This is a genomic window from Streptomyces sp. NPDC059649, from assembly GCF_042734445.1.
GTDB lineage: Bacteria > Actinomycetota > Actinomycetes > Streptomycetales > Streptomycetaceae > Streptomyces.
Window position 1 is genome coordinate 103720 of record NZ_JBHWDV010000014.1, and the last position, 51309, is coordinate 155028.

The 51309-nt window shown below is 68.4% G+C and carries 74 protein-coding genes and 1 pseudogene (2 of these 75 cut by a window edge); 43 read left to right on the plus strand and 32 right to left on the minus strand.

Annotated features, from left to right (window positions below):
* The 9 genes from ACFV1J_RS17820 to ACFV1J_RS17860 all read left to right on the plus strand — a co-directional run.
* On the plus strand, positions 1-56 hold the 3' portion of the coding sequence (locus ACFV1J_RS17820) for a hypothetical protein (protein WP_385859064.1). It extends 124 nt beyond the left edge of the window; the window shows 56 of its 180 coding nt (coding positions 125-180); its start codon lies beyond the left edge, outside the window; its stop codon occupies positions 54-56.
* A gap of 18 nt (positions 57-74) precedes the next feature.
* Complete coding sequence (locus ACFV1J_RS17825; protein WP_385859065.1) at positions 75-455, plus strand: ATPase; 381 nt, start codon at positions 75-77, stop codon at positions 453-455.
* 43 nt (positions 456-498) lie between these two features.
* Positions 499-663 carry a hypothetical protein gene (locus ACFV1J_RS17830; protein ID WP_385859067.1) on the plus strand — a complete coding sequence of 55 codons (165 nt, stop codon included), beginning with the start codon at positions 499-501 and terminating at the stop codon, positions 661-663.
* Positions 664-749: 86 nt separating this feature from the next.
* Positions 750-1229 (plus strand): hypothetical protein, encoded by a 480-nt coding sequence (locus tag ACFV1J_RS17835; RefSeq protein WP_385859069.1) that lies wholly within the window; start codon positions 750-752, stop codon positions 1227-1229.
* Between the two features lie 37 nt (positions 1230-1266).
* On the plus strand, positions 1267-1449 hold the full coding sequence (locus ACFV1J_RS17840) for a hypothetical protein (RefSeq protein ID WP_385859071.1): 183 nt from the start codon (positions 1267-1269) through the stop codon (positions 1447-1449).
* Between the two features lie 26 nt (positions 1450-1475).
* The gene (locus ACFV1J_RS17845) at positions 1476-1778 is read left to right on the plus strand and encodes a hypothetical protein (protein WP_385859073.1); all 303 of its coding nucleotides are present in this window, start codon (positions 1476-1478) and stop codon (positions 1776-1778) included.
* A 71-nt stretch (positions 1779-1849) separates the two neighbouring features.
* Positions 1850-2152, plus strand: coding sequence for a hypothetical protein (locus tag ACFV1J_RS17850; RefSeq protein WP_385859075.1), 303 nt, complete (start codon positions 1850-1852; stop codon positions 2150-2152).
* Positions 2152-2712 carry a DUF6919 domain-containing protein gene (locus ACFV1J_RS17855; RefSeq protein ID WP_385859077.1) on the plus strand — a complete coding sequence of 187 codons (561 nt, stop codon included), beginning with the start codon at positions 2152-2154 and terminating at the stop codon, positions 2710-2712. The genes ACFV1J_RS17850 and ACFV1J_RS17855 overlap by 1 nt, the downstream gene beginning before the upstream one ends.
* A 20-nt stretch (positions 2713-2732) precedes the next feature.
* The gene (locus ACFV1J_RS17860; protein WP_385859079.1) at positions 2733-3200 is read left to right on the plus strand and encodes a transcriptional regulator; all 468 of its coding nucleotides are present in this window, start codon (positions 2733-2735) and stop codon (positions 3198-3200) included.
* Positions 3201-3772: 572 nt separating this feature from the next.
* On the opposite strand, the gene ACFV1J_RS17865 is transcribed toward ACFV1J_RS17860, so the two are convergent.
* The 4 genes from ACFV1J_RS17865 to ACFV1J_RS17880 are packed head-to-tail and all read right to left on the minus strand — an operon-like array spanning position 3773 to position 8119.
* Positions 3773-5449, minus strand: coding sequence for a hypothetical protein (locus ACFV1J_RS17865; RefSeq protein ID WP_385859081.1), 1677 nt, complete (start codon positions 5447-5449; stop codon positions 3773-3775).
* A 17-nt stretch (positions 5450-5466) separates the two neighbouring features.
* Entirely contained in the window at positions 5467-6717 is a 1251-nt protein-coding gene (locus ACFV1J_RS17870) for a PBSX family phage terminase large subunit (RefSeq protein ID WP_385859083.1), read from the minus strand.
* Between the two features lie 2 nt (positions 6718-6719).
* The gene (locus tag ACFV1J_RS17875; protein WP_385859085.1) at positions 6720-7244 is read right to left on the minus strand and encodes a hypothetical protein; all 525 of its coding nucleotides are present in this window, start codon (positions 7242-7244) and stop codon (positions 6720-6722) included.
* The gene (locus ACFV1J_RS17880; protein WP_385859087.1) at positions 7244-8119 is read right to left on the minus strand and encodes a hypothetical protein; all 876 of its coding nucleotides are present in this window, start codon (positions 8117-8119) and stop codon (positions 7244-7246) included. The genes ACFV1J_RS17875 and ACFV1J_RS17880 overlap by 1 nt, the downstream gene beginning before the upstream one ends.
* 147 nt (positions 8120-8266) lie before the next feature.
* Here ACFV1J_RS17880 and ACFV1J_RS17885 point away from each other — a divergent pair, with 147 nt between their 5' ends.
* From ACFV1J_RS17885 to ACFV1J_RS17965, 17 genes are all read left to right on the plus strand, one after another.
* Positions 8267-9055 carry a hypothetical protein gene (locus ACFV1J_RS17885; RefSeq protein ID WP_385859089.1) on the plus strand — a complete coding sequence of 263 codons (789 nt, stop codon included), beginning with the start codon at positions 8267-8269 and terminating at the stop codon, positions 9053-9055.
* 19 nt (positions 9056-9074) lie between these two features.
* On the plus strand, positions 9075-9932 hold the full coding sequence (locus ACFV1J_RS17890; protein ID WP_330821186.1) for a P22 coat protein - protein 5 domain protein: 858 nt from the start codon (positions 9075-9077) through the stop codon (positions 9930-9932).
* 45 nt (positions 9933-9977) lie between these two features.
* Positions 9978-10355, plus strand: coding sequence for a hypothetical protein (locus tag ACFV1J_RS17895; RefSeq protein WP_385859091.1), 378 nt, complete (start codon positions 9978-9980; stop codon positions 10353-10355).
* Complete coding sequence (locus ACFV1J_RS17900) at positions 10355-10984, plus strand: hypothetical protein (RefSeq protein ID WP_385859092.1); 630 nt, start codon at positions 10355-10357, stop codon at positions 10982-10984. The genes ACFV1J_RS17895 and ACFV1J_RS17900 overlap by 1 nt, the downstream gene beginning before the upstream one ends.
* Before the next feature lie 2 nt (positions 10985-10986).
* Positions 10987-11361, plus strand: coding sequence for a hypothetical protein (locus tag ACFV1J_RS17905; protein WP_385859095.1), 375 nt, complete (start codon positions 10987-10989; stop codon positions 11359-11361).
* The gene (locus ACFV1J_RS17910; protein ID WP_385859096.1) at positions 11361-11699 is read left to right on the plus strand and encodes a hypothetical protein; all 339 of its coding nucleotides are present in this window, start codon (positions 11361-11363) and stop codon (positions 11697-11699) included. The genes ACFV1J_RS17905 and ACFV1J_RS17910 overlap by 1 nt, the downstream gene beginning before the upstream one ends.
* Positions 11699-12025, plus strand: coding sequence for an HK97 gp10 family phage protein (locus tag ACFV1J_RS17915; protein WP_385859098.1), 327 nt, complete (start codon positions 11699-11701; stop codon positions 12023-12025). Before ACFV1J_RS17910 ends, ACFV1J_RS17915 begins: the two co-directional genes overlap by 1 nt.
* Positions 12025-12249: a hypothetical protein gene (locus ACFV1J_RS17920; RefSeq protein WP_330821179.1), complete on the plus strand. Its 225-nt coding sequence runs from the start codon at positions 12025-12027 to the stop codon at positions 12247-12249. The genes ACFV1J_RS17915 and ACFV1J_RS17920 overlap by 1 nt, the downstream gene beginning before the upstream one ends.
* 20 nt (positions 12250-12269) lie before the next feature.
* Positions 12270-12686, plus strand: a complete 417-nt coding sequence (locus tag ACFV1J_RS17925; RefSeq protein WP_385859100.1) for a hypothetical protein — start codon at positions 12270-12272, stop codon at positions 12684-12686.
* 10 nt (positions 12687-12696) lie between these two features.
* Complete coding sequence (locus ACFV1J_RS17930; protein WP_385859102.1) at positions 12697-13275, plus strand: phage tail protein; 579 nt, start codon at positions 12697-12699, stop codon at positions 13273-13275.
* 99 nt (positions 13276-13374) lie between these two features.
* Positions 13375-13788 (plus strand): hypothetical protein, encoded by a 414-nt coding sequence (locus ACFV1J_RS17935; RefSeq protein ID WP_385859104.1) that lies wholly within the window; start codon positions 13375-13377, stop codon positions 13786-13788.
* Between the two features lie 35 nt (positions 13789-13823).
* A complete protein-coding gene (locus ACFV1J_RS17940) occupies positions 13824-14198 on the plus strand; it encodes a hypothetical protein (protein ID WP_330821174.1) in 375 nt (124 codons plus the stop codon).
* A gap of 15 nt (positions 14199-14213) precedes the next feature.
* On the plus strand, positions 14214-19514 hold the full coding sequence (locus tag ACFV1J_RS17945) for a transglycosylase SLT domain-containing protein (RefSeq protein WP_385859106.1): 5301 nt from the start codon (positions 14214-14216) through the stop codon (positions 19512-19514).
* 130 nt (positions 19515-19644) lie between these two features.
* Positions 19645-20472, plus strand: coding sequence for a phage distal tail protein (locus ACFV1J_RS17950; RefSeq protein WP_385859108.1), 828 nt, complete (start codon positions 19645-19647; stop codon positions 20470-20472).
* Between the two features lie 12 nt (positions 20473-20484).
* Positions 20485-21663, plus strand: coding sequence for a siphovirus ReqiPepy6 Gp37-like family protein (locus ACFV1J_RS17955; protein ID WP_385859110.1), 1179 nt, complete (start codon positions 20485-20487; stop codon positions 21661-21663).
* A gap of 2 nt (positions 21664-21665) precedes the next feature.
* Entirely contained in the window at positions 21666-22691 is a 1026-nt protein-coding gene (locus tag ACFV1J_RS17960; RefSeq protein WP_385859112.1) for a hypothetical protein, read from the plus strand.
* Between the two features lie 22 nt (positions 22692-22713).
* Positions 22714-24345, plus strand: a complete 1632-nt coding sequence (locus ACFV1J_RS17965; RefSeq protein ID WP_385859114.1) for an SGNH/GDSL hydrolase family protein — start codon at positions 22714-22716, stop codon at positions 24343-24345.
* A gap of 80 nt (positions 24346-24425) precedes the next feature.
* Here ACFV1J_RS17965 and ACFV1J_RS17970 read toward each other — a convergent pair whose 3' ends face one another.
* The 6 genes from ACFV1J_RS17970 to ACFV1J_RS17995 form a co-directional block, all read right to left on the minus strand.
* Complete coding sequence (locus ACFV1J_RS17970; protein WP_385859116.1) at positions 24426-24743, minus strand: hypothetical protein; 318 nt, start codon at positions 24741-24743, stop codon at positions 24426-24428.
* Positions 24744-24936: 193 nt separating this feature from the next.
* Entirely contained in the window at positions 24937-25179 is a 243-nt protein-coding gene (locus ACFV1J_RS17975) for a hypothetical protein (protein WP_385859118.1), read from the minus strand.
* A gap of 200 nt (positions 25180-25379) precedes the next feature.
* Positions 25380-25700 carry a hypothetical protein gene (locus ACFV1J_RS17980; RefSeq protein ID WP_385859120.1) on the minus strand — a complete coding sequence of 107 codons (321 nt, stop codon included), beginning with the start codon at positions 25698-25700 and terminating at the stop codon, positions 25380-25382.
* A 17-nt stretch (positions 25701-25717) separates the two neighbouring features.
* On the minus strand, positions 25718-25960 hold the full coding sequence (locus ACFV1J_RS17985) for a hypothetical protein (RefSeq protein ID WP_385859122.1): 243 nt from the start codon (positions 25958-25960) through the stop codon (positions 25718-25720).
* A gap of 11 nt (positions 25961-25971) precedes the next feature.
* Positions 25972-26430, minus strand: a complete 459-nt coding sequence (locus tag ACFV1J_RS17990; RefSeq protein WP_385859124.1) for a DUF6221 family protein — start codon at positions 26428-26430, stop codon at positions 25972-25974.
* Positions 26431-26486: 56 nt separating this feature from the next.
* The gene (locus ACFV1J_RS17995; RefSeq protein WP_385859126.1) at positions 26487-27068 is read right to left on the minus strand and encodes a 3'-5' exoribonuclease domain-containing protein; all 582 of its coding nucleotides are present in this window, start codon (positions 27066-27068) and stop codon (positions 26487-26489) included.
* Positions 27069-27272: 204 nt separating this feature from the next.
* Between ACFV1J_RS17995 and ACFV1J_RS18000 the strand changes: the two genes are divergently transcribed.
* From ACFV1J_RS18000 to ACFV1J_RS18025, 6 genes are all read left to right on the plus strand, one after another.
* Positions 27273-28199 carry an N-acetylmuramoyl-L-alanine amidase gene (locus ACFV1J_RS18000; RefSeq protein ID WP_385859128.1) on the plus strand — a complete coding sequence of 309 codons (927 nt, stop codon included), beginning with the start codon at positions 27273-27275 and terminating at the stop codon, positions 28197-28199.
* A complete protein-coding gene (locus ACFV1J_RS18005; RefSeq protein WP_385859130.1) occupies positions 28196-28750 on the plus strand; it encodes a hypothetical protein in 555 nt (184 codons plus the stop codon). The genes ACFV1J_RS18000 and ACFV1J_RS18005 overlap by 4 nt, the downstream gene beginning before the upstream one ends.
* A complete protein-coding gene (locus ACFV1J_RS18010) occupies positions 28747-29109 on the plus strand; it encodes a hypothetical protein (protein WP_385859132.1) in 363 nt (120 codons plus the stop codon). The genes ACFV1J_RS18005 and ACFV1J_RS18010 overlap by 4 nt, the downstream gene beginning before the upstream one ends.
* Positions 29110-29132: 23 nt before the next feature.
* Positions 29133-29480 carry a hypothetical protein gene (locus ACFV1J_RS18015; protein ID WP_385859133.1) on the plus strand — a complete coding sequence of 116 codons (348 nt, stop codon included), beginning with the start codon at positions 29133-29135 and terminating at the stop codon, positions 29478-29480.
* A 12-nt stretch (positions 29481-29492) separates the two neighbouring features.
* On the plus strand, positions 29493-29837 hold the full coding sequence (locus ACFV1J_RS18020; RefSeq protein ID WP_385859135.1) for a hypothetical protein: 345 nt from the start codon (positions 29493-29495) through the stop codon (positions 29835-29837).
* Between the two features lie 658 nt (positions 29838-30495).
* Positions 30496-30810, plus strand: coding sequence for a hypothetical protein (locus tag ACFV1J_RS18025; RefSeq protein WP_385859137.1), 315 nt, complete (start codon positions 30496-30498; stop codon positions 30808-30810).
* A gap of 2 nt (positions 30811-30812) precedes the next feature.
* On the opposite strand, the gene ACFV1J_RS18030 is transcribed toward ACFV1J_RS18025, so the two are convergent.
* The gene (locus tag ACFV1J_RS18030) at positions 30813-31508 is read right to left on the minus strand and encodes a hypothetical protein (RefSeq protein WP_385859139.1); all 696 of its coding nucleotides are present in this window, start codon (positions 31506-31508) and stop codon (positions 30813-30815) included.
* A gap of 161 nt (positions 31509-31669) precedes the next feature.
* Between ACFV1J_RS18030 and ACFV1J_RS18035 the strand changes: the two genes are divergently transcribed.
* A complete protein-coding gene (locus ACFV1J_RS18035; protein ID WP_385859141.1) occupies positions 31670-31933 on the plus strand; it encodes a hypothetical protein in 264 nt (87 codons plus the stop codon).
* Between the two features lie 57 nt (positions 31934-31990).
* Here ACFV1J_RS18035 and ACFV1J_RS18040 read toward each other — a convergent pair whose 3' ends face one another.
* From ACFV1J_RS18040 to ACFV1J_RS18075, 8 genes are all read right to left on the minus strand, one after another.
* Positions 31991-32437, minus strand: coding sequence for a hypothetical protein (locus ACFV1J_RS18040; protein WP_385859143.1), 447 nt, complete (start codon positions 32435-32437; stop codon positions 31991-31993).
* A 647-nt stretch (positions 32438-33084) separates the two neighbouring features.
* Positions 33085-33207 carry a hypothetical protein gene (locus ACFV1J_RS18045; protein WP_385859145.1) on the minus strand — a complete coding sequence of 41 codons (123 nt, stop codon included), beginning with the start codon at positions 33205-33207 and terminating at the stop codon, positions 33085-33087.
* Complete coding sequence (locus ACFV1J_RS18050; RefSeq protein WP_385859148.1) at positions 33204-33461, minus strand: hypothetical protein; 258 nt, start codon at positions 33459-33461, stop codon at positions 33204-33206. The genes ACFV1J_RS18045 and ACFV1J_RS18050 overlap by 4 nt, the downstream gene beginning before the upstream one ends.
* 25 nt (positions 33462-33486) lie before the next feature.
* The gene (locus ACFV1J_RS18055; RefSeq protein ID WP_385859150.1) at positions 33487-33696 is read right to left on the minus strand and encodes a hypothetical protein; all 210 of its coding nucleotides are present in this window, start codon (positions 33694-33696) and stop codon (positions 33487-33489) included.
* Positions 33697-33698: 2 nt separating this feature from the next.
* A complete protein-coding gene (locus tag ACFV1J_RS18060) occupies positions 33699-34232 on the minus strand; it encodes a hypothetical protein (RefSeq protein ID WP_385859152.1) in 534 nt (177 codons plus the stop codon).
* Positions 34233-34463: 231 nt separating this feature from the next.
* Complete coding sequence (locus ACFV1J_RS18065; RefSeq protein WP_385859154.1) at positions 34464-35729, minus strand: tyrosine-type recombinase/integrase; 1266 nt, start codon at positions 35727-35729, stop codon at positions 34464-34466.
* A gap of 48 nt (positions 35730-35777) precedes the next feature.
* Positions 35778-36014 (minus strand): hypothetical protein, encoded by a 237-nt coding sequence (locus ACFV1J_RS18070; protein ID WP_385859156.1) that lies wholly within the window; start codon positions 36012-36014, stop codon positions 35778-35780.
* Positions 36014-36616 carry a hypothetical protein gene (locus ACFV1J_RS18075; protein WP_385859158.1) on the minus strand — a complete coding sequence of 201 codons (603 nt, stop codon included), beginning with the start codon at positions 36614-36616 and terminating at the stop codon, positions 36014-36016. The genes ACFV1J_RS18070 and ACFV1J_RS18075 overlap by 1 nt, the downstream gene beginning before the upstream one ends.
* A gap of 121 nt (positions 36617-36737) precedes the next feature.
* On the opposite strand from ACFV1J_RS18075, the gene ACFV1J_RS18080 reads away from it, so the two are divergent.
* Both ACFV1J_RS18080 and ACFV1J_RS18085 read left to right on the plus strand, forming a co-directional pair.
* Positions 36738-36941, plus strand: a complete 204-nt coding sequence (locus ACFV1J_RS18080) for a hypothetical protein (RefSeq protein WP_385859160.1) — start codon at positions 36738-36740, stop codon at positions 36939-36941.
* Between the two features lie 169 nt (positions 36942-37110).
* Positions 37111-37422, plus strand: coding sequence for a hypothetical protein (locus ACFV1J_RS18085; RefSeq protein ID WP_385859162.1), 312 nt, complete (start codon positions 37111-37113; stop codon positions 37420-37422).
* Positions 37423-37515: 93 nt separating this feature from the next.
* Here ACFV1J_RS18085 and ACFV1J_RS18090 read toward each other — a convergent pair whose 3' ends face one another.
* From ACFV1J_RS18090 to ACFV1J_RS18100, 3 genes are read right to left on the minus strand one after another with little or no spacing between them, the layout of a single operon-like run.
* Entirely contained in the window at positions 37516-38172 is a 657-nt protein-coding gene (locus tag ACFV1J_RS18090) for a hypothetical protein (RefSeq protein ID WP_385859164.1), read from the minus strand.
* A 47-nt stretch (positions 38173-38219) separates the two neighbouring features.
* Positions 38220-38603, minus strand: coding sequence for a hypothetical protein (locus ACFV1J_RS18095; protein ID WP_385859165.1), 384 nt, complete (start codon positions 38601-38603; stop codon positions 38220-38222).
* A 54-nt stretch (positions 38604-38657) separates the two neighbouring features.
* Positions 38658-38924, minus strand: coding sequence for a hypothetical protein (locus tag ACFV1J_RS18100; RefSeq protein WP_385859167.1), 267 nt, complete (start codon positions 38922-38924; stop codon positions 38658-38660).
* Positions 38925-39043: 119 nt separating this feature from the next.
* Here ACFV1J_RS18100 and ACFV1J_RS18105 point away from each other — a divergent pair, with 119 nt between their 5' ends.
* From ACFV1J_RS18105 to ACFV1J_RS18120, 4 genes are all read left to right on the plus strand, one after another.
* The gene (locus ACFV1J_RS18105; RefSeq protein ID WP_385859169.1) at positions 39044-39325 is read left to right on the plus strand and encodes a hypothetical protein; all 282 of its coding nucleotides are present in this window, start codon (positions 39044-39046) and stop codon (positions 39323-39325) included.
* A gap of 214 nt (positions 39326-39539) precedes the next feature.
* Positions 39540-39821, plus strand: coding sequence for a hypothetical protein (locus tag ACFV1J_RS18110; protein WP_385859170.1), 282 nt, complete (start codon positions 39540-39542; stop codon positions 39819-39821).
* A 17-nt stretch (positions 39822-39838) separates the two neighbouring features.
* Positions 39839-40441, plus strand: coding sequence for a tyrosine-type recombinase/integrase (locus ACFV1J_RS18115; RefSeq protein WP_385859172.1), 603 nt, complete (start codon positions 39839-39841; stop codon positions 40439-40441).
* A 155-nt stretch (positions 40442-40596) separates the two neighbouring features.
* Positions 40597-40974 carry a DUF6221 family protein gene (locus tag ACFV1J_RS18120; protein ID WP_385859174.1) on the plus strand — a complete coding sequence of 126 codons (378 nt, stop codon included), beginning with the start codon at positions 40597-40599 and terminating at the stop codon, positions 40972-40974.
* A 41-nt stretch (positions 40975-41015) separates the two neighbouring features.
* On the opposite strand, the gene ACFV1J_RS18125 is transcribed toward ACFV1J_RS18120, so the two are convergent.
* From ACFV1J_RS18125 to ACFV1J_RS18150, 6 genes and pseudogenes are all read right to left on the minus strand, one after another.
* Positions 41016-41231, minus strand: coding sequence for a hypothetical protein (locus ACFV1J_RS18125; protein ID WP_385859176.1), 216 nt, complete (start codon positions 41229-41231; stop codon positions 41016-41018).
* Between the two features lie 36 nt (positions 41232-41267).
* A complete protein-coding gene (locus tag ACFV1J_RS18130; protein ID WP_385859178.1) occupies positions 41268-41594 on the minus strand; it encodes a DUF6233 domain-containing protein in 327 nt (108 codons plus the stop codon).
* 144 nt (positions 41595-41738) lie between these two features.
* Complete coding sequence (locus ACFV1J_RS18135) at positions 41739-42128, minus strand: UTRA domain-containing protein (RefSeq protein WP_385859213.1); 390 nt, start codon at positions 42126-42128, stop codon at positions 41739-41741.
* A 75-nt stretch (positions 42129-42203) separates the two neighbouring features.
* Positions 42204-42344 (minus strand): annotated as a pseudogene (locus ACFV1J_RS18140) (GntR family transcriptional regulator); the annotation flags it as partial.
* A gap of 297 nt (positions 42345-42641) precedes the next feature.
* The gene (locus ACFV1J_RS18145; protein WP_385859180.1) at positions 42642-43445 is read right to left on the minus strand and encodes a glycerophosphodiester phosphodiesterase; all 804 of its coding nucleotides are present in this window, start codon (positions 43443-43445) and stop codon (positions 42642-42644) included.
* A complete protein-coding gene (locus ACFV1J_RS18150; protein WP_385859182.1) occupies positions 43442-44116 on the minus strand; it encodes a YitT family protein in 675 nt (224 codons plus the stop codon). The genes ACFV1J_RS18145 and ACFV1J_RS18150 overlap by 4 nt, the downstream gene beginning before the upstream one ends.
* A 107-nt stretch (positions 44117-44223) precedes the next feature.
* Here ACFV1J_RS18150 and ACFV1J_RS18155 point away from each other — a divergent pair, with 107 nt between their 5' ends.
* Complete coding sequence (locus ACFV1J_RS18155) at positions 44224-45729, plus strand: PLP-dependent aminotransferase family protein (protein WP_385859184.1); 1506 nt, start codon at positions 44224-44226, stop codon at positions 45727-45729.
* A 33-nt stretch (positions 45730-45762) separates the two neighbouring features.
* Here the strand turns inward: ACFV1J_RS18155 and ACFV1J_RS18160 are convergent, their stop codons facing one another.
* Together ACFV1J_RS18160 and ACFV1J_RS18165 are read right to left on the minus strand one after the other, a co-directional pair.
* On the minus strand, positions 45763-47433 hold the full coding sequence (locus ACFV1J_RS18160; RefSeq protein WP_385859186.1) for a hypothetical protein: 1671 nt from the start codon (positions 47431-47433) through the stop codon (positions 45763-45765).
* 135 nt (positions 47434-47568) lie between these two features.
* Positions 47569-47763, minus strand: coding sequence for a hypothetical protein (locus ACFV1J_RS18165; protein WP_030412631.1), 195 nt, complete (start codon positions 47761-47763; stop codon positions 47569-47571).
* A 230-nt stretch (positions 47764-47993) separates the two neighbouring features.
* On the opposite strand from ACFV1J_RS18165, the gene ACFV1J_RS18170 reads away from it, so the two are divergent.
* Positions 47994-48434: a YchJ family protein gene (locus ACFV1J_RS18170; protein WP_385859189.1), complete on the plus strand. Its 441-nt coding sequence runs from the start codon at positions 47994-47996 to the stop codon at positions 48432-48434.
* A 13-nt stretch (positions 48435-48447) separates the two neighbouring features.
* On the opposite strand, the gene ACFV1J_RS18175 is transcribed toward ACFV1J_RS18170, so the two are convergent.
* Complete coding sequence (locus ACFV1J_RS18175; protein WP_385859191.1) at positions 48448-48834, minus strand: RNA-binding S4 domain-containing protein; 387 nt, start codon at positions 48832-48834, stop codon at positions 48448-48450.
* 72 nt (positions 48835-48906) lie between these two features.
* Entirely contained in the window at positions 48907-50013 is a 1107-nt protein-coding gene (locus ACFV1J_RS18180; RefSeq protein WP_385859194.1) for a Ku protein, read from the minus strand.
* Positions 50014-50043: 30 nt separating this feature from the next.
* Here ACFV1J_RS18180 and ligD point away from each other — a divergent pair, with 30 nt between their 5' ends.
* Both ligD and murJ read left to right on the plus strand, forming a co-directional pair.
* The gene (gene ligD / locus ACFV1J_RS18185; protein WP_385859196.1) at positions 50044-50937 is read left to right on the plus strand and encodes a non-homologous end-joining DNA ligase; all 894 of its coding nucleotides are present in this window, start codon (positions 50044-50046) and stop codon (positions 50935-50937) included.
* A 9-nt stretch (positions 50938-50946) separates the two neighbouring features.
* Positions 50947-51309 carry the start of a murein biosynthesis integral membrane protein MurJ gene (murJ, locus tag ACFV1J_RS18190; RefSeq protein WP_385859197.1) on the plus strand. The gene runs 1326 nt beyond the window's last position, so the window shows 363 of its 1689 coding nt (coding positions 1-363); its start codon is at positions 50947-50949; its stop codon lies beyond the right edge, outside the window.

Consider the following 51309-nt stretch of genomic DNA (forward strand, 5'->3'; position numbering starts at 1 on the left):
TCCACCGCAGCCACACCACCGACCCGTGCAGCGGCTACTACCGCGGCCAGCGCTAACCCGAGGAGACGATCGAGATGCCCACCGTCGACGTGATCAGCTTCGGATACCTGCACGGCGAGCCGCCGGCCGCCCACCTCACCCTCGACCTGCGGCACCACTTCCGCGACCCGCACGTCTCGCCGGAGCTGCGGCACTTGACCGCGCTCGACGCCGTGGTGCGCAAGGCGGTGCTCGACACCCCGGGCATACCCGCCCTGATCGAAGCGACCGCCGACGCCGTCGTGGCGTTCACCCGCGGCCCGAGCGCCGGACCGGTCCGTGTCGCCGTGGGATGCGCCGGAGGCCGCCACCGCGCCGCCGCATTCGCCATGGCCCTCAAGACCGCGCTGGCCGCCGAGGACATCGCCGCCGTCGTCGACCACCGCGACCTGCACCGCCCCGTCGTCGAACGCTGACGACAACCAACCCAACTGATCAACCAACCCAGAAGGAGAACTCATGGCTCGCAGTGACCGCTACATCGTTGAGCCCGTCCCTGTCGACGGCCGCACCCGGACAGAGTGGGCCGTCCGCGACAGCGAGACCTGGGAGATCGACTCCCAGCATGCGTCCATCTACGACGCCCAGGCGCGCGCCGAGCGCAAGAACGACGGCAGGGCCTGACCAACCGCCGGGGCGCCTCTTCTCGCCTGCCAGCAACCAGAGGCGCCCCGCCATCCACCACCCATCAGCAGCAGACAGGAATCAGCATGCCCACCCTCACCCGCCAGCCCGCAACCCGAACCCCTGCTCCGGCTGCCCTGAGCTTCGACGAGCGACTCGCCCTCGCCGTGCTGGCCGTGGACGCGCGCATCGACACCGGCCCCCTTGACCTGGCCGACGTGATCCGTGGCCCCGTAGACGCCTCCGCCCCAGTGCTTCAGCCGTACCGGACGCCGATCGCCGCACTCCTGCACCGGGCGGAGATCCGGCTCCTCAACGACGGCTGGTGCGCCGATCGCCTCCGTGACGAACAAGGCGCTGTCTGCATGATCGGAGCCATCCGGGCCGAAGCCAGCAGCCGGTCCGAGGCAGACGACGCCTGCACCCTGCTGCTCGACATCATCCGTGACGAGTTCGACCCGACCGCCGAAACCATCGCCAGCTGGAACAGCCGCCAGCGCGACGGGCGCATGCCCGCCCGCATCCTCGGCCACGCCGCGAGCCGCGCAGACGCGCGCGGTGTCTGAGCAACTCCTGTCCCACACCCACCTGAAGGGAAACCGCATGAGCCAGCCGAAGCACCAGACCGTCCGCGACTACATCGCCGCCAAGAAGCGGGGAGACACCGAAACCACCTCCCGGATCATCCGCGAGGTCACAGCCCGATTCGACACCCGCACCACCGACGGCTCCGAAGCCGCCGAACTCCTCGAAGCCACCATGACCACCCCGCTCGGCAACCGCTGAAACGACGACTGGAAGGACCACCGCTCATGGCCACCGAGACCCGCCCGCTGACCATCCAGCAGATCATCGCCCGCCACACGCCGACCCTCTCTGCCGCCGCCTACACCGACCTCGGCCCCCTCACGGTCACGGCCTTCACGCAGGAGCTGGAGCAGGCCCGGGACGCCCTCTCCACCGCCGGGGTCTTCGCGGACGCCGCCGACGCCTTCGACGCGGCCCTCACCTACCTGACCGACGCCCAGGGCCTGGACGACAACGACCCGGACAAGGCCGTCCTGCTCCGCAAGGCCGACCGACACCTCGGCGAAGTCGACCCCAGCGACTTCTGACCACCCACCCCTGTCGGGGCACGGTGGCAACGCCGGGCCCCGACACCACCCGCCACCGAAAGGAGCCCGTCATGGGCTGGACTATCTCGCACGGCGTCACCAAAAGCCGCTCCGCCACCACCCTCAACACCCTCGCCCAGCACCTCGCCCACGTCCTGCCGGCATCCGACTGGCGAACGCTTGAGCCTGTCTTCGGCGACCGCCCCCGCGGCCCGTTCCGTGTCCCGCACAACGACGCTCGACAGATCGCCGCCGCACTGCGACGAGCCGCCGGCCACCGCAAGATGCCCGCTGACTGGGGCGCCCTCGCCCGCGAATTCGCCGACGCCGCACAGAAAGCCGCCGACGCCCGCCAAGCCTGGGAATGGCGCTGATGGCCAACCCCTGGAAGAACGCCGTCACCGTCGCCGACCTCGGCCAGGCCATGGCCGACTGGCTCGAAGGCCGCATCCGCACATGGCCCGGCTACGGCGACACCCGACCCGACGACGAAACCCGCCACCTCATCCCCACTCTCGCCGCCGCCTGCCGCGCCGGATACGTCACCACCAACTCCCAGCCCGGCATACCGCCCGGACGCGGATACGACGGCCGCACCTGGCGGCAACGCGCCGCCGTCGTCGGCTGGATCACCGACCACCGGCTCCTCGAGCGGATCCGTGCCGAGTCCCGCCGTGCCGGTATCACCGTCATCACCAACGAGCCAGGGGAGCGTAGCCATCCTGGCATCGCTGTCACCGAAGCCGGGAGTGAGGAAACCACGGGCTTCGGCTGGTCACCCGGCCACCGCCGGCTCATCTCCAGCGAGTTCCGCGGCGTCGGCAACCAAGCGATCCGCGAACTCCGTACCGCCACCCACGTCACGCTCATCGACACCGAATGGGGCCGAGACAACCGACTTTGGCCCGCCCTCGCTCGCGCCATCACCCGCTGAAACCGCGAAAGGAGTCCGCATTGAACCTCACCGCCGCCGCCGTCTTCACCGGCGTCTTCATCGCCCTGTACGTCGGCCACAGTCTGGGTGATCACTGGATACAAACCTCGTGCCAGTCAGAGACGAAAGGCGAAGACAACTGGGCCGGCCGCCTGGCCTGCGCCCGCCACGTCGCCACCCTGACGCTCACCAAGGGGATACTCCTCGCACCCGTCGCCTTCCTTCTGGACCTTCCCCTCACTGCAGTAGGCATCACTCTCGGGATGGGCGTCGACGCGATCTCTCACTACTGGGCCGACCGGCGTTTCACGCTCCTCAGGCTGGCTCAAGCCCTGGGGCGTGAGGGATACCCCGAGTACGTCACGATCGTCCGGAAGCCGGGAGGAGAAGCCGACACCACGGGGCCGGGGACAGGCAGCTTCCACCTTGATCAGTCGTGGCATCACTTATGGCTGCTCATCGCTGCGCTCATCATCGCCACGGTCTGAAGCCAGCGGTGCAGGGTCAGGCCGACTTCTCTTCTCGCCGCGGCCTGGGCCGCGCTTCCGCTCGGGCGAGCCACCGGCCTCGGCCCAGAATGACGGAGGGCCGACCGAGAGGCGTCAGATCCAGCGCGCGGCACAGGCGCTGCAGCTCGGCGTCGGCAGCGGACTCCGAATCCGCTAGCACCGTGTAGACCGTGGCCATAGGAGCATTCTGCCCTGGATGGTGGCGAGTTGGTGGGCGGATCGCACACAATCGCTCGGGTGGCGGTCTCGCCAGAAGGGGCCACAGAGTTAGCGCGACCCCTTTGATTTTAAGGCTATTTGCCTATAGCTCCTTCGAATCAAAGGTATTCGGCGTTCCGGGGTGGTGACAGCGTGCAGACTAGAAGAGACGACAGCAGGGAGGTGAACATGGCACGCGCCCGGCATACCGGCTTCAAATCCAAAGCCCAGTGGCGCTTCTTCTGGGCGAACCCGCGACTCCGACGCTACGCCCGCGACAAAGCCCACGCCACCAAGGGCGGCAAGGGAATCCGCTACCGCCGACTACCAACCCGCAAGGGGATCCGCCGCCGCTAAGCGGCCGCGCCCTGCGAGCCCCCGCCCGCCCCCTCTACCGACTGCCCGTCCTGGGCCGCGCCTAGGCCAGGATCGCTTCCCCCTCCGAACCGCCCCGAGCCACCGCTGTTGAACGGGTCTCCGGCCGGCGCCACAGCATTGTCGCGCCGGATGCGGTCCACCTCTTCCTTGACCTGCTCATCGTCCCACTCGGGCCGCAACGTCTTCACCTTCATCCACGTCGAGATGGCGCCCGCAGTCTCGAGTAGCGACAGCGAACGAGCCGTCGCCTCCTGGTCGGGTTGCACCGCCTGCGGCCACGACACGGTCAACTCCACTTCGGGGTCAACCTTCGCCGCAAACCACTTCTTGTCTACGAGCAGCAGGGTCTGCAGTACCTCAATCAGCGCCGGCCGCTGATACAGGATTTTCTGCCCCCGGGTTGTCAGGGACTGTTCCTTGCGGGCCGCTACCTCCGTGGCCGTCACCGCGACTGCACCCTCCTCGCCCAACGACTGGGCGGAGTACCCGGCCGAGGTGAGGACCTGCCTGCGGAGCGCCGCCGTTGTCCGCTCATGCTCGTCCACGCGGATCGCGAACTGACTTGCAGTGATCGGGTTCCGATCACCATCGTCGATCATCGTGAGGCCCACGAACACTTCGCGGTCCAGGTCGAACGTGGCGCCCTGGCCCGGCCCGTCGGTCTCCAGCATCGACTGCGGCAGCATGATCCGCCCCTTGCCCAGGCGAAGATCTCGCATCCAGCTCGTCCACGCCTCATCCAACGCGTCCATGACCGGCTCGACCCCGGCATAGTCGCTGCGCCCCAGCGGCTCCGTGCCCGCAATCCCGCGCCATAGCCGGTTCGGCGCGATGTTCGGCACATAGGTCACCAGCAACCGAGGCACGCCCGTGTCCTGGATGCCGCCGTCCCGCACCCGGCCGACCAGATCCTTGGTCTCCGGGTGGTCGTCAAGGGCCATCAGCATGCCCAACGTGTCTGCGTCGCCGCGGTACAGGCCGTACTCGATCGTCCCCGGCTCATGCCGCTCCAACAGCCGCCACACCTCGGTGGCGTTGTGCTGCTGCTCCAGCTCCCGCCACAGAGTCACCGCCGACAGTTCGCCCCACCGCCACTCGGGCACCGCCGCGTCCGGGTAGATGACGTCGAGCCACGGGCGCGGCCGCACCTGCCGGTCCCATACCGCCCGCAGGTACACACCGCCCAACGCGGCGCCGATCTCAGCGGCCTCCCGCAGTTTGGCGTGACCTCTGTCGTCCAAATAGCGGTGCAGTTGGTCGGTGGTGGCGACCATGTCGCTGGTCGTCTGTGCGGAATCGGTGTCGACGGTGACTGCGGGAATGTCGGCCCACAGCAGGTTCGCGGACAGTTCGGCGATGTCGCCGGCCATGGGGATATGCAGCTTGGAGGCGGGCTGGCCGGGGGTTATTGGCTGCCCCCAGAACATGCGGGCCAGGCCACCGAGGAGGCCACCCCGATACTGGCTGGGCTTGTTGAGGTCGAAGAAGGAACGGGCTGTGGAGTTGCCGGCCAGTGATCCGGCGCCGCCGTACACCTGCGCCAGGCGGTCGACGTCGCCGCTGTACCAGGCGTGCCAGGTGTCCATGTCGGCGAACGGGGCGGCGAGCTGCGGCGGCGGCCACGTGGTCTTCCCGGATGGGGGCAGCGGCATGACGATTCCTTTCGGGGCTAGGCGGCGAGGGCGAGGTGCCGATGCCACGTGGCGCGGGTCGTGTAGATCGCGTAGCGGAGGGCGTCGACGCCATGGTCAGCGACCTTGATCGGCTTCTCGTCGCCGCGGAGCGCAGCCTGGTCATCCCACGAGTAGCCGCCGATCTCCGTGATCAAGTCTTTGCAGGAGGCGTGCACGAGGAGCCTGCGGCGGGCCAGCAGGCTGGACACCGTGCGGATCCCGTCCATCACCTCGTTCTTCGCCTTCGTCGGGACGAGCTTGTCCCGCTTCAGTTGCGTGACGAACGAGGCGGCTGACGGGTCGACGGTGACGAACTGCGGGCGCACCGGCCCGTACCCGGGCACATCCGAGAGCCAGTCCCGCAGCCGTTCCGAGTACTCGGAGTCGGTGAGTTGGTGTCGTGTCTGCCGGGAGTCGTAGCGCCACTCGGCCGCCGCATAGAGGCGCCGGTCCGTGCCGAGGCCGAGCAGCACGGCGTGGAACGGGTTTTTCGTGCCGTAGTCGACGCCGAGGGAGATCCATCGGTGGATGCGGTCGCGGGGGATGTCGGTGACGATGTGCGCTTCCCGGTCCCACGCGTCGTAGATCGCACCCTCCGCTGCAACCCATTCGCCGAGGATGAACCGCCGGTAGAACAGGCCCTGGTGCATGGCCTTGATGTCGCGCACATAGTCGGCATCGAGGAAGGGGTTGTCGTCGATCGTGAAGGAGAAGCGGCGCAGGGGCTTCTTGCCTTCCTGGGAGAGCCAGTCCCGCATGAACCAGTGCCCGGGGTTGTCGGGGTTGGTTGTGCAGAACAGCTGGGCGCCCTTCACCGACATGCGGCCCAGCAGCTGCTCGAAGAACACCTGGGGGACGAGGGTTACTTCGTCGACGTAGGCGCCGCACAACGTCATGCCGCGAATTTTCGGCTCCGACTTGGCGTCGTTCGCGCCGATCACGTGGACGATCCGGCCGAGGATCGTCGCCGTCGGCGCACCGGCCGTGTAGTGCACGTGCCTGGAAATCTCCCCGAACAGCGTCGGGTCCTGCATGGGCAGGAACAGGTTGCGGTGGATGGTTTGCGCCGTCTTCCCGACAATGACCAACTCGCCTCGCGGCGGCGCCTGCGACACGTAGATCAGCCACTTGAGCAGCGAGGCGATCGTCTTGCCCGACCGGATCGCCCCCTCCCAGCACGAGACCCGGGTCGTCGACTCGGCGACAGACCTCACCTGCTTGGGGGAGAGGGGCAGGGTGTCCAGCACGGCTACGCCTCGTCGCCTTCGACGGGCTCGTCGTCGGCGGCCTGCGACAGTTCGGTAATGGCCTTGCCGAGGTCGCCCAGCATGCTGCGCGCCTCATCGACGCCAGTCGCGTCCTCGGGCGGCGCCATCTTCAAGCTCCGGTCGAAGGCGGTCGCCGCGGCCTGCACCAGAGACTTCTTCTCCGCGGGCGGCGGTTCGGGGTGGTGCTCTTCGGCGTAGGTGTTGTCTTTGCCACCGAACGCCCACACTGTGTGCGGCTGGAACACCTGGGCGAGAAGCTTGTCGCCCATCTCGTGCAGTTCGATCGCCGTCTTGTAGCGCATGGCCGCGAGGTCGGCTTGCCGGGCGGCGGTGGCTGCGGCGGTGGCGGACCGGTCGAAGGACAGGCCGGCGTCCCGGGCGATTCCTGTGATGGTGGCGAGGGCAAGGCCCACCTCGCGTGCAATCTCGTTACGGCCTTTGCCGTCCCGTATGAGCTGGCAGACGCGCTTGCGCTTGGTGTCGGTGACGACTCCGGATGCTGCCATCAGATCCTCCGGGCGGTCTGTGCGCGCTGGCGCAGCAGGAGAGGAAGGGGGGTGCCGCCGGTCTGCCAGTCGGAGCGCCAGGGGATGACGACGCATCGGCAGTGCGGGTGGCGGGGTGGCCCAACAATGGGGCTCGGGAAGACGGTGCGCGGGTCGAGGGTGAGCCCGCCGGGGAACGGCTTGCCGGGGCGGGTGGTGCGGCCTGCGTAGGCGCGGCATGCCGGACAGGCGTCGACTTCCGCGACCCACAGAAGGAGCATGTGGGGGCCGAAGGCTCGGGCGACGGCTGCAGCTCCGGCCGCGGCCGCGCTGGTGACGGCGACTGCGGCGGCGTTAGCGACGCGGGCGACCGCGCGGCGCGCCCGACGGAAGACCGCGGTGACGCCAGCGAGACCCCCTGCGGTGATGGCCGCCGTGGTGAGTAGGGCGAGGGCTGCGTGGTGTTCGTTGTCGATCGCCTTGGTCACGCCTTCGGTCACGGCCTGCGCCTGCGGGCCGGGTTCGAGGACGGGGCTAGTGGGTGGCGGGCTGCCGCCGATCAGTGTGCCGATGCGGGCGGCCTGTGCTGCGCCGAACTGCACGGCAGCCAACGCCGCTTCCTGGATGGCCTGTTGGGCGTGGGCGCCCTGGCCGCGGAACGCGCCGGCGAGGAGTTCGCGGATGCGCTGCAGGAGTCGCCGAATCGCGTCAGCTCCGGGGGTGGTGCGCACCGCACTGGTGATGGTCAGCCACTGGGTGGTGGCGGCTCGTTGGGCTGCGGCGATGGCTGCGGCGAGCGGCGCGGTGGCTGTGTGGGTGGCCTGCTGTTCGAGGGCTTGGAGGTCGGCGGTCTGCTTGTGGGCGTGGGTGGCCCATGTGTGGCTGTCGGTGCCCATCACCCACCCCCTAACCTTTGAAGTAAAGGATATCTTGCCTTTTGGCCTTTGATTGTGCAGCATTGCATTAGGTTCAGGGTTACGATCGGAGCCAACGAGAGGCGATCTAGGTGTCGCCAGACCGTCGGCAGCCCAAGGAGGCCATCCGTGACGACCCCCGCCCCCGCAGCACCCCAGGAGCCGACCCCGGCTGAGCCCGGCACCCAGCCGGAGCCCACCACCCCGGAGAAGACACCTGCCGCGCCGACTCCGCCAGAGCCGACCGCACCCGCAACCCCCGCCGAGCCGGCAACCGAGCAGCCCACCGAACAGAAGGCCAAGGCGCCGAAGTTCGAGGGAGAGTTCGACCCGGCCCGCTTCGAGAAGCTCGTCGAAAACCTCCGTGGCGACGTCTCAGCCGAGAAGGCCAAGCGCGAAGCCGCAGAGAAGAAAGCCAAGGACGACCAGGCCGACCTGATGAAGAGGGTCGCCAAGGCGTTCGGCCTCGAGACCGACGAAGAGAAGCCGCCCACACCCGAACAGCTCGCCCAGCAACTGGAAGAGGCCCGCGGAGAGACCAAGGCGTCCCGCGACCAGGCCCGCCAGACGCAGGTGGAACTCGCCGTCTACAAGACGGCCGGGCAGCACGGCGGCGACCCTGACGCGCTCCTCGACTCCCGGAGCTTCGCAAGCGCCATCGCCAAGCTCGACCCAGAGGCTGACGGATTCGCCGGCGAGGTCGAAAAGGCCGTGACAGCGGCGGTGGAGGCCAACCCCAAGCTCGCAGCGAAGGCCCCGGAGAAGAAGCCCGAGGCCACGCCCGCGGGCGGTGCGCCGATGTCCGGGGCGCCTGGAGGGAAGCGGCAGCTGGGCGCAGAGGACGCGAAGCGGATGACCCCCGAAGAGATCAATCAGGCTGTAGCAGAGGGACGGTTCAGGTCCTATCTGGGCAGCTGAGAGGCCCTAGGAGCCCGCCTTGTCCATCAACAACTTCAAGCCGGAGATCTGGAGCGCACAGCTCCTCGTCGGCCTCCGCAACTCGCTCGTCTACGCGCAGCCGCAGCTGGTCAACCGCAACTATGAGGGCGAGATCACCTCGCACGGCCAGTCGGTGCACATCACCACGATCGGCGACCCGACGATCTTCGACTACGACGCGGGCGACACCCTCAACTACGAGGACATCGAGACTGCCGGCGCGGACTTGGTCATCGACCAGGCGAAGGCTTTCGCCTTCAAGATCGACGATGTGGACAAAGCGCAGGCCCTCATGAACCCCATGGCGGACATGGCGCAGAATGCGGCCTACGGCCTCCGGGACAAGGCGGACGCCTACGTCGCCAGCCTCTACACCGGCGTCGCCTCCGCCAACACCGTCGGCTCCACCGGCGCCCCGATCGACATCCACACCGCGGCGACCGCCGCCTACGACAGCGTCCTCGTCCCGCTGCGGACCAAGCTCAACCGCGCCAACGTCCCCTCCGAAGGCCGCTACGTCGTCGCGAGCCCCGAGTTCACCGGCCAGCTCCTCAAGGACGGACGCTTCGTCCGCGTCAACGAGAGCGGCACTGACCAAGGCCTGCGCAACGGCATGGTCGGACGCGCCGCAGGATTCGACATCCTCGAGTCCAACAACACCCCGAACCCGAGCAGCGACACGCAGGTGATCCAGGCCGGCTACCCGGGCGCCATCACCTACGCCGAGCAGATCCTCGAGACCGAGGCGCTGCGCCTGCAGTCCACCATCGCCGACGCGATCCGCGGCCTGCACGTCTACGGCGCGAAGCTCCTTCGGCCGACCGGCATCGCGGTCGCCTTCATCGACCCGGCGTGATCCTCCCTGATTCTCGTCCGCGCTGACTCACAGGAGGTCACACCCATGGCGCGCACCGCAGTCAGCTACACCGCACTCACCCCCAACGGCCACACGAGCGATGTGGCCGGCACCACGATCGACTCGACGCTCGTCACCAACGGCGTTGTCATCAACGGCGTCGACCCCGAACGCACCGTGCTGCGCGTGGCGAACACCGCGGCCGGCGCGAAGAACGTCACCGTCAAGACCGGCACGGGCCCCCAGTCGTGGATGGCCGGACAGGGCGACCTCGTCGTCTCCGTCGCTGCGAACACCGGCAAGGAGTTCGTGGGGCCGTTCACCTCGGCCCACTTCCAGCAGCGGGGATCCCAGCTCTACATCGACTTCGAGTCCGGGTTCACCGGGACGATCACCGTCTTCAAGCTCCCGAAGGCGTACTAATGGCGGGCCGCGAATACCAGGGCCTGAGTGGGCTCCGCCTGCACCTGGATGAGCCCCTGTCGCCGCAGATGGCCCGCCAGGTGGCCCGCGGTCAGCTCGTGCCGGTCTCCGGCGAGGCGCCCGACGTGCAGGACGGCGACAAGAGCCTGGTTGTTGTTCACGGCTCGGAGGCGCGCACTGTCGACCGTGTCGGTGTGCACGTCCCGGATGCCGGCGATCGACCGTCCGGGGACGACCCGCGTGAGTTGGCTACCTATGCGGTACGCCGCGGGCTGCTCGCCGACCACGCGTCGACGATGACCGCCAACCAGCTTCGCGAGTGGCTGGAGGCCCGTGACGAAGCCGACGAGGCGATGTCTCGCGACGACGCCCTCAAGCCCGTCGAAGACGAGCCTGAGGAGGAGCCTCTTGGGTCGTCTTCGGATGGCGAATCCCAGACTGGCAATCCGGAGGCCACCCCCGGTGGGACCACGGAGGAGCCCGGCCGGGAGAAGCCGAAGGCCGCCGACAAGGTCGACACCTGGCGCGCCTACGCCGTCTCGCAGGGCCTCGACCAGCAGCTCGCCGACGACATGACCAAGGCCGACCTTCAGGCATGGGTCGCCGACTATGAGGCCGCGGGGGAGTAGCCGTGCCCTACGCGACGATCGAGGACCTCACCACCTGGCTGGCACCCGACCCGGTGCCGGACAACGCCGTGCGTCTCCTCGAGGAGGCGTCCGACGCGTTGGACGAGGTGCTGATCGGCGCCGTGTACGACACCGATGACCCGGCGGTGGCCGAGGCGCTGCGCCGGGCGTGTGTCCGCCAGGTGCACTGGCTGATGGAACGTGACGACGAGACCGGCGCCAACAGCGACGTGCAGTCAATGAGCGTGGGCGGCAGGTCGTTCACCCGACGCACCGTCGGCTCATCGGCCGGGGTCGCTCCGCGCATCGGCTCACAGGCAGCGTCGGTGCTCCGCTCTTCGGGGCTGCTGACGATCTATCCGCTGGTGGTGGGCTGATGCCAGGACCCATCGGACGGCAGACGGTTGTCTTCCTGGACGCCCCTCTCGTGGCGGGCGCCTACAACGTGCAGTCCCGCGACTGGGGGAACGCAACCGAGACCCCAGTTTCGGGTTGCACCGTCGACTACGCCTCCTCTTCCGAGAGCACGCAGGCGGGCGACCAGACCACGACCCGGGCCACGGTGTGGCTGCCGCGCCGCGCGCCCCGCGTCACCGAGTGGCATCGGGCCCGGTGGGACGGCCGCACTTGGGAGGTCGACGGCGTGCCGAGCACGGCGGAGGCGGCTGGGCCGCTGTCGGGGCAGGCCGTGTCGCTGCTGGAGGTGGCCGGCTGATGGCACTCACCGACATCCAGATCGACGAAGAGGCGATCCAGTCGCTGGCTACCGGCCATGAGGTGCAGGCGGACCTGAAGGACCGCATGGGACGTGTCGCCGAGCTGGCCCGCCAGACCGCACCCGTGGACACCGGCGCCTACCGGGCCAGCATCCACGTCAACCCCGACCACGACACTGACGGGTCTGTCCACGTAGACACCGGCGTTCAGTACGCCATCTACATCGAGTACGGCACCCGCCAGACCGACCGCACGGGCCGCCTCATCCATCCGGCACGGCACACCCTCGGAAACGCCCTCGACGCCGCAGGAGGCGACCACTGATGGCCAGCGACACCGACACCGTCGAGATGAAGTTGACGTTCTGGCGTGAAGGTAAGAAGCCCGGCGACACCATCGAAGTCCCTGTCGACGAGGTGCCCCGCTGGAAGGGCTTCGCCGAGCCGGTTGCTACTGGCAAGGGCAAGGCCGACGCGACGGAGGATCGCACTGGCACCCGTGTCGACACCAAGTCCGCGCCGTCGGTCGAGAAGAGTGGCGGCAAGTAGCCATGACGGCGACTCCGTTGATGCTCCCCGACAGCAAGGCCATCGCGATCACGCTGCTCGCGCTGGGCCTGCCGAGTGACGTCCTGGTGTCGTCGAAGACCCCTGCCGGTTCTGCGTTGACCGGCGCGCGGGTTGTCCGGGTGCTGCGCATCGGAGGCACGGCAGACATGAGGGGCTGGGGCGACCCGGCATCTCGCGATCGGCCGCGATTCAGCGTGGACTGCTATGCGCCCACGGAGGATGCCGCGATGCGTCTGGCTCAGCAGGTTTGCGCGATCTGGGAGCTGCTGCCCGGCCAGGTGACGGACGCCGGCGAGGTGACCGGCGTCAGCCAGGAGACAGGGCCACAGGACCGGCCGGAAGAGCCCAATACCGGCGTCGCGCGCGTCGGCATGACCCTGGGGATGAGCGTCCGCCCACCCCGGATATCGAGCTAGGAGGCCCGCCGTGGGCGACGCGAACAACATCATCGTCGGTACAGCCGGCAAGGCATACATAGCTGAGGTCGGGTCTGCCTTCCCGCTCGGGCCTGAGCTGGCCTGGGGAACGGATTTCACGGACCTCGGCTATGTGACCACCGAGGGCCTGGAGGAGGCGCTCGCTGAGGACAAGACGGAGCTGGACGCGTGGGGCGAGGACGCGCCGGTCGTCAGCCTGACGAAGAAGCGCACCCAGACCTTCAAGATCACGTTCCGCGAGACGACAGCCCAGATGCTGTCGCTCTACTACCAGGTCGCCGTTGCCAACATGACCAGCACTCCGGCGGCTACCGGCAAGAAGCAGTTCGTCAGCTTCGGCTCCGGCTCCACCCAGGACAAGGTGGAGATCGCCCTCGGCCTGGACGTTCTCATGTCCGGCAAAGTCCACCGAATCATGGTCGCCCGCGCAGAGGTGTCCGACCGCGGCGCCATCAAGCACAACGCCGACGACAGCTCCAACTACGAGCTCACCTTCACCGCGCTGACGGCGCCCGGCGGTGGGCAGTCCGTCCAGCACTTCATCACGGACGTCGAACTCCCGGCCTAACCCATGCCGGTGGCCTGCTGCGCTCATCTCCGGGCGGGGGCGGCACGGCAGGCCACCACCAGATAGCCCCCGCCTAGTCCCCGCCCGAGAGGAACCACCGTGTCCAAGCCCAACCGCAAGGTCCTCCGCCTCCAGCAGATGCGCGCCCAACGCGCCGAAGCCGCTAAGACGCAGTTCGTCGACTTGGTCTTCGAACGCGCCGACGGCGTCGAGGAAACCGTCAGCTTCCCCACGCCGGACTACTGGCCGGTGGAGGTCATCGAAGCGGTCGAAGAGAAGGGCGGCAACGCAAACATCGCCGTCCTCCGCGAGATCGCGACGCCCCCCGAGGCTTTCGACCGCCTGGTGAAGGAGGCACACCTGACGGTCGGCGAACTCACCGAACTCATCGAGGAAATGGGTGAAGTGGCAGGCACCAACCAGGGGGAAGGCTCCGGCTCCTCGATCTCCTCCGTGAGCACTCCGGGAGCCTCCGAGCCGACATTCAGCGCTACTACCCCGGCCGTCGCCTAGAGGAGTTCTGGGCCGTGTCATGGGGGGAGGGGTCGATGAGCTGGGCCGAGCTGCGGGATCTCGTCGATGCCCTGCCCGAGGACTCCGCCACCAAGGCGGCCATGGCCGGCGACATCGACGGCCGACGGTGGAGCCAGGACACCTACGCCCTGGCCTCCATCTACAACGCGACCTTGATGACGATCCGGGTCCTGTGGGCCGCCCACCTCAAGGGCAGCCCACCCGACATGCAGGCCATCCATCCACCGCGCCTCGAAGCGGACGTCGAAGCAGCTGAGCTGCGCGCCGCAGCCGACGAGCGGGCCTTGGCGTACATCGAGCGCTACGCGCCCGCCCGTGCGGAGCAGGACGCCGCGGAGATAGCGCGGCTGGAGCAGCAGATCCGCGACCTCGACCAGGTCGCCCGATAGGAGGGAGGGGAGAGCGTGGCGGGACCCACCATCGTCGGCAGCACCCGGGTCAGCATCCTGCCGGACATGACCGGGTTCAGCTCCCAGCTGCGCTCCGACCTCACCGGCATCGACCAGTCCCTGTCGATCGACATCAAACCGAAGATTCACCAGCCGTCGTATGAGGCGGTGGAGCGGAAGCTCGAAAAGCTGATCCGTGACCGCACGGTGGAGATCCGCGCCAACGTCGACACCAGGGTCGCCGCGAACGAAATTCAGAACCTGATCAGGCGCCGGGTGGTCCGGGTCGGCGCCGACGTCGACACGCGCGTCGCAGCCAACGACCTCGCCAACCTCACCCGGCGCCGCACCGTGCGGATCACCGCCACCGCCGACACCCGCGTCGCCGCAGCCGCCCTGGACCGCGCGGCACGCAACCGCACCGCGCACATCGATGCCAACGTCAACTCGGGGCCAGCGAGGCAACTGTCGGGTGCCTTGTCGCTGGCCGGTGACGCGATGGGCATGCTCGCGTCGAAGGGAATGCTGCTCGCATCGGCGATTCCCCTGGCGGGCTCCCTGGCCAACGCGGTGGCGGCCATCGCTCCGGCGGCGGCTATCGCGGTACCTGTGGTGGTGGCTCTCGGCTCGGCGTTCGCCGCCATCAAGTTGGGCACGTCCGGGCTGGGGGACGCATTCAAGGCCGCGTTCGCGCCGCAAGACTCTGCGAAGGCCGTCAAGTCCGCCAGCTCTATCGCGTCGGCGGAGCGGGCTGTGAAGGCGGCGGTAGAGCAGGTCGGCGTGGCGCGGGAGAACGCCGCCGCCGCGAACCAGGCCGCTGCCCGGTCTGTGCTCAGCGCCGAGCGCGACCTCGCCGACGCGCAGACCAACGCCAGGCAGGCGCAGCAGGATCTCAACGCGGCCCGCGAGGAGGCCATTCAGAACCTGCGGGACCTCAACCAGCAGCTCGCACACGGCGCCCTGGACCAGCGGTCGGCGTCGCTGGCGGTCAAGCAGGCACAAGAAGACCTCTACAAGACCCTGTCCGACCCCCGGGCCTCCGAGTTGCAGCGGCAGCAGGCGCAGCTCACCTACGACGAGGCCGTCCAAAACCTCAAGGACCAGACGCAGAAGCAGATAGACCTGAAGAACGAGGTCGCCGCCGCCAACAAGGCGGGCGTCGAGGGCTCCAAGGCCGTCGTGCAGGCCAAGCAGGCTGAGGCGAAGGCGCAGCGGGACGTCAAGGATCGCGAGCAGGCTGTCGCTGACGCCCGCGCGGCACAGACGAAGACGGCCCGGGACGGGGCGCGGTCGATCGCGCAGGCGCAGCAGGCCGTCGCGGATGCCCAGCAGCGGGTGGCCGACGCGCAGACCTCGGCGGCGGCCGGCACGAACAAGCTGAACGATGCGCTCGCCAAGCTCAGCCCCAACGCACGCTCTTTCGTGGCGTCGGTGCAGGCGCTGAAGCCGGCCTGGGACGGGATGCGGCTGGGCGTTCAGGACGCTCTCTTTGCCGGGATCGGATCCCGCCTGACCGACGTGGGCGGTCGGGTCATCCCGATCCTGCGGCGGGGTCTCGAGGGCGTGGCCGGTGTACTCAACCGGACCGCCCGTAATGCCTTGACCGCGGTGGACAACCTGGCCAGGACGGGGCAGCTGAGGAAGATCCTCGACGGAGCAGCGAAGTCGCTCTCACCCCTACAGCGCGTACCCGGCCAGTTGGTCACGGCATTCGGTCAGGTGTCGATCGCCGCCCAGCCGGCCTTGCAGGGGTTGAGCCAAAAGGCGGCGGGCGTGGTGGACCGCATCGCCGGAAAGCTCACTGCGGCGTTCTCGTCCGGCACGATGGAAAAGACGATCAACAACGCGATCCACCTGTTCGGCCAGTTGATGCAGGTGGGCGGCAACGTCTTCAAAATCATCAACGGGATCATGCAGGCCGGCGCGACGTCCGGCGGCGGGATCATCGGTGTACTCAAGACCGTCACCGGCGAGATGGCGAAGATCGTCAACTCGAAGGAAGTGCAAGGTGGACTGAAAGCCTTGTTCGGAGTGATGGGGCAGTTCGCGAAGACTGCGGCGCCAATCCTCGGCCAGGCGCTAAAGATCATCGGGCGAGTCTTTGAGAAGCTCGGACCGCCCGTCGAGCGGCTGATCAGCGCCCTCGGCAAGGCCCTCCAGCCGGTAATCAAAGCACTGGAGCCCGTCTTCGTGCAGTTGGCCAGCACGATCGGCGATCTCGTGCCCGTGATCACGCCGCTGCTCGATTTGATCAGCGATCTATTGGTGGCCGCACTGAAGCCGATGACTCCAGTGATCAAGGAGATCGGCAGGCTGTTCCTTCAGCTCGCACCGATCTTCAAGCAGCTGGCCGACGGACTCGGCAAGGCGCTCACGCCAATCCTCAGCGGCCTCGGCGCTGTCCTGCAGGAACTGGTTAAGCAGGGGGCAGCCGAGTTCCTGGAGCTGCTCAAAGCCTTCAAGCCGATCATGCCAGATTTGATCTCGGCGATGGTCCAGTTGGGGAAGTCGTTCGGGAAGATCCTCACCGATCTGGCCCCGCTGATCCCTCAGATCATGACACTGTCCGACCAGTTCCTGATCGAGTTGCTGCCGGCGATCCTGCCTCTCGTCCCGCCGATCCTCCGCCTGACGGAGAAGTTGACCAAGCTCGGAACCGAGGTCATCGAGCGGGTCGTCATCCCCGCTCTGACGAAGTTCATCAACTTCATAAAAGACGTCAAGCGGAAGATGCAGCCCTTCATCGACGCGGTGAAGTGGGTCACGGAAAAGATCGCAGCCGGATTCGAATGGCTGTCAGATCACCTTGTCGGGCACTCCGTCATACCCGACATGCTCAAAGCGATCCGGGACTGGTTTAACCGGGCCAAGGCCTGGCTCCGCGGCATTTGGAACGCCACTTGGGCGAACACCATCGGACGGGTCGAGGATGCGGCCGACGCCATCGGCACCAAGATCGGCGGCTTCGCGCACGGCGTCCGCGACTGGTTCGGCCGGGTCCGCACCTGGGTGGCCGACCGCTGGAACGGCCTATGGTCCGGGCTGTCCTCTCGCGTCTCCTCCATGCGTAAAACCGTCGAAGGAAAGATCAGCGACTTCCGCGACAACGTCGTGAGCTTCTTCCGCAGCGCCGTCAACGGAATCGGCAGCGCCTGGTCCAAGCTGCAGAGCCTTGCCAAAGCGCCCGTGAAGTTCCTGGTAAACACCGTCTTCAATAAGGGCATCGTCCGAGTCTGGAACGCAACCGCCGCCAAGCTCCCCGGCATAGGCGAGATGAGCCCGATGACACTGCCAAAGGGATTCGCCCGCGGCGGCATCAACGACGGCCGCGCCAGCGGCGGCATCCTGCCAGGGTTCTCCCGTTGGTGGCAGGGCGACGACCAACTCGTGCCCATGAGGCGCGGCGAGGGCGTCTACGTAGCGGAAGCGATGCGCGACCCCTACGAGCGAGCCCGCCTCCACGCCGTCAACGCCGCTGCCATGGCCGGCCGTTCGTTGCGCCAATTCCGCGGCTACGCCACTGGCGGCATCATCGGTGACATCTGGGACACCCTCACCGACAACCCCCTCTCCCGGGCTGTCGGAAACATCCTCAACAAGGGCGTCGACTGGGCCCGCGGCGGACTCGCCGACCTTGCTAAAACCGCATTCACGAAGCTGCTCGGGCCGCTGGACAGTGCGACGGACAGCAGCCCCAACTGGACCGGTCTCGTGCAGGCCGTCCCGCGCCGACTGGCCAGCAAGGCGGTCTCCTGGATCCACGGCAAGGAGGGGGAAGCCAGCGCTCTCCTCGCCAACTACAAGCCGGGGCATGGCGTGGCGCAGTGGACGAACGTGGTCCTCGACGCGCTCAAGGCACTCAAGCAGCCTGCCAGCCTCCTCAACGTCGTACTCCGGCGGATGAACCAGGAGTCGGGCGGCAACCCGCGCGCGATCAACAACTGGGATATCAACGCCAAGAACGGCACCCCTTCCAAGGGCCTGATGCAGGTCATCGACCCCACCTTCAACGCCTACGCCGGAGCCCTCCGCGGACGCGGCATCTGGGACCCGCTCGCCAACATCTACGCGAGCATGCGGTACGCCATCAGCAGGTACGGCTCCCTCGCGGGCGCCTACAACCGGCCTGGCGGCTACGCTCGCGGAGGCAACGCCCGGCCCGGGGAACTCGCCTGGGTGGGCGAAGAGGGCCCCGAACTGATGAAGGTCTTCGCCGGCGGCGTGCGAATCTACTCGCATCCCGACTCGCTGAAGATGGCCCGCCAGATGGGCACACGTATCCCCGGCTACGCCTCCGGTGGCCTCATCTCGGCGACCGGCAAGGGCAGCATCGCCTCGGTCATCGGCAAAGCCTTCCTGGATGGGCTAGAGGGCACGACCGCCCAGATCAAGGACGCCATCGCCAAGGTCACCACCGCGATCCGGAATGCTTTCAAGGGTGTCCGTTCAACCATCGACGATCGGCTGCTGAAGTCTCTGGGGGCGACGTCGACGAAGCTGCAGGCTCTCTCCACCCAGCAAGCGAAGATCGCCGCGACCATCGCGACCGCCAAGCAGTTCGCCACAGACCAGACGGCTGCCGGCCAGTCCTACGCCGCGATCAACGCCCTCCCCAACGGGGGCAACACCTTCGACGCTGGCGGCATCCTGGCCGGGCTGCAGACACGCCTCGGCCAGCTGAAGGTCTTCAGCTCCAACATCGCGAAGCTCGCCAAGCTGGGCCTCAACAAGACCCTGCTGCAGCAGGTCATCCAGATGGGCCCGGAGTCCGGCGCCGCCTACGCCCAGGCCCTCGTCAACGCCACACCGGCGCAGCTCAAGTCCCTCAACGCGACGCAGACGCAGATCGAGAACGCAGCGAAGAGCTACGGGCAGAGCACGGCGGACTCCCTGTACGACGCAGGCAGCCAGGCGGGCAAGGGCTTCCTGAAGGGCCTGGAGGCGCAGCAGAAGAGCATCGAGGACTCGATGTCGAAGCTCGCGAAGGCCATCCAGGCTTCCATCAAGAAGGCCCTGAAGATCAAGTCTCCGTCGCGGGTGATGGCTGAACTCGGCGAGTTCACCGTCGCTGGCTTCGCCCAGGGCATGGGCGCGGCGACCCCGCAGGCCGCCGCAGCAGCATCACAGATGGCTGCCGCGGTGCGCTCCACCACCGCGGCCACGACCACCCGCATGGTGAGCAGCACGACCAACACGGTGGGGGACCGGCACCTGCACTACAACGCCACCACCCGCGAAGTCGCCTCCCGCCAGAGCATCCTCGCGGCGCTCGCCCTCGACGACCAGCTGCACCGACCCGTGCTGATCGGAGGCTGACGCCGTGCCCATCCTCGTCGCGCCGCTCCCCACACCGGAGCCACCCGAGCAGCCCACACCCGCACCCGAAGTACCGCGGCCGCCAGCCCACGAAACTCCGCAGGTTTCCTTCACGGATGCGTCCGGAACCGTGACGCTGCTTACCGACTGGGAAAACGGCTGGGTCCTTCAGCCCGGCGCCAAAGGCTTGGACATGCCCGGCTATGCGGTAGCGCAGGACGAGAGCCCTGGCATTGACGGCTACGCAGTCCGGCAGGTCCGAGCCCAGGGCAAGGACATCAGCCTGCCGATAGCGTTCTTCTCGGACGACTCCCGGGAGGCTTACCTTGCCCGCCGCCGCGGGTTCATCCGCTCCCTCAACCCGAAGCGCGGGCTCGGCACGTTGACGGTCACCCAGATCACCGGTGAGGCCCGCACCATCGGGGTGCTGTACGCCTCCGGCATGGAAGGCGACGAGTCGCTCGATGCGACGGGCCGCCGCTGGTGCATCAACTCGATCACCTTCAACGCGCCCTCCCCCTACTGGCTCGGCTCCGAGGTCGAGGAAGAGTGGAAGACCGGCAACACCGGAACGTTCCTGCCGCTGCTGCCGCTGACCGTCGGCGACTCCCAGGTGCTCGGCGCGGTCACCGTCAACAACGACGGCGACGATGACGCCTTTCCTGTCTGGACCGTCGAGGGCCCCGCCACCTCGGTGACGCTCACCAACAACACCACCGGGCAGACCCTCGTGCTCACCCGCACGATCACATCGAGCGACACGATCGTTATCGACACCCGGCAGCGACAGCAGACCGCGCTCCTCAACGGCACAACGAACCTGTGGCCCAACCTCAGTGACGCCTCTGACCTCTGGGCGCTGGAGACCGGCATCAACGACCTCAACCTCAGCGTCGCCGGCTCCACCACCGCCACCCGTGTCCGCATGAGCTACCAGCTCCGCTATCTGGCCGCCTGAGAGGGGGCATACATGGACTCCACCGCGCTCCGCGTGTACGTTCGCGACGCCTCCCTCGCACGCATCGGCCAAGTCGACGACTACACCAGCCTCAACGTCATCCCGCGGTACAACGCGGTCGGCGCGTACACGATGGAGATCCCGGCAGACAGCGCCAAAGCCTCACTGTTGGTAGAGGGCAACGGCCTTATCATCCGCACGGCAACAGGCGACACGGTCATGTCCGGGCCCATCCGCACGGTCGACTGGTCCCGCTCAGCCTCTGACGCGGGTACCGGGAAGCTGACGGTCGGCGGCGTGGATGACACAGGGCTGCTCACCCAGTACGCCTGCTGGCCCACCCCTGCCGCCGTGATCGGCTCGCAGACCGACTCGGTCTACAAGATCTCCGCTGTCGTGGCGGAGACCGCGATGCGCTCCCTCGTCAACGTCAACGCAGGGCCAGGCGCGCTTGCATCTCGAAAGAACACGTCGCTCACTCTTGCTGCGGACGGGGCGCACGGCGGGGCCATCACCCGCCAAGTCAACCAGTTCGACAACTTGCTCACTGTGCTCGTCGACATAGCCAACTCGGCTGGCCTCGGCTTTCGCGTCGTGCAGGTCGGATCTGCCCTCCAGTTCCAGGTGTACGTACCTGTAGACCGGTCCGGGACGGCGCGCTTCAGCTTCGGGCTCGGCAACCTGCTCGACGCGAACTACACCACCACTCCGCCCACCTGCACGCGCGCGCTAGTCGTCGCGGGCGGCCAGTCCAGCCCGCGCGTCTGCAAGACCTACGACCGCACCGACCCGCTCTTCCCGGGCCTCGTCATCGAGCAGTTCGTCGACCTCACGAGCGTCGACACCGCGTCCGTGGACCTGACCGCCCAGATGGACCAGGCCGGGGCCGAAGCACTCGCCAACGGGGCCGGGCAAGGCTCCCTAGCCATCTCCCCGATCGACATCCCCCTGCTCCGCTACGGCCGCGACTACCAGGTCGGAGACACCGTAGCCGCACAACTGCGCGGCGGCACTTGGTACACGGACGTCGTCCGCGAGGTCACCCTCGCCTGCACCGCCGCCGACGGCATGAAGACGACCGCGGCGATCGGTGGCGGCGACTCCACCGCGAACACCGTTGCCCGCATCTACTCCTACATCGCCCAGGTCAAGAAGGACGTGGCGCGGCTCAAGACAAGGAAGGCCGCCTGACCATGACTGAGTTCTCCGCGCCGTTCGACGGCTCGCAAATCGCCACCGAGCTGCAGTGGTCCCGCATGGCGCGCCGCTGGGGGCTCGACGGCGTGCACGCCGATTCGCCCAGTTCTACGGACCTGAAGGTCACCGGCAACGGCACCGGCAACGTGAGCCTTGCCCCGGGCAGCGCCTATGTCAACGGGTTCTTCTACCGCAACGACGCGGCCATGAACATTCCCGTCACCGCGAACGCGGGCGGGTCAGCCCGCGTCGACCTGGTCGTGCTGAGGGCCGATCCATCCGCGAACGCGGTGAACGCCGTTTACAAGACCGGTGGTGCGGTGGCACCGACGCTGACGCAGGACGAAGCCGGTACGTGGGAGATCCCGCTTGCTCAGTGCACCGTCGCGGCCGGCTCATCGGTCGTCACCGCCACTAACGTGCTTGACCAGAGGTGGTTCACCGGCAAGGCAATCGTGCCCAGCATCGCCAGCCAGCGCCGACCGCCGACCGCCGGTCTATTCGCTCTAGAGGGCAGCGAAGTTCTGGTGGCTGACGGCTCCAACTGGAACCTGCTGGGCACTATCCAGTCCCGTGAGCCGTCCACCTACACACCTGTATGGACGGCGGGCACCGCGGCATCATCGACCGTCATCAACTGGGGGAACGGCAGCCAGAACTCTGGGCGCTACCGGCTCCTCGGCGGCAAGCTCTGCTGGGTCAGCATCCAGCTCACCCCGACCGGCAATCCCGCGGCCTACGACGATCCGATCGCGGTAACCCTGCCCCTACCGAGCACTGTGGCGTACAGGCAGATCTTCACCTGGAACTTCACCTCCTCCAACGGCGAGGGCAGCGCGGTCGGCGTTGGCATGACGTTCCCCACCGAATCGGCCACGAAGATCGCGCGCCTACGTTTCCCGCTGGCCGATGGCATCAGCGCGTCGTCCACACCCAACAGCCTCAACATGCTCACGAACGACCCGTTCAACATCAGGACGGGTGACGTCCTCACCATTACCGGCACCTACGAGATCGCCTGACCAGGCAGACAGGAGCGGCCACATGGCCAGGCATTCCTTCGGTGGCAGCCCCGCCGACATAGCCATGGAGCGCGTCAGCAGCGCCCTCGTCATCCGAGGCGGCGCCAGCGGCACGGTGTGGGATGCGGCCACCGGCGGTAACCAGCTGACCGACCTTACCGACATGGCCGGCAACGCCATCACGCAGATCGTCAGTGACGATAACGGTGGCGTGCAGTTCTACGGGCCCGACACGGTCACCCGCTGCTGGGTGGACTTCGGGTTCGGCCGCTACCTCATGCAGGCCAACGACCTGGGTGCGGACGTCGAGGCGCTGCGCACCTCGGTGAACTCGTCGATCAGCACGCTGACCACCGCGGTGTCCGGCGTGCTGTCGCAGACCACCGTGGACGCCAAGGGCGACCTGCTCGTCGGCAGCGCGAATGACGCGATCGCACGGCTTGGTGTTGGCGCCTCCGGCCAGCAGCTGGTGGCCGACTCACTCGCAGCGACCGGGGTGCGCTGGTCGAATGCGTGGCGACGCCGGCACCTGCCGGACCAGCTGACGGTGGACTCCCTTTCGACGCTGACGCCGACGATGACGACGACACAGCAGTCCACGTCGACTATCGCGAGCGCGCAGGCGCTCCTGCCGCCGGACACGGGCCCGTTCCTGTACCTGGGCGCTGGCTCTTTCACCTACGGCACCGGCGTGCCGGACTCCAGCTACTACCTGCCGACGTCCCGCTACCCCAACACCTACGCGTCCGGTCAGGCGAACTGGGCGGTGTCGTTCTGGACGGACGCCTCCCAATTCGAGATCAAGTTCAAGTACGTTTCGAGCACGGCCACCATGTACCGGCTGACGGTCGACGGCCGCAAAATGACCGACCTCATGCAGTCGTCCGGCGGCACCACGGTCGGAAGCTCCCACGTCCTCAAGGTCAACTTTGGCTCCAGTACGCCACGGCTGATCCGCTTCGACTTCACCACCATGCCCTTCGGCGGCCTCTTCCTGGCCCCGGGGGCGACCGCTTGGAAGCCGTCGTCGCGCGGCGGCCGGCTCGGCATCCTCGGCGACAGCATTTCGGATGGCTCCGCACAGAACACCGGCGCCGGCTGCGGCACCTGGACGTACCGTGTAGCCCGGCTGCTGGGCTGTGACGACGTGTGGGACCAGGCCCGCGGCGGCACCGGATACATCACCCCCGGCTCCTACGCGGTGTTCGGCGACCGGGTGGCGGGCGACATCACCCCGTACTCCTTCGACAGGCTGATCGTGTCTGGCGGCTACAACGACAACGGCGGCAGTCAGAGCAGCATCGCGTCGGCCGCGGCGAGCCTGTTCACCGCACTGAAGGCTGCGGTCGCCGTGGGTGGGGAGATCTACGTGATTGGCTGCCACTCGCCGACGGGATCACCAGCTACGTCGATCACGAACACGGACAACACGATTAAGGCGGCCGCTACCTCGGCGGGCTTGCCGTTCATCTCCCCGCTGAGCGGCAGCGTGTACGACGGCGCCGGCACCTTGGTTACCACCCAGGGCGCCTGGATCACCGCCGCGAACGCGGCGACGTACATCGGGGCCGACGCCGTGCACCCCACCGACGCTGGTCACGTCTACCTGTCCCGCCGCATCTACGGGGCGCTGCGGGCGCTCATGCCTGCCTGATCCGTCGCGAGGGTTGAGCCCCGTCGGCGCGGCTCGGTACGGTCGTTGTGCAGGAAGGTGCCGCCTCGGGAGTCCTACCGTCAGACGACGGCGGGACTTTCTCGGTCCGGAGCGACCCGGTCGTCGGTAGGGATGGAGAAGTCGCCTCGACACCCGCATGCACACCCGTCGAGCATGCCGCGCTGGATCAGCCGCCGGCTCTTCGCGTCGAACAGGTTGTCCGGCACGTGCCCAACGACGGCTTCGACCACTTCCTTCACCATCTGGCGGTTGGTGGTGTTGCCCCAGATGTTCTTCGCTGCGGTGTCACGCACGGCCCCGAGGTAGAGCTCATCGGGGATGTCCTTGCACTGCATCCGCCGCCCGTGGATGAGCTGGATCGACTCGTTGGCACTCATCCAGGTGCCTCCTGTTGTTCGCGCCCGTCGAGGCTGTGGTGGATGACTACCTGTCCGGTGACGCCGCGCGGCATACGGGAAGGGAGCACGGTCGGCCCGCACGGGCAGCGGTGGTGTGTTCGTGGACGATCGCGTTGTCGAGCGGGACTGCGTGCACCGTGTCGTCTGCCGTCGGACGCCAGCCACTGGCTGCTCACTCGTCGTCCTCCTCGAAGGCGTTGATGAAGCCGCTGTTCTCGATGGTCTGCGCGGCGGTCATCATGCCGAGGGCGGTCACCCAATCCACGGATTCCGAACGGCCTTTGATGAGGGTGACGGAGCCGTCAGCTTTGATCGCCTTCAGGATGATGAGCGCATCCGTTGGCAGGTCGCCCTCATCCAGGTCGACGGTGACACCCAACGCGTCGAGAAGCTGACCTATCTGCTGCTCAGCCATGAACGCCTCCTACTCACTGCTGCCGCTTGTTGAGGTCGACGCGGTCCCGCGTGAAGTGGCGGACGATCAGCCACACGGCGGCCCCGACGGCGATGTAGCCGACGATCCACGGCCAGGAAACGTCGTCGCCGCCGCGATGATGGCCGTTGAGGATATGATCGGATGCGGCACCGATACGGGGTGTGGGGCGGGCACCGGCATCAGCCAGTCACCACCTCGTAGCTGGCAGCGAAGATGTCCGGCTTGCAGGGGTAGAACTCGCCTTGAACGCCTCGGATAACGTAGTCGCCGAGGTCGACCCAGTGCAGGCCCTCCAGCGTTGAGATGATCATTCGGCCGTCTCGCGGGTCGATGCTTACGCCGCTGGCTGGGTACGGCGCGCGTCCTTCGATGACGTCCATGGGTTCGAATGATCCGAGCGTGTTGCTCTCGATCCACTGATAGACGGTGTGCGTCTCGGCGGTCGATCCATCGAAGAGCATGGCTTCGATCTCGACGGCCTTCTTGCGGTAGCGGGCCATGGCGCGCCTCCTGTGGGTTAGATGTCGCCTTCGGCGGCGATGGTGATGCGCCGGGCGAAGAGGGTGAGGGTGACCTTGGCGGGCTCGTCTTCGCTGATCTCGTGGACCTGAATGCGAGCCCCTTCAGGCATGGCGACTTCAACACCGTTGATGCGAACGGCGTTCGGTAGGACGAGGCTGCTGCCAGTAGTCGGCCCGCGCTCGATGATGTCGATGACAGCGCCGGTCGGCCGGTTACGCGCGGGGGCATCCTCGGGCATGGCGGGGGCTCCTAGCAGGTGATCGTGTCGATGTCGGCCTCGCCGTCGAGACCGTGGGCTTCAGCGAGGGCGAGGATGGTGTCGCAGTTGCCGCGCCCTTCGGTCACGCCGTCCCAGTCGTGGCAGGTCTCGCAGCCGAACCCTGCGGTTGCCGGGCCGTAGCTAGGGTTGATGACGACGGTGGTGTGGGGGTGGGCGGCGAGGATCTTCCGATCGGCAGCGCAGCGGCGTCGTGCAGCAGCAGGGGAGCTAAGCGCAATGAAGGATGCAGAAACGGGCTGCATGTTCTCTGCGACGAGACGCCCGCTTCCGTCGACGATCCGGAAGCTGTCAGTGCGGGCATCCCAGCGAGCGACCCAGCCGCGCCCGTGCTCCTTGTCGAGATTGCGCAGGACGCCCTCGACCTGCGCGATCTGTTGTTTGATCCAGTCGTGCAGGCCGGGCGTCACGTCCCACTCGGCGACCGTCACGGTGACAGGGGTCGTCTCGCTGTCATGTAGCCCTGTCCTGGTCGGCTGCCGCTGGCTCACGATTGGTACTCGGCCCGCTGTGCGAGCCAGCGCCGGATCTCTTGTTGGTGGAGGGCATCGGCGAGAGCGTTGTGCTGTCCCGATGCCTGCTGCGGCAGGTCCGCGCCGCTGAGACCGAGGCGCTCGGCTTCCTGCTGAATGTCGTGGCTCCACATAGGAAAGCCCTCGGGAAGGTCCATCATCGTCCCGAACAGCTGACAGAGGGCAACGTGGTCATACGCCCCGTAGTTCGCCCTTAGTTCGACGTGCGGCAGCATGCCGGTCCGGTCACGGTGGGCGGTGTCGAGCGCGAAGTCCTCGACCTCGCGGGCGATCTGCGCGCGCGTCTTCACCTTGTCGAAGTCCGGCTTGTCGGGATCCCAGGCGAGGAGGTCACCGTCGGGCCCCGTGCCGAGCGTGAGGGGCAGAGTGGAGACGACGTTGCGCATCAGCCAGTCGTTGGCGAGGAGGGCGGAGAGGTCGCACTCACGGCTGATGGCGTAGTACCTGCGGTCTTGCTCGTTGACCATGCCGATGGAGACGAGATCGATCTGCCCTGACGTGCGGGCGAATTCGCAGTCGTAGTCGATAACGGGCATTGCTGCCTCCGGTGCGGGTTGGGTGCGGGTTGGTGGTGGCGGAGCGGGACCCGCACGGCCGGCTCCGCCACCGGGTCAGGACCGTGACCCACACCCACAGTACCCCGAAGCCTTGGAATCGTAGGCTAAATGGATAGTTGAAGCTACGATTTAAAGGTGAAGGTGTGGCGTGTGGTCACACCACGCGCCCACCGGAGGCACCACATGGCCAACCCGCTCACCGCCGATCAACTCGTCGCCGCCCTCAGAGCCGAAGGGCTCACCGTGCACGAGCACGACGGCTGGCGGACACACAGCCGTGACGCCGCCACCGGCAAGAACTTCGGCCCCGTCTACGGCGTCCTCATCCACCACACCGCCGGACACGGCGACCGTGAAATCTGCTACAACGGCCGCTCCGACCTGCCGGGTCCGCTCTGCCACTCATGGCTCGGCAAGACTGACGGCCTGTGGATGATCTCCTCGAAGCGCGCCAACCACGCCGGTCTCGTCGACGCCGACGTGATCGCCGCACTCCGCGCCGAATCCGCACTGCCTCATGACGACCAGGCCAACTATGACGGCAACGACTCCCTCTACGGCCTGGAGATCGAAAACCTCGGCAACGGCAAGGACCCCTACCCGGCCACCCAGTACCGACAGGCCGTCCTGTGGGCAACAGCCCTGTGCCGCGCCCACGGATGGAGCGAGCGCAGCATCGCCGGCCACAAGGAAGCACAGCCCGGCAAGATCGACCCGTCGTTCGACATGGACGTCTTCCGCACCGACGTGAAGAAGCAGTTGGCCACGCGGCCCGGCAAGCCCGCGACGCCACCGCCCACCCCCTCCACTCCGCGCGTCGACCTGTCCCAACTCATCGGTGCGGCGAAGGCCGACCCGCCCGCCAAGCAGGGCCACGTCACCTATCGGGCTGGTGTCAATCTGGTCGAGGCGGCGCTCGTCGCCGAGGGTCTACTCGCCCGGACCTACGCGGGCGACGGTAGCTACGGCACCACCACCCGCGACGCATACGCCCGCTGGCAGCGATCCCCGGCCGGTGGAGGTTACACGGGCAAGAACGCCGACGGCATCCCCGGCAAGGCCAGCTTGCAGCGGCTCGGCGCCCGGCACGGCTTCGTGGTGGTCGCATGACCGCAATCGACTACGACCTGGAGTTTCTAGAGGACGGTCGCACTATCGAGCTGATCTCCATCGGCATGGTGTGCGACGACGGCCGCGAGTACTACGCGGTGAACCGGGACATGGCAGTGCGCCGCATCCGCAAGCACAAGTGGTTGATGGAGAACGTCGTCCCGAGCCTGCCGAAGGGGCACGGGGACCGGCGCATTCACATGCCGAACTCCTGGCTCTTCGACTATGCGGACCCCGTCGTGAAGCGGCGCGAGCGCATCGCTGACGAGGTCATGGACTTCATTCGCGCCGCAGGACCGGACGTCGAGCTGTGGGCGAACTACGGGGCCTACGACCACGTCGCGCTGGCGCAGTTGTGGGGCCCGATGATGGCGCTCCCCGAAGGCGTGCCGATGTTTACCCATGACATCCAGCAGGAGCGCTCTCGACAGGGACTTGCCTGGGGCGACCTGCCCAAGCAGGAGAGCGGCGAGCACAACGCGCTGGCAGACGCACGCCACAACCAGACCGTCCGGCGCTGGCTCGCCGAACGAGCGCGGGAGTCGGCGTGATTCTGAACCTGACGCCGCATCCGATCCGCCTCTACGCCGAGGACCGGCTCGACGGCATCGACGATCTGGAGCCCGGCCTGCGGCTGGTGATCGAGCCGGAGGACACCCCCGCCCGTCTCACCATGGTCTCGGTCGGGATCCTGCGTACCGAACTCCGCGACGGTGTCCCCGTCGAGACCATCCAGTACGGGCACGCCCATGGTCTCCCGGATCCGCACGACGGCATCTCCTTCGTTGTCTCCCTGCCGGTTGCGCTCGCGCTGATACCGCACCGGTCTGACCTCCTCGTCCCCTACCGCGAGGTCAGGAATGCCTCCGGCACCGTCATCGGCTGCCGCTCGCTCGCACAGCCCGTGTGACCACACCCATCAAGGAGAGAAGCATGCGCATCTTCGGCAGAGAGCCCGTCGTCATCCTGAACACGCTATCCGCCGTCCTCGGCCTCGTGGTCACGCTCGGCTTCACCGGGCTCACTGCGGAACAGGCCGGCGCGATCGTCGGCTTCGTCACCGCGGTCTTCGGTGTGGTCGCAGCAGTCATGACCAGGCCGGTCGCCCCGCAGGCATTCACCACCGTGGTGGCTGCGGGCGGAGTGCTCGTTGCCACCTTCGGCTACGAGGCGTCCCAGGCAACCATTGGCGCCGTCAACGGCGTCGTACTGGCGGCGCTGACGCTGCTCACCCGACCGCAGGTCTCGCCGTCCAATCCGGGCGCGCCGGTTGCTGGCTAGCCGGAGGCCACCGTGGGCGACGAGCCGACGAACGGCGAGTTGGCGAGGCGCCTGGACGCCGGTTTCGACGACCTCAAAGAAGATATGCGGGACTTGGCTGGCCGCCTCGACACCAAGGTCGACGCGAGCCTCCTGACGCTCCAGCAGCAGGCCCAGGACGAGCGGACCCAGGGGCTGGCGGTGCGCCTCGCCGCCGTCGAGGACGCCCGCCAGAAGGAAGCGGACGCCCGCCTGGAGGAGACCCGCAAAGCCGAAGCCCAGCGGGCAGCCGACCGGCGCCTCATCCTGACGTCTCTGGTTGTGCCGCTCATCCTGCTGCTCTTGCAGGTGTATCTCGCGAGCCGAGGGACGAAATGACGGCGACAGGACTGCACCGATCTGACCCAGGGCGCAAGCGACGCGCCGACATCATCTACATGGCAGGAGTCATCCTGCTGGTGGCCGTGCTCGCGTGGATCGTCATCACCATCCAGTCGCTATCCGCGTCGCTGCACCAGGCCCTCGCTGATCGGGATGCTCTTGCCCGGCAGGTGCAGCGCATGGGCGGGGTGCCGGTCGCCGGGCCGCGTGGCCACCCGGGGAAGGACGGCACCAGCACACCCGGCCAGAAAGGCGACAAGGGAGACCGTGGCGAGCCGGGCGCGAGGTCCACTGTGCCTGGGCCGCGCGGCCCCAGCGGGTCGCCCGGCATGAACGGGAAAGACGGGCAGCCTGGCACCCCTGGCGCGGACTCCACTGTGCCTGGTCCGCCCGGAGCCACAGGGCCCGCCGGCCCTAGCGGGCGTGGTGAAGACGGCAAGGACGGCAGAGACGGCAAGGACGGTCAGGCCTGCCCCGAGGGCTACACCCTCGAACCCGACCCTGAGGACCCCGACACCCTCGTGTGCCGGCGAAAGGGCGCCGACACCAACCCGACCCCCACCAGCAGTCCGAGCCCGAGCCCGAGCCAATCACCCAGTGAGACACCCCTGCTGCCCGATCTGCTGGGCGGCAGGTTGACCAGGAGGGGCGGAGCATGACCGCACCACTATCGGGCCTTCGCCCCCTCGGCGGCAACGCCATCATCGTCGTCGTACTGGCCACCGTCGCTGTGCTCGCCGGGGTCCTCGTGTGGATGCAGACCACCGCACAGGACCGGCTCAGCACGTTGCGCTCGGGCCAGACGACCGGCCAGGCGCAGCGCACGGACCAGCAGCAGCTGACGTGCGCCCTGTGGGCGATCCTCCGCAAGGATCACTCCGCGCAGCTGGATGCGGCAATCAAGAAGGCAGCAGACAAGATCTGTTCGGATGTGCCCACGCCGACGCCCTCGTCGAGCACCACCCCCTGAGCTCACCCGTAGTCGCCGGCCATGCCCTTCTTCAACGCGGCCAGCTCGGGCCCGGCGTCGGCCGCGGGGACCCTCCACCGGTACGCCTTGCCGGCGCCGTCGGTGTACAGCAGGGTCCCGCCGCGCTGGGCATCCGTGATGTCGAAGGCGCGCGACGTCCACTTGTAGGTGCCGGCCTGCACCATGCCGCCGCTCTCGAACCCGTTCGGCACGATGCTCGACGCATCACCATCCCCTGCGGCCAGGGCATGCCCGTCTGGTGCGATCCACTGCCAGCCGCCACCCTCGATCGGCGCGGACTCTGCTGCGGCTACCGCGTCCGCCGCCCGGTCCTTCACAGTGACGATGGCGTACACGCCGCGCGCCGACGTGTAGCCCATGGCCTTCTTCACGTACAGGACGCTGGTCGGCGTGACCTCGAGGCCACCACCCCCGGTCTCACCGCCGACAGGGTTCTGCGCGCCGATCGTTGCGACGGTCTTGCCGAGTGCCATCGCCCCGCTGGCCTTCTTGGGGGCCTTTCCGCCGGCGGCTTGGCAGTGCTTCACCCAGTCGGCCTGGGGGACGCTGGCGTCGTCGCAGTCGAAGCTGCTGCTGGCCTTCGGCTTGGCGTCGGCTTCCTCGGCGCCGTTGGCGCTGCAGGCCGCGAGGGTGAGACAGCTGGCGGCGAGAACTGCCGCAAGGATCGTGGTGCGCATCGTGCCCCCTGGTGTGTGGATTGGGCACGGTAAGGGGAGCGTTGAGCCGGCGAGGAGCAGGAGGCGCGTTTCGTGACCGTAACGTTGCATGCTCAACAACCGGCGGCCGTTCTTCACGCGAGGGCCGTGCGTGCGGCGGATCCGTGCGCGATGATCCCGCCATGACGAGCCTCCCCTGGCGCCCAGTGCGCACCCTTGAACTGAACGACAAGCTGATCCCCGACCCCAACGCCCAGCACATCAAGCTAGACCGACTCCACGGGGTGCGAGTCGCCATCGACGGATCCTTCCTCCACATCGATCCGCGTCCTGAGGGCGAATGGAAGAAGCCGGGGGAGTTCACCATCTACACGGTCCCGGCGAGTAACGTCCTAGTCATGGAGTCCCAGGAGCAGGTGAAGTCCGGCAAGGTCGTTGGCTTCTGAGGTGTACCCCCAACCCCGCCCCTGCTTCGGCAGGCGGCGGGGCGATTTATTGTGCCGTCAGCAGAGCCCGCGCCCGTAGTCGAGCACCTCGGAGATGTCGACCTTCAGCCCGTTGCCTAGCTCCTTGTCATCGGCCCAGATCGGCTTGACGGATGGATACCCGGCGTCCTGCGCGGTGCCATTGACGCCGTACTCGGTGCCGCCAGCCTCGAAGGTGACGGACACGCCATCACGGCATCGAAGGGTGCCGATATCGACGGTGAACGGCCACTCCTTGAACCGGCCGGCGGTGACGACGGCTACGTGAGTGTCGGATACCGGCGGGCCGGGGGTGGTGGCGTCGTCGCTGGGCTCGATGCTCGCGCTGCTCAGTGTCGGTTCCGCGGTCGAGGCATCGTCCCGGGTGCTGCAGCTCTGTGCCCAGGCCAGGACGAGCATCAACGCAAGGAAGCTGCCAGCGATGGCGCTACCGGTCTTGCTCGTCTGTCGCGGCTCGTCGGCCAATTCGTCCCCCTCGGTCAGCGGAAGGCGAATGTAGTCCCCTGTAGCCAGGCGGATTGGCTGCGTTACCGAACCGCGACACCATGCCGGGCGCCCGCCTGACCGCAGGATGCGTCTGAGAGAACCCCGCACACCCCAGGCGGCCCAGTCCACCCTTGTGCCACAGGTGCAGGTAGTCTCCACACACCGATGGGCGCAGGAGGAGGGCGGTCACGGGCCCACCTCTCGCGTATCCGGCTCTTCTCCCGTGTCGTCTTCGCGTTCTTGCTGGCAGTACGAAGCGTGGACGGGCTCCCAGCCATCAGGAGTCATGCCTTCCACGGGTTCGCGGTGGTAGCGGCCTCCACATTCAGGACAGGCCGCGGGCCCGTTGCAGCAGCAGCTGGGGCAGGGCCCTTCCGTAGTGTGCTCTCTGCTCCACCGCTGCTCCCCTCCGTCGTAGAGCTTCCACTGGAATCGACTCATCGTGCCCGCATCCACGCAGCCCCTCCTTGTATGGGGCAACATGCCGTATCGCGGCCCCGCTCCTTCCTGGAGCGTGGCCCTTCGTTGCGCCTGGAGTCAACTGCATCTGCGTCACGGCCGCGGCTAGACTCCGCATGCCGACGCCCCGCCTGCTTTCCTCAGGCGGGGCGTCGCTCTGTGCTGGCTCAGGTCCTGCGGTCCTTGTCGTTGGGCGGCGTCCAGGGAATGCGGGTGATGCCGGCCCACACTGCGAGCGCGCCGCCGAGGATCGGCACGAGGATGCGGAGCACGATCTCCAGCATGGTCATGGTCGTACTCCTCGTTTCTCGGTGGTGGTGTGCGCGATAGCCCGGACGGCGAGCGCATCGGCTTCGATGTCGACGGCTGCCGCGAAGTCGCGGGCGTCAGCGATGTCGTGGGCGTTGGTGCGGCACGCCTCGGCCACCGCCCGCAGCAGCACCACGACCGCATCGCAGCCCATGTACGGCTGACCGTCCCGACCGGTGACGATCGGGATACCCGTCACCGTCGGCTGGGCTGGCGTCTCATTGGAGTGCGGCACAGGGGGATCCCTCGCTTCTCAGCATTCAGTTGGGGATTTCGTCAGCGCGCACGGTCTCGAAGTGCCACCAGCGGCCGTCGGACCACTGCATGACCTTGGCGGTGTCGGCGCCGGACCGGAGTCCCATGCGGACATGCGCGAATGCTTTGGCCTCGCTGGTGTGCTCAATCTCGACCAGCTGAATCCCGTTCTGCGTCAGGATGACGCGCCACGGATTGCGGGGCTTGGTGGGCATGGTCAGCTTCCTCGCTTCTCGGTGATGCGCTTCTGGGGGAGGGGCTGGTTGAGCGCGTCGCCCAGCGCGTGCATGGAGTCGGTTGCCTCGTTGATGTGATGCGGGTCGAGCAGCGCCCCGGACTTCTCGGTGTTGTTGATAGCGGTGGAGAAGGTCGAGACGAGGTCATCCGGCATCCGGTAACCGACGACCTTGCCGAAGCCGGGGCCGGCGGCCACGATCGGTGGCTGCATTCCGTCCGGCCACCAGCCCATTCGCACGCCCCGTTCCAGGGTTCGCTTTAGCGGACCGCTGTGGCCGCGAAGGCTGGAGCCCTCTTCGTCGCGGAGCTCTTCGGCGGGGACGTACCCGTCGCGGGAGGCCGCCTCGCGGACGATGCGCCGTGAGGGCTCCGGCAGCGACACGTAGTACTGCTTGGCCCGATCCACTGTCCACTCGGTGTCGACCTGTACTTGGGCGCCATGTTCGGCGAGTAGGGCCGTGAACTTGTCGAGGAAGCCGGGTTCTGGGTCCTCGACGGTGACGACGATGCGCAACGCGCACTCCTTACGTTAGACGTGCGGTAGATGCTGAATTGACGAGGTGAAGGTAGCGCGACACCGCACGTCTGTCTAGCCTCAATGCACGGTTAATTAAAGGAGGTTGACGGTGTGACGATCGTGCTGTGCACCCGTAATCTCGCCGCACCACCCTCGATAACATGCCGTATCGGGGGTGGCGGGGCCAGGGAGAGGTCCGGTGGCAGTTGCCTCAGGGGTTCGCGTAGATCAGGCGTCGCCACTGCGATCTGCGATGGATACCGTCTGCCAAGCAAACCCGAGCTGCTCATCATCGGCATCCGGATTGATGTGGATCTCAAGCCCGCGTGTGTGAGTGACTCGCTTGATCTCCCGCACCTCGACGGGGCCATAGGTGCCGTCTGGGCGGCTCTTGTTCAGGTTGTAGATGATGTCGCCGACCTTGAGGCCTTCGGCCTTGATCTTCGTCAGGCGAGGGCTCATTGACTGTTCCTCCGTTGGGCGAATCCTCGCTGCGAGCTTGGCCGCGAGGCTATAGGCGGGATGGTTGTCGAGCTGTCGCCGGCGCCGGTTGTACCGCTGGGTGGTGCGCGGATCGGAGTGCGAGACAGCGTCTTGCACGTCCTGCAAGGCCACGCCGTTGGCCAGGTTGTCGGTGATGAACTGGTGCCGCAGCGTGTGAGGCTTGATCGATGCCGCTTGCGGAATACCGGCTCGGCGGGCGAGGACGCGCAGGTGCTTCCACACCTCGGGCTGCGTCCAGCGCCGGCCGGAGTCGGTGACGAACAGCGGCCCGTCCGCGCGGTCGCCGAGGTAGGCGACGAGCGCTTCGAGGGCGAGCGGGGGCACGGGCGCGGGTCGCTTCTTGCCGCCCTTCTGGGTGAGGGGCAGGGTGCGGTGGCCTCGGTCGTAGCCGAGCTGGTCGGCGTCGAGGGAGAGGAGTTCGTCGACGCGGGCGCCGGTGAGGTAGAGGAGCATGACGAGGGCGTAAGAGCGGGGTGCCCAGTCGGCGGCCGTCTGGATGAGCCGGGTCGTCTCCTCTTCCGTCATCCCTTCGGTGGGCGAGTAGTCGGGGTCGACGTAGGGCCGGTTGACGGCGGCGAACGGGTCGTTGTCGACGGCTTGGAGTCGGGCGGCGTAGGTGTAGAAGCTTCCGGCGGCGGCGAGGGCTTGGGCCTGGGTGGTCTCGGCGGGCGGCTTGCCGTTGCGGGTGGGGGTCTTGGCGAGGTGCTTGGAGTAGGCGTCGGCGAGCGGCAGCTTCGCCTGGAGCGGGTGGATCTTGCTCTTGCGGGCGTACTCCTCCCACGCCTTGAACGTGCGCACGTAGGCGCGCCTCGTGTGCCGGGACTTCTGCCGCGCGACCCAGCCGCCCGCGATGGTGGGCAGCGGGTCGGCGTCGCCGTAGAACTCGGCAAGGTGGTCGGCGAGAGCGCGGGCTTCGTCGGGCCAGTCGTCGCGGGGGTCGTGCCGGTCGGTCGACAGCTCCGCCGACTGGCGTGGGACGAGGGCGGTCATGCACTCTCCATACAGATACGGTGCGGGCGATGAGTAGCAAGTAGGGACTCAGGCCACGATCTTCAGCGCGGTCCTCGGTATCCCGCGTTCGATCAGTAGATCGCGCAGCCATTCGGCGTCCTCGTGGTCCTCGCAGGCCACCTCGACCAGGTCGCCCGGTATGGCCGCAGTGACCGTGGTGAATCGGGAGGCTGGCCCGTGGGCCCTGTAAAGGGCCCACCAGTTGGCCGCCTCGCGAGGCGAGTAGAGGTTCACCGCGACCTCGTTGACGCGGAGGGCCGCCATTATGCGGCCTGCGTGTAGAGCTCGGACCGAAGCCGGGAGAAGAAGATCTCGCCCTCTCCGGCATTGGTGACTCCGGCGTCGATCATGTCGCCGATCAGGGCGCAGAACTGGTACGGGGTCATGGCCTTGATGTGAGCGATCAGGATTCCGTCCACCCGGTAGCCGGCGATGTGCTTGTCGTAGGCCATCCAGGCGCCGAAGGCAGCGCGGAAGGTCTGCTCGCGGTCGGCGTTGTAGTAACCGGTGCTCCAGGCGGCGTTGGTGATGCACTCCAGGATCTGCGCCTGAAGGTCGCGGCCCTGACGGATGCGGCGGGTGCGGGCGCCGATGCGGAGGAAAGAGCGCATCTCGCGGGCGAAGTTCTGGCCCTTGGTGGAGCGGGCTGCGAGCTTGGCAGCCTTCTCGGCCTTGCGCTCCGCGGCGAGCAGGTTGTCAGCCGCGGCCTGCGCGGTGTCGCCCTTGGCGGAGACCTCCGCGCGGGTGGCGGCCCAGGTCATGTTCGGGCAGAGGCGAAGGCTGATGTCCGAGGCGGTCCAGGTGACGGCGCTGGTGGCGGTGAGGGTGATCTGGGTGCCGTTTACGGTGATCGCCGTGGTGTTCATTTCCTTCTCCCCTGCTTGCCGCTTGTTTCTGTACCTACAGAATGCGCCTACAGGCGGCCCTTGTCAAGCGGTCCCGGCAGATGGATGCTAGTTTCTGTACCTACAGACCCGAGGGGGAGAGATGGCCAGGCCAGCCACCGGACAAACGCCGCTGCGGAACATCCGCGTACCCGACGACCTGTGGAGCGCCGCGATGGAAGAGGCGAAGGCGGAGGGGCGCTCACTCACCGATGTCATCGTGAGCGACCTCCACCGTTACGTGAACAGGAGGCGGCGGGAGCGCGGAGCCCTGGAGGGTGAACCATCTGACACCTCGGAGCAGTAAGCCCTGAGCATGTATGGATCATCTGGGATAACTGTCATTATCAACCATGGACTTGAGTCCGTACCAGCACCTTCGAGCATCCGTTACAGATCATCTTGAAGTGGAACTTCGGGGAACGCTGCGCGCTTCAGACCTAGCGTCGGGCTCCAAAGTGGATGCACACTGCCGCATGAGCGACGAGAGCCTCGACAACGTGATCCGCCTATTCGCCGTACAGTCGGAGCGCCGTCAAGCGGCCAAGCCGCCCAGAGATGACGGCTGGGCGAAGTGGATCGAGATCTGGGAGAGCATCTACCTCAGCCGCGAGCAGACCTTGGCTAACCCTGCGACAGCTGCTTCCCTGCGAGTGGCGGCCGAGGTGGTGAACCTCTTCCTCGACGGGGCCTGCGCCACGGGCTCCATCACGGAGGAGCAGAGGGACAAGCTGGTTAACGTCATCGTCGACACCGCTCAGGTGGCGGCAGACGAGTTCAGTGGCTGATCGGGGATGAGGCGCGACCGTAGCACCCAAGGGAACGCTATGCGCTAGCAGGTGACCCAGGAGCCCGTCCGGTAAGGTGGCCCTGGTCCGATGTCAGGCGGCGCTGTCGCCGTTCCGGTCGATGCCGCCTTGGCGGCGTGCGCGCTGCTGTCGGCGGTTGACGAGAACCTGCATGGCCGTGCGCCGGCCATGACGGTGGTCCGCTTTGCCCCACAGTCGGGATGGCGTCTCGTGCTCATGCCACAACACGAAGAAGGCGCGGCGTGCGTTCCGTAGGTGGCTGCCGAACGTGGCGTAGGACTTGCCGACAGCTTCCGCGGCAAGCGCCTGGTCAGCGTGCGCAGCCATCGCCAGCAAAACCTGCTGATGTGTTGCGGATAGGCAGGGCCAGATCTCCCGCAGTGCCTGCCTGTCGACCACCGCGTCCTCCGGCGATGGGGAGACACGGCGGGATAGTTCCCAGTACCGCTGGAATGCGGCAACGTCCCCCTCGCTGCTGCCCCATTCACGGGCCACCCCCCAGGTGCGACGCTGGTCTTGAACAAGCCGGTCGACGGCTCGTGCTCCAACCAGCCTCAGGTCGCTGCGGGTGGGCGGCACTTCGGCGGTGTACAGGCCTTCGGCGATGGCATGCCAGGCGGCTTCGTAGCGATCGGTGTAGTCCATGGCGCGGGCGAACGCGAAGTGGACGCTGGCGCGGGATAGGTGGTCGATGTCGTCGAGGGTGTATCCGTGACGGAGTGCCTGCACGGTGTGGTCCTCTCGCGATTGCCGAGCCTGAGCCGTGGTGCCCGGGGTCAGGCCGTGTTGCCGCCCACGGCTGCCTGCTGCTCCTCCCAGGGGATGAGGCCGAGGGCGCAGCGGAGGTCCCACATGCGGAGCGTCTTGCGGCGGACGTCGACCAGCCCGGCCACCCGCGCCAGCGCTTGGGCGTCGGCGGTGCGCTGATAGCGGGCACCCGCGCGATGTTCGTCCAACTGGCGTTTCCACTCGGCCGCGTCCCACTCCGCTTTGTGGAGGCGGCGCATCAGTTCCAGGTGGGACAGGCCGTAGTAGCCGTCCCGGGTGAATATGCGGTGCTCGTCCTCAGTGGGCTGTTCGACGGGCAACTCGGTAACGGTGTAACCGCCATTGCGGTTGGGGGTGAGGTGGCGCCCACCGCCCGCGGGAAGCATTGACATGGGGGACCTTCCTTCAGCTAACAGGCCCGACCCCGAAGGGCCGGGCCGTCCGTTTCAGATGGGCCGGGTGGTCTGCCCGTATCCGGGAGCGCTGTTCATCTGCTCGTCGGATGAGAACCAGGAGGTCTTCGGCTCTCCCGTGACCACGTTGATCCCGCCGATGAGGTGGAAGCCGGGCAGGTCCGGGTGGGGGCGGTCGATGACGCCCTCGTAGGCAAAGGACTTGGTCTCGCCGCGGAAGGTGATGCCGTAGCCCTCGACTCGGACACGGTCGCCGTGGCGGGGCTCGTAGGTACCGGCCGGGGTGGTGGCGATGGCCATGGGCCCTCCTTGGTGTTGGTAGCGGGTAACCCGCTTGCCGATACCTCATTTATAGACCTCTATAAATGAGCGTGTCAAGAGGCCTAGAAAAGAATCTTCAAGACCTCTAGAGTCGCAGCATGGACATCACCCCTGTCGGCCTCGCCAAGGAAGCCATCGAGCGAGCCTTAGCGATCACCGAACCAGCCGTGCGCGCACGCGCGATCACCGACATCATCAAGGCCGTCGAAGACGATGCCCGCCTCAAATCCACCCGCAAAGCAGACGTCCTACTGCTACGCGAGACCCTCACCCTGAGGGAAGTGTCAGAGAAGGTGGGCCTGTCGATCGGGCGCGTGGATCAGATCGCAAAGGGGACGGTGACGGGTCGTCGCAGCAAGACGCCCCGCGAGGACGCCTAACGCGCGGGGCTGCCCACGTTTCGGATGATCCGCGTCCGACCTCTTCCCCGGGGCGTGAGTAGAGGCGCATCCTGTGCGTGTCGGCCGCGACCTCCCCAAGGCGCTGTACCGGCTCCTGCGCCCCGCCCTCGTTGGCGGGGCGCTTTGTCGTTCCGGCCCCCCGGCCGCGGGTGGCACGCCATGATGTCGCCACACAACTGACCTTGGGGGACACATGCGCATCCGTACTGCCGCTGTGGGCATCGTTCTGCTGGCCGGACTCGCTGCGGGCTGCGGCCAGAGCTACGACGAGATGGCCAACGACTGCCTGGCCGCGTTGAAGGCGCGCCCGGACGGCGACACGTCCAAGCCGTCGGAGTGCGCGGACATCAAGAAGGACGACTACACAGTCCTCGTGGGGAGCCTCGCGCTGGATGACCTGGGCTGGACAGACGAGAACGGACGGTTCGACGAGAACAAGATGCTCGACGACCTCACCAAGGACGACAACAACTGATCGCCGGAAGGAACGCCATGAGGCGCAGTGCTCAGCTCGACAGTCGCGAGGAAGCGCAGGCTTGGGTGGACAGGAAGGGGGCGCCGCCGCGTCTTCGACGGCCGATCCTCACCAGTGCCGAGGGGCGGGCAGCGCTGGCCGCAACCCGTGACGACCCATTGGTGCACGCTGGCGCCGCGCTGATGCTGCTGGCTGGCCTGCGCCCGCAGGAGGTCTCGGAGTTGCGGGTGCAGGACTATACGCTGGGGGAGCAGCGGCTGCGGGTGGGCGGTGCACGCCGCTCACGGACCATCCGCATCGCCCCATCCGCGACTGCCGCTGTAGACGCCTACCTCGAAGACCAGGACACCGCCCCGGACGAGCCGCTGCTGGTCGGCCTTCAGGGGGTCAAGGTCGTGACGCTGTTCTCGGCGGCGATGCGGCGGGCAACCCTGAATGTCCGCGTGGGTGACCTGCGCAGGGCGGCGATGGCTGCCGTGATGGAGGATGGGGCCCCGGTGCAGCAGTTGGAGGCATACTTCGGGATCAGCAAGCCGCCCGCCCGCAAGGACTTGGTGCCGGTGCGCGAGGGCTACGACGCGGGGATTGCGGCCGTGTTGGAGACTGAGTTCGCCAGCTAGCCGCCCTCCTGCCTGCCACGCTGTTCCTGGGGCCCGCCGCGCATCCCCCGTCGCGGCGGGGCCCGTTCGTTCCCGCGCATCCCTGCGACACTGGGCAGATCTATCCCGCCCCCGTCGTGCCGCGGCGGGCGTCGCGTTCTTCGAAGGAGATCCTGGTGGATGAGCTGGTGCGGTGGCTCGGCGAGCAGCTCGCCCGTGACCGGGAAATCGCGTGCGAGGCCAAGCGCGTCATCGGCGACGACTGGGTCGTTGATGAGGGCGAGTACGGCTTCGTCCTGTCCGACGGCGACACTGTGGCCTATTTCGAGGACGTGGGCGGCGGAACGGCGATGAGTCGGGCCGCTGCCGTGCACGCGGCTGAACATGATCCGGCTCGGGTGCTGCGTGAGATCGACGCCAAGCGGCGCATGCTCGGGCGGATCAACAGTCACGCCGCCGTCATGGGCCAGGACGAGGTGCACGGCGACCTGCTGCGCCTGCTCGCCCTGCCTTACGCGGACCGGCCCGGCTACCGCGAGGAGTGGCGGCCGTGAAGCCGCCGCGCCCCTGACGCCCCACTTCGGGGGGCGGTCCGCTATCCGATCCCATAGTCGTGTGGCTGTCCGCCGCGCCATTCGACCCAGGCCGGGTCGTCGATGATCTGCTCGGGTTCGTCGATGCCGGCTCGGCGTAGGAACTCGGCGAGGTCGAGGTCGTCGTAGGCAAGGCCCAGGATCTGCCCGCGCGCGGTGACGCGCCGGCCGCCGGTGGCGGACGCCGGGTGCACGACGATCGGAGCCTGGTCCCGCATCCCTCCAGCCTGATACGGGCGGCCGCGGACTGCAGGTCAGAGGATGCCCAGCTCTGTGTCCGGGCGGCAGAGCACGCAGGGTTCCAGGCCCTCGGCGAGGGCGCGCATCGCCTGGTCGCGACTGATGGGACGGGCCCGGCCGCCCGCGGTGCGGCATCCCCCGACGTGCACTGCGATCGGCTGACCCTCGCCGCCGATGCTGAGCTGCAGCACCCAGTCCGGCGGCGGGGGAGGGGCGGCGCGCTGCTGCTGGGCGTCGCGCTGTCGGGCGGCGGTGATCGCCTCGTCGACCTCGGCCAGGGTGAGCTGCAGCCAGGTCCTCAGTGTCAGGAGGCGGGGTAGATCTGGCGGCAACTCGCTCATGAGTTCGATTCTAGGCTCTGTCGGCGCCCGGCGCTGTCAGTGGCTGCCCGTACCGTGGTCTCATCACATCCGCGCTGCGGCTGGCTGCGGCGGCGCTGCTACCCCGCCCCGCCCCGGAACAGCGCCCGAGGCGGGGTGTCGGCGTTAGAGTCGGATCGTCCAGCGGTCCATTGGCAGGATCAGGTCCGCGGTCTCGACTGGCCGCCCCGCTTCGTCGAGGCGTGTGCGCACGAGGCGGTAGGCCGGGCTGTCGACCGTCAGCCCGAGAGCGTGGGCTTGGGTCTCGTCGAGGTGCATGACCTCGACCTCGGCAACATAGCTGGCGTGCGGACGGCGGCGTCCACGCCACCAGCTGCACGCGATGAGGGCCGATCTGCCGCCAGGGTCGAGGCACTCAAGTACCTCGTGATTGAGTGTGGCGCCCACTGGGGCGCCTAGCCGCTCGGCTAGCTGCTCACCGGCTTTCCACGCGCCGCTGGCGATGCGCTCCGCCTGGTATGGCCAGTCGCGGTCGGGGGCGATGAGTGCGCGCATGACGGGAGGATGCGCTACGTAGAGGCGGCTGCGCTGCTCACCTTCGACGAGTCCACGCTTTCGGAGGAGCGCCATCGCGAGACGGATGGTCTGCTCGTGGACTCCGTATTCGAGGGCTAAGGCCGCCCGGGAGGGGAGTTGGTCGCCGGGGGCCCAGAGGCCGGCGGCGATCTGCTGGGCGAGGTCGGCGGCCACGCGGCGGTGCGCAGCCTCCATCGCAACCCGTCCCTAACGATCTTGTTTCTGACGTGATCGCAAGGGTAGGAACGGGGGCGTCCGCTTGATATATCAAGATAGGTGCCCGATGCAGCTGATGCGGGCACCCCCTGTGCGCCGACCCCGGGCCGCCATCCCACCTCCCAAGTGGGTGGCCCGGGGTCGGCTTTCTCGTGCTCGCGAGTGAGGAGTGGGAGACGACTGGGAGATGATCATGGCAACCATCTACGAATTCCTGCGCGTTCATACGATAATCTGCACGAGGTGAGAGGCGTCACAGACGGCGAAACCCCAGAACTACAGGACCCAGCTCCCCCGCTCGGTCAGCACCGTCCGCAGCGTCTCTATGTGGTCGGTCATGATGCCATCCACACCCAGGTCCAGCAGGGTGTTCATCCGATCCGCGTCGTTGACCGTCCAGACGTGGACCTGCATGCCCACGGCGTGCGCGGCGCGCAGGAAGAGCGCGTCGACGACCGGGATGCCGGTGTACCGCTCGGGGACCTGGACGCAGACCGCGCTGCGCCGCACCGCCGCGCCCAGCAGCCGGTCCAGCGGCACCGCCCCGCGTCCGTACGAGCGCATCCGCAGACCGGCCACGCCGCGGGTGCCGAGCGAGCTGGCCATCCGGTCGCCGGCCAGCCGCTGCGCCCGGGCCACCCGGGCCTCCGAGAACGAGCCCACGCACACCCGGTCCCAGGCGTGCGTCCGGCGCAGCAGGTCCAGCAGCGGCTCCAGTGCGGACTCCGCCTTGAGGTCGACGTTCCAGCGGGCCTCGGGGAACTCCTCCAGCAGGTCCTCGAAGAGCGGCAGCGGCTCGCGGCCGCCGACCCGCGCCCCGCGCACCGCCCGCCAGGGCAGCTGCGCGATGGCGCCGCGGCTGTCGGTGACCCGGTCCAGGGTCGGGTCGTGGAAGGCCACCAGCCTGCCGTCCGACGTGGTGTGCACATCGGTCTCCAGATAGCGGTAGCCGAGACCGACCGCGCGCCGGAAGGCGGCGGCGGTGTTCTCCAGGCCGTCCGCGGCCCCGCCCCGGTGGGCGAAGGCGAGCGGTGCGGGGTGGTCCAGGTAGGCGTGGCGGAGGCGGATCGCGGTGGTCACTCCCGCAGTATCGCGCGCGCAGGTGAAGTCCCGGTGGCCACCACCCGGGAAGGGGTTGAGGGCAGGCCGGCGATGGCGAAACGGCGGAGGAAGAACTGTGCCAGCGGGCCGATGGCCAGGGCGTAGACCACCGTCCCGGCCCCGACCGAGCCGCCGAGCAGGAAGCCGGCCGCCAGCACCGTCACCTCGATGCAGGTCCGCACCAGCCGCACCGGGCGGCCGGTGCGCAGATGCAGCCCGGTCATCAGGCCGTCGCGCGGGCCGGGCCCGAACCGGGCGGAGATATAGAGGCCGGTCGCCGCACCGTTCAGGACGATGGCGAAGGCGAGCAGCGGGATGCGGGCGCCGAGGGAGGACAGTTCCGGGACCCGGGCCAGGGTCAGGTCCATCACGACCCCGAGGATCACCACGTTCGACACCGTGCCCAGGCCGGGGCGCTGGCGCAGCGGGATCCACAGCAGCAGGATCAGCGCGCCGAAGACGACGGTGACGGTGCCGATCGACAGCCCCGTATGCCGGGATATGCCCTGGTTCAGTACGCTCCAGGGCTCCAGGCCGAGATCGGCGCGGAGCATCAGCCCCATGCTCACGCCGTACAGCACCAGCCCCGTGTAGAGCTGGACCAGCCGGCGCGCCAGCACTCCGCGTGGCCGACCGGGCGTGCTCGTCATGGACATGAGAATTCCCCCTCGTGGCAGGATTGGACCGAGGCATGACACCATGTGGCATGTACGGGCTCGGGAAGTAGAGCCAATTGCGGGAAGGTGGACTGATCTTCATGGCCCAGTGGACTTCAGCCGTCGGCGCGCCCCAACTCGCGCGGCTGCTCCGGTCGCAGGACTCCCGCGAGGTGCAACTCGCGGGCGGCGGACGCCGGTTGCCCGCCTACCGCGGCCTCGCCGACGGCATCCGCCTCCTCGTCCTCGAAGGCCGGGTGCCGGTCGCCGCCCGGCTCCCCGCCGAACGCGAACTGGCCGCCGCCTTCGGCGTCAGCCGCACCACCGTCGCCGCCGCCTACGAAGCGCTGCGCGCCGAGGGCTTCCTGGAGTCCCGGCGCGGCTCCGGCAGCTGGACCGCCGTCCCCGCCGGCAACCCGCTGCCCACCCGCGGCCTGGAGCCCCTCCCGCCCGAGGCCGCCGGCTCCATGATCGACCTCGGCTGCGCCGCCCTCCCGGCCCCCGAGCCCTGGCTCACCCGCTCCGTCCAGGCCGCGATGACCGACCTCCCGCTCTACGCCCACACCCACGGCGACTACCCGGCCGGCCTGCCCGTCCTGCGCCAGGCCCTGGCCGACCGCTACACCGCCCGCGGCATCCCCACCATGCCCGAACAGATCATGGTGACCACGGGCGCGATGGGTGCGGTCGCCGCCATCTGCCGCCTCTGTACCGGCCCCGGCGAGCGGGTCGCCGTCGACTCCCCCTCCTACGCCAACATCCTCCAGCTGATGCGGGACGCCGGTGCCCGGCTCGTCCCGGTCGCCCTGGGGGAGCGGCTGTCCGGCTGGGACATCCCCGTCTGGCGCCAGGTGATGCGCGACGCCGCACCCCGCATGGCGTACGTCGTCGCCGACTACCACAACCCCACCGGCACCCTGGCCACCGAGGACCAGCGCCGCCGCCTCGTCGATGCCGCACGCTCCGCCGGCACCCTGCTCGTCGTCGACGAGACCATGACCGAGCTCCGGCTCGACCCGGACACCGAAGTCCCCCCGCAGGTCTGCTCGTTCGACCCGGCCGGCAGCGCGGTGATCACCGTCGGATCGGCGAGCAAGGCGTTCTGGGCCGGCATGCGGATCGGCTGGGTGCGCGCCGCCCCCGACATCATCCGCAGCCTGGTCGCCGCCCGCGCCTACTCCGACCTCGGCTCACCGGTCCTCGAACAGCTCGCCATCGCCTCGCTCCTGGAGGGCGACGGCTGGGAGCAGGCCGTCGGCATCCGGCGCGACCAGGCCCGCGAGAACCGCGACGCCATCGTCGCCGCGCTCCGCCGCCACCTCCCGGACTGGGAGTTCAGCGTGCCGCACGGCGGCCTCACCCTCTGGGTCCGCACCGGCGGACTGTCCGGCTCGCGGATCGCCGAGGCGGGGGAGCGGCTGGGCGTACGGGTGCCCTCCGGCCCGCGGTTCGGTGTGGACGGCGCCTTCGAGGGCTTCGTCCGGTTGCCGTTCACGGTCAGCGGGGCGGTCGCCGACGAGGCCGCGGTCCGGCTGGCGGGAGCCGCGCGACTGGTCGCCACGGGCGCGCCGGTGGACACCGAACCACGGCACTCGTTCGTCGCCTGACGAGACGTCAAGTCAAGTTGCCTGCCGGGCAGTTCAGCCCTCCGCGCGCAATGTCTCCACCGACCCGCCCCGGGCCGTACGGGACTCACCGCCCTTGACGATCGACACCTGGGGCGCCAGCCCCACCGGCTCGGCGGCCGCCGGTGCGTCCTCTCCCGGCGGGTCCTCACCGGCCGGGACCGCCCGCTCCGGCAGCAGGGCCAGTACGGCCTGCCGGTGCGCCTCGCCGGTCGCCTCGTCGAACGGGTCGGGGGTGGCGGGCACCTGGAGGCGCAGCACCTCGCCGGTCCCCAGTCGTACGTAACCGCGCCCCGGCGGCACGCTCGCGGTCGGCGTGGTGTGCGGCGGCGCCCCGAGCACCGCCCGCACCTCCTCCGCCGTGGCGGAGCCGAGCACCACCCGCGCTTTGGTGTGCGCCCGCACGGCCTCGCCGAGCAGCTCGGCGTTCTCGAACTGCTCCGCCACGACCACCGTCACCTGGGCCGCCCGGCCGTGCCGCAGCGGTGCCTGGAGCCACCGCTGAGGATCGTCCCGGCCCTCCGCGCCCGCGATATGGGTCAGCGCCGACGGCCGGTCCACCAGGATCCACAGCGGCCGCCGGACGTCCTCCGGCACCGGCCGGCCGGCCTGCCGCGCACGGTTCGCGGTGACCAGCCGCCGCTCGGTCTCCTGCGCGGCCCACTCCAGCGCCGTCAGCGCCCCGGCCAGCCCGCTCTCCACGCCCAGCACGCCCCGGCGGCCGGCCAGGAACCCGAACTCACCGGTGCCGCCGCCGTCCACGACCAGCAACTCCCCGTGCTGCAGCGCCTGCAGCGCGATCGAGCGCAGCAGCGTCGTACTGCCGGCGCCCGGCGGCCCCATGGCCAGCAGATGCGGCTCCGTGGAACGCTGGCCGGTGCGCCACACCACCGGGGGCGCGTCGCGGGTCCCGTCGTCCCCGTCGACCGGCAGCGTCCGCCGCACCGCGTCGGCGTCGGTGAACCCGAGCACCGTCTCGCCCGGCGAGGTGACGAAACGCTGCGCGGCGATGTCGGTCGGCAGTGCGGCCAACGCCGTCACGGTCAGCTGGTTGGTCAGCTCGTCCCAGGCGAAGTGGTACTCCCGGCCGCGGCCGGCCTTGGCGTACAGCACCTGCTCGATGCGGACCCGGGACTGGTCCTCACCGTCGGTGAAGTACGGCGGGTACTTCAGCCGGAGCCGCGCCAGCCGCCCGTCGTCGAAGGCGTACTCGGGGAACGCCGCCGCCCAGTCGCCGCCGGGCGCATAGAGCGGACTCGGGTCGCTCTCGACGGCCAGATACGGCACCAGTGCCTCGTACAGCGCCCGCAGCCGCTCGGTCTCCGCCTCGCTCGGGCCGGTCTCCTCCGTGACGCGTTCCCGCCCCGCCCAGGCCCCGGCGATCATCGTTGCGATCAGCGCCAGCAGCGGACCGTACGGGACCAGCGCCACGATCAGCACGCACGCGCCGACGAAGAACAGCGCCGGGCCGCGCTGCTCCCTGGACGTCTCGGCCCACCGCCCCCGGCCGGCCACCGCCAGCCGGCGCAGTCCCCGGCCGATGGTGATCAGCGGGTGGAACACGTCCGAGGCGCCGTCTGCGGCGCTGCGCGCGAGATCGCGCCCGCGCAGGAGCGACACGCTCTGCGCCATACGGGAAAGCGGTACGCGGTCGGTCAGGATGCGGGGCAGAGGACGCCGGGCCACATCGTCTCCAGGTGCTCGTGCGGTGGTCGGGGGAGCTCGGTCGGGCGGCGGGCCGGGGGCGGGCGGCGCGCGGCAGCCACCCCGGCCCGCACCCCGGCCGCTGATCGGGGAGAGGCCCTCAGAGGGAAAAGCCCGCTAAAGCTTGATCCCTCCGAGGAGGCTCGCCAGGCTCGCTCCGCCGGCCTTGATGCTCGGCGCGATGGCGGAACTCGCGAGATAGAACCCGAAGAGCGCGGAGACCAGCGCGTGGGACAACTTGAGGCCGTCTTTGCGGAAGAACAGGAAGACGATGACACCGAGCAGGACGACGCCGGAAATGGACAGAATCATGGGGTGTTCTCTCCTGGGTGGTGGGGACGGTCACCTTGAGTTCTTCCAGCCTCACAGGTCGCATCAAGCCATAAGAAGCCGCAAACGAGTGATTTGTCGTTGAAATTCCCTATATGGGCGCAGCTTCAGGGCGTGTCGCCCCGGCGTGTCCTCCACCGCCGCCCGGCCGGGCGTCCGCGCACCCCCCGGCGGGTCGCGAACCGCCCCCGCCGACCCGGCACAATCATGGGGTGCCGAAGTCCAAGAAGAAGCCGGCCGGCCCGGCGCGCCGCCCGGCCGCCGTGACCCCCGCCGCGCCCTGCCCCTGCGGCCGCGCCGCCACCTACGGCGACTGCTGCGCCCCCTTCCACCAGGGCAGCGCCGCCGCTCCGACCGCGGAGCGGCTGATGCGCTCGCGCTACAGCGCCTTCGCCGTCGGCGACACCGGCTACCTCCTGCGCACCTGGCACCCGTCCACCCGGCCCGCCGCCCTCGACCTCGAACCGGCGCAGCGCTGGACCGGGCTGGAGATCCTCGGGGCCACCGGTGGCAGCGCCTTCCACACCGAGGGCACGGTCGAGTTCCGCGCGCACTACACCCTGCACGGTCACGCCGACAGCCAGCACGAGCACAGCCGCTTCGTCCGTCAGGACGGCGCCTGGGTCTACCTCGACGCGCTCCCGGGCGCCTGAGGAGTCCCGCGGGTCAGTCGATACCGCGGCCCCGCAGCTGATCGATCTCCCGACGGTCACGTTTGGTGGGCCGCCCGGTGCCGCGGTCGCGGATGCCCATCAGCGGAATCTCCTCGCGGGGCGGGGGCGGCGGGCTGTTGTCGATGAAGCACTCCGCGGCGATGGCCGCGCCCACCCGCTTGCGTACCAGCCGCGAGACCACCACGATCCGCTCCCGGCCGGCGTGCCGCAGCCGCACCTCGTCACCACTGCGCACGGCGTGCGCCGGCTTCACCCGCTCGCCGTTGACCCGTACGTGTCCCGCCCGGCAGGCCGCGGCGGCCAGCGAACGGGTCTTGGTGAGCCGCACGGACCAGATCCAGCTGTCGATACGGGTGGTCCCCTGGTCGTCTGAAGCCATACCGAAACTCTAGAACGGGCGGGGGAGGAGGAAAGCGCGTGGCCGGGGTACGCCCCGGGAAGGGCCCTCGACCTAGCCGGACTTCTTGGCCGTGCCCCTTTTGGCGGTGCTTTTCTGCCCGGCGCTTTTCTTGGCCGCACTCTTGGCCGCACTCTTGGCCGCCGCGCTTTTCGTCGCCGCGGTCTTCGACGCCGCGGTCTTTGACGCGGTGCTCTTCTTCGCCGTGCTCTTCGCCGTGCTCTTCGCCGGTGCCGACTTCGTGGCCGTGGACCTCGCCGTGCCGGACTTCTTGGCCGCGGCTTTCTTCGCGGGTGTCTTCTTGGCCGCGGCCTTCTCCGCCGCCTTCCGCCCCCGAATCGGTGTCACGGACGCCGACTCCGCCTCGCCCTCCGCGGCCTCCGTCCGCCCCTCCCGTGCCGCCCGCACGCTCTTCTCCAGTGCCGCGGTCAGATCGATGACCCGGGCGGACGGGCGCGGGGCCGCGGGGGCGACCGGCTCCTCGCCCTCCAGCTTGGCGGCGACCAGCTCCTCCACGGCCTCCCGGTACTCGTCGTGGAGCTCCGTCGGATCCAGCTCGCCCAGGGAGTCCATCAGGGTCTCGGCCAGCGACAGCTCGTTCTCGCGGATCTGCACCTCCTCGGGGGCCACGCCGGCGGCCGGCCGGATCTGGTCGGGCCACAGCAGCGCATGCATCACGATCGCCCCCTCGTACGCCCGCAGCATCGCCAGCGACTCCCGGCCGCGCATCGCCACCTTGCCGATCGCCACCTTCCGGTGGTGCTCCAGCGCCTCCCGCAGCAGGGCGTACGGCTTGGTGGCGGCCGCCCCGTTGGGGCCCAGGTAGTACGCCTTGTCCAACTGGAGCGGGTCGATCTCGGCGGGGTCGACGAAGGACAGGATCGTCAGCGTCTTGGACGTCGGCACCGGCAGCCGCGACAGTTCGTCGTCGCTGACCGGCACGATGATGTCGTCGCCCGGCGGCTGGTACCCCTTGCCGACCTCTTCGTTCGGGACTTCCTCACCATCGAGTTCGCAGATCTTGCGGTACTGGATCTGCGCGCCGTCCTTTTCATGAATGCGGACGAAAGAGACGGACGAGGTCCGGTCCGTGGCGCTGTACGTCTTCACGGGGATGGTGACCAGTCCGAAGGAAATTGACCCATTCCAGATAGAACGCATATTTCATCCCTTGTGTGGGATTCTCATCGTATGTCGCCGATCACCATGGTGGAGGGGCGGCGCCTCTCGCTGACCAATCTGGACAAGGTCCTCTATCCGCAGACCGGCACCACCAAGGGTGAGGTGCTGCACTACTGCACCACCACCGCGGACGCGCTGCTCGCGCACCTGGCGGACCGGCCGCTGTCCTTCCTGCGCTATCCCGACGGGCCCGACGGCCAGCGCTTCTTCACCAAGAACGTGCCGCCCGGCACGCCCTCCTGGGTGAAGACCTGCGAGGTCCCCCATTCGACGTCCGGGCCCACCCGCCAGGTCGTGATCGACGGGCTCGCCGCACTGGTCTGGGCCGCGAACCTGGTCGTCGAACTGCACACGCCGCAATGGACCTGCCGTGCGCCCGGCATCGCCGACCGGCTGGTGTTCGACCTGGACCCCGGTCAACCCGCCACCATCGTGGAGTGCTGTCTGGCGGCCCAGTGGCTGCACGCCCGGCTGGCCGCCGACGGCCTGGACGTACACGCCAAGACCAGCGGCTCCAAGGGGCTGCACCTCATCGTGCCCATCGAACCCGCCCCGTCCGAACGGGTCACCGCGTACGCCCGGCACCTCGCCGTCGAGGCCGCCCGTGCCCTGCCCGACCTCGTCGTCCACAAGATGACCAAGTCGCTGCGGCCGGGCAAGGTCTTCATCGACTTCTCGCAGAACTCCGCCGCCAAGACCACCGCCGTCGCCTACACGCTGCGCGCCCGCGCCACCCCCACCGTCTCCACCCCCGTCACCTGGGACGAGGTCGCCGACTGCACCGACCCCGCCCAACTCACCTTCCTCTTCAGCGACATCGCCCCCCGCTGCGCCGCCCACGGTGATCTGCTCGCCCCGCTCCTGGACCCCGCCCGTGCCCGCCCGCTGCCGGGAGCGGCATAGATTGTCCCCATGATCGAGGGGACACCGGACGACACCATGCAACTGCGCGCGCCCGGCCGGGAGATATCCGCCGGCGACGCGACCACGAAGGAGGAACCCGGGGGCGGGCTGGCCCGCTCCTCGCTCCTGATGGCGGCCGGCACCGTGGTGTCCCGCGCCACCGGGCTGTTCCGCAACGTGCTCCAGGCGGCCGCGCTCGGCACCGGACTGCTCGCCACCACCTACAACACCGCCAACGTCGTGCCGATGAGCCTCTACACCCTGCTGATCGGCGGCGCGCTCAACTCCGTGCTCGTACCGCAGTTGGTCCGGGCCCGCGCCGAGCACCCGGACGGCGGCCGGGCCCACGAACAGCGGCTGGTCACCCTCGTC

What these genes read in the sequence shown, in the direction of transcription:
- ACFV1J_RS17825 (WP_385859065.1), top strand. Translation starts at nt 75, where the DNA reads ATGCCCACCGTCGACGTGATCAGCTTCGGATACCTGCACGGCGAGCCG.
- ACFV1J_RS17830 (WP_385859067.1), top strand. Translation starts at nt 499, where the DNA reads ATGGCTCGCAGTGACCGCTACATCGTTGAGCCCGTCCCTGTCGACGGC.
- ACFV1J_RS17835 (WP_385859069.1), top strand. Translation starts at nt 750, where the DNA reads ATGCCCACCCTCACCCGCCAGCCCGCAACCCGAACCCCTGCTCCGGCT.
- ACFV1J_RS17840 (WP_385859071.1), top strand. Translation starts at nt 1,267, where the DNA reads ATGAGCCAGCCGAAGCACCAGACCGTCCGCGACTACATCGCCGCCAAG.
- ACFV1J_RS17845 (WP_385859073.1), top strand. Translation starts at nt 1,476, where the DNA reads ATGGCCACCGAGACCCGCCCGCTGACCATCCAGCAGATCATCGCCCGC.
- ACFV1J_RS17850 (WP_385859075.1), top strand. Translation starts at nt 1,850, where the DNA reads ATGGGCTGGACTATCTCGCACGGCGTCACCAAAAGCCGCTCCGCCACC.
- ACFV1J_RS17855 (WP_385859077.1), top strand. Translation starts at nt 2,152, where the DNA reads ATGGCCAACCCCTGGAAGAACGCCGTCACCGTCGCCGACCTCGGCCAG.
- ACFV1J_RS17865 (WP_385859081.1), bottom strand. Translation starts at nt 5,449, where the DNA reads ATGCCGCTGCCCCCATCCGGGAAGACCACGTGGCCGCCGCCGCAGCTC.
- ACFV1J_RS17875 (WP_385859085.1), bottom strand. Translation starts at nt 7,244, where the DNA reads ATGGCAGCATCCGGAGTCGTCACCGACACCAAGCGCAAGCGCGTCTGC.
- ACFV1J_RS17880 (WP_385859087.1), bottom strand. Translation starts at nt 8,119, where the DNA reads ATGGGCACCGACAGCCACACATGGGCCACCCACGCCCACAAGCAGACC.
- ACFV1J_RS17895 (WP_385859091.1), top strand. Translation starts at nt 9,978, where the DNA reads ATGGCGCGCACCGCAGTCAGCTACACCGCACTCACCCCCAACGGCCAC.
- ACFV1J_RS17900 (WP_385859092.1), top strand. Translation starts at nt 10,355, where the DNA reads ATGGCGGGCCGCGAATACCAGGGCCTGAGTGGGCTCCGCCTGCACCTG.
- ACFV1J_RS17910 (WP_385859096.1), top strand. Translation starts at nt 11,361, where the DNA reads ATGCCAGGACCCATCGGACGGCAGACGGTTGTCTTCCTGGACGCCCCT.
- ACFV1J_RS17915 (WP_385859098.1), top strand. Translation starts at nt 11,699, where the DNA reads ATGGCACTCACCGACATCCAGATCGACGAAGAGGCGATCCAGTCGCTG.
- ACFV1J_RS17920 (WP_330821179.1), top strand. Translation starts at nt 12,025, where the DNA reads ATGGCCAGCGACACCGACACCGTCGAGATGAAGTTGACGTTCTGGCGT.
- ACFV1J_RS17925 (WP_385859100.1), top strand. Translation starts at nt 12,270, where the DNA reads ATGCTCCCCGACAGCAAGGCCATCGCGATCACGCTGCTCGCGCTGGGC.
- ACFV1J_RS17940 (WP_330821174.1), top strand. Translation starts at nt 13,824, where the DNA reads ATGAGCTGGGCCGAGCTGCGGGATCTCGTCGATGCCCTGCCCGAGGAC.
- ACFV1J_RS17955 (WP_385859110.1), top strand. Translation starts at nt 20,485, where the DNA reads ATGGACTCCACCGCGCTCCGCGTGTACGTTCGCGACGCCTCCCTCGCA.
- ACFV1J_RS17960 (WP_385859112.1), top strand. Translation starts at nt 21,666, where the DNA reads ATGACTGAGTTCTCCGCGCCGTTCGACGGCTCGCAAATCGCCACCGAG.
- ACFV1J_RS17965 (WP_385859114.1), top strand. Translation starts at nt 22,714, where the DNA reads ATGGCCAGGCATTCCTTCGGTGGCAGCCCCGCCGACATAGCCATGGAG.
- ACFV1J_RS17970 (WP_385859116.1), bottom strand. Translation starts at nt 24,743, where the DNA reads ATGAGTGCCAACGAGTCGATCCAGCTCATCCACGGGCGGCGGATGCAG.
- ACFV1J_RS17975 (WP_385859118.1), bottom strand. Translation starts at nt 25,179, where the DNA reads ATGGCTGAGCAGCAGATAGGTCAGCTTCTCGACGCGTTGGGTGTCACC.
- ACFV1J_RS17980 (WP_385859120.1), bottom strand. Translation starts at nt 25,700, where the DNA reads ATGGCCCGCTACCGCAAGAAGGCCGTCGAGATCGAAGCCATGCTCTTC.
- ACFV1J_RS17985 (WP_385859122.1), bottom strand. Translation starts at nt 25,960, where the DNA reads ATGCCCGAGGATGCCCCCGCGCGTAACCGGCCGACCGGCGCTGTCATC.
- ACFV1J_RS17995 (WP_385859126.1), bottom strand. Translation starts at nt 27,068, where the DNA reads ATGCCCGTTATCGACTACGACTGCGAATTCGCCCGCACGTCAGGGCAG.
- ACFV1J_RS18000 (WP_385859128.1), top strand. Translation starts at nt 27,273, where the DNA reads ATGGCCAACCCGCTCACCGCCGATCAACTCGTCGCCGCCCTCAGAGCC.
- ACFV1J_RS18005 (WP_385859130.1), top strand. Translation starts at nt 28,196, where the DNA reads ATGACCGCAATCGACTACGACCTGGAGTTTCTAGAGGACGGTCGCACT.
- ACFV1J_RS18015 (WP_385859133.1), top strand. Translation starts at nt 29,133, where the DNA reads ATGCGCATCTTCGGCAGAGAGCCCGTCGTCATCCTGAACACGCTATCC.
- ACFV1J_RS18025 (WP_385859137.1), top strand. Translation starts at nt 30,496, where the DNA reads ATGACCGCACCACTATCGGGCCTTCGCCCCCTCGGCGGCAACGCCATC.
- ACFV1J_RS18030 (WP_385859139.1), bottom strand. Translation starts at nt 31,508, where the DNA reads ATGCGCACCACGATCCTTGCGGCAGTTCTCGCCGCCAGCTGTCTCACC.
- ACFV1J_RS18035 (WP_385859141.1), top strand. Translation starts at nt 31,670, where the DNA reads ATGACGAGCCTCCCCTGGCGCCCAGTGCGCACCCTTGAACTGAACGAC.
- ACFV1J_RS18045 (WP_385859145.1), bottom strand. Translation starts at nt 33,207, where the DNA reads ATGACCATGCTGGAGATCGTGCTCCGCATCCTCGTGCCGATCCTCGGC.
- ACFV1J_RS18055 (WP_385859150.1), bottom strand. Translation starts at nt 33,696, where the DNA reads ATGCCCACCAAGCCCCGCAATCCGTGGCGCGTCATCCTGACGCAGAAC.
- ACFV1J_RS18065 (WP_385859154.1), bottom strand. Translation starts at nt 35,729, where the DNA reads ATGACCGCCCTCGTCCCACGCCAGTCGGCGGAGCTGTCGACCGACCGG.
- ACFV1J_RS18070 (WP_385859156.1), bottom strand. Translation starts at nt 36,014, where the DNA reads ATGGCGGCCCTCCGCGTCAACGAGGTCGCGGTGAACCTCTACTCGCCT.
- ACFV1J_RS18075 (WP_385859158.1), bottom strand. Translation starts at nt 36,616, where the DNA reads ATGAACACCACGGCGATCACCGTAAACGGCACCCAGATCACCCTCACC.
- ACFV1J_RS18080 (WP_385859160.1), top strand. Translation starts at nt 36,738, where the DNA reads ATGGCCAGGCCAGCCACCGGACAAACGCCGCTGCGGAACATCCGCGTA.
- ACFV1J_RS18085 (WP_385859162.1), top strand. Translation starts at nt 37,111, where the DNA reads ATGAGCGACGAGAGCCTCGACAACGTGATCCGCCTATTCGCCGTACAG.
- ACFV1J_RS18095 (WP_385859165.1), bottom strand. Translation starts at nt 38,603, where the DNA reads ATGTCAATGCTTCCCGCGGGCGGTGGGCGCCACCTCACCCCCAACCGC.
- ACFV1J_RS18100 (WP_385859167.1), bottom strand. Translation starts at nt 38,924, where the DNA reads ATGGCCATCGCCACCACCCCGGCCGGTACCTACGAGCCCCGCCACGGC.
- ACFV1J_RS18105 (WP_385859169.1), top strand. Translation starts at nt 39,044, where the DNA reads ATGGACATCACCCCTGTCGGCCTCGCCAAGGAAGCCATCGAGCGAGCC.
- ACFV1J_RS18110 (WP_385859170.1), top strand. Translation starts at nt 39,540, where the DNA reads ATGCGCATCCGTACTGCCGCTGTGGGCATCGTTCTGCTGGCCGGACTC.
- ACFV1J_RS18115 (WP_385859172.1), top strand. Translation starts at nt 39,839, where the DNA reads ATGAGGCGCAGTGCTCAGCTCGACAGTCGCGAGGAAGCGCAGGCTTGG.
- ACFV1J_RS18125 (WP_385859176.1), bottom strand. Translation starts at nt 41,231, where the DNA reads ATGCGGGACCAGGCTCCGATCGTCGTGCACCCGGCGTCCGCCACCGGC.
- ACFV1J_RS18130 (WP_385859178.1), bottom strand. Translation starts at nt 41,594, where the DNA reads ATGAGCGAGTTGCCGCCAGATCTACCCCGCCTCCTGACACTGAGGACC.
- ACFV1J_RS18135 (WP_385859213.1), bottom strand. Translation starts at nt 42,128, where the DNA reads ATGCGCGCACTCATCGCCCCCGACCGCGACTGGCCATACCAGGCGGAG.
- ACFV1J_RS18150 (WP_385859182.1), bottom strand. Translation starts at nt 44,116, where the DNA reads ATGACGAGCACGCCCGGTCGGCCACGCGGAGTGCTGGCGCGCCGGCTG.
- ACFV1J_RS18155 (WP_385859184.1), top strand. Translation starts at nt 44,224, where the DNA reads ATGGCCCAGTGGACTTCAGCCGTCGGCGCGCCCCAACTCGCGCGGCTG.
- ACFV1J_RS18165 (WP_030412631.1), bottom strand. Translation starts at nt 47,763, where the DNA reads ATGATTCTGTCCATTTCCGGCGTCGTCCTGCTCGGTGTCATCGTCTTC.
- ACFV1J_RS18175 (WP_385859191.1), bottom strand. Translation starts at nt 48,834, where the DNA reads ATGGCTTCAGACGACCAGGGGACCACCCGTATCGACAGCTGGATCTGG.
- ACFV1J_RS18180 (WP_385859194.1), bottom strand. Translation starts at nt 50,013, where the DNA reads ATGCGTTCTATCTGGAATGGGTCAATTTCCTTCGGACTGGTCACCATC.
- ligD (WP_385859196.1), top strand. Translation starts at nt 50,044, where the DNA reads ATGTCGCCGATCACCATGGTGGAGGGGCGGCGCCTCTCGCTGACCAAT.